49 protein-coding genes and 1 pseudogene (2 of these 50 only partly in view) are annotated in these 57671 nt (G+C 70.2%); 19 read left to right on the top strand and 31 right to left on the bottom strand.

Annotation, left to right across the window (positions count from 1 at the left end):
- On the bottom strand, positions 1-217 hold the 5' portion of the coding sequence (locus tag ABD346_RS12340) for a PI-PLC domain-containing protein (RefSeq protein ID WP_344374406.1). It extends 773 nt beyond the left edge of the window; only the first 217 of its 990 coding nucleotides appear in the window; it begins with the start codon at positions 215-217; its stop codon lies off the left edge, out of view.
- Between the two features lie 157 nt (positions 218-374).
- On the bottom strand, positions 375-1595 hold the full coding sequence (locus tag ABD346_RS12335; RefSeq protein WP_344374405.1) for a GNAT family N-acetyltransferase: 1221 nt from the start codon (positions 1593-1595) through the stop codon (positions 375-377).
- Between the two features lie 542 nt (positions 1596-2137).
- Between ABD346_RS12335 and ABD346_RS12330 the strand changes: the two genes are divergently transcribed.
- On the top strand, positions 2138-2686 hold the full coding sequence (locus tag ABD346_RS12330; RefSeq protein WP_344374404.1) for a DUF1062 domain-containing protein: 549 nt from the start codon (positions 2138-2140) through the stop codon (positions 2684-2686).
- A 120-nt stretch (positions 2687-2806) separates the two neighbouring features.
- Here the strand turns inward: ABD346_RS12330 and ABD346_RS12325 are convergent, their stop codons facing one another.
- Positions 2807-4423, bottom strand: coding sequence for a phospholipase D-like domain-containing protein (locus ABD346_RS12325; protein WP_344374403.1), 1617 nt, complete (start codon positions 4421-4423; stop codon positions 2807-2809).
- Between the two features lie 227 nt (positions 4424-4650).
- Between ABD346_RS12325 and ABD346_RS12320 the strand changes: the two genes are divergently transcribed.
- On the top strand, positions 4651-5436 hold the full coding sequence (locus ABD346_RS12320) for an alpha/beta fold hydrolase (RefSeq protein ID WP_344374402.1): 786 nt from the start codon (positions 4651-4653) through the stop codon (positions 5434-5436).
- 36 nt (positions 5437-5472) lie between these two features.
- Here the strand turns inward: ABD346_RS12320 and ABD346_RS12315 are convergent, their stop codons facing one another.
- A complete protein-coding gene (locus tag ABD346_RS12315; RefSeq protein ID WP_344374401.1) occupies positions 5473-5706 on the bottom strand; it encodes a hypothetical protein in 234 nt (77 codons plus the stop codon).
- A gap of 100 nt (positions 5707-5806) precedes the next feature.
- Here ABD346_RS12315 and ABD346_RS12310 point away from each other — a divergent pair, with 100 nt between their 5' ends.
- A complete protein-coding gene (locus tag ABD346_RS12310) occupies positions 5807-6724 on the top strand; it encodes an endo-beta-N-acetylglucosaminidase H (protein WP_344374400.1) in 918 nt (305 codons plus the stop codon).
- Between the two features lie 51 nt (positions 6725-6775).
- Here the strand turns inward: ABD346_RS12310 and ABD346_RS12305 are convergent, their stop codons facing one another.
- Both ABD346_RS12305 and ABD346_RS12300 read right to left on the bottom strand, forming a co-directional pair.
- Entirely contained in the window at positions 6776-7252 is a 477-nt protein-coding gene (locus ABD346_RS12305) for a DinB family protein (RefSeq protein ID WP_344374399.1), read from the bottom strand.
- Between the two features lie 33 nt (positions 7253-7285).
- The gene (locus ABD346_RS12300) at positions 7286-7915 is read right to left on the bottom strand and encodes an SAM-dependent methyltransferase (protein WP_344374398.1); all 630 of its coding nucleotides are present in this window, start codon (positions 7913-7915) and stop codon (positions 7286-7288) included.
- 141 nt (positions 7916-8056) lie between these two features.
- Here ABD346_RS12300 and ABD346_RS12295 point away from each other — a divergent pair, with 141 nt between their 5' ends.
- On the top strand, positions 8057-8638 hold the full coding sequence (locus ABD346_RS12295) for a helix-turn-helix domain-containing protein (RefSeq protein WP_344374488.1): 582 nt from the start codon (positions 8057-8059) through the stop codon (positions 8636-8638).
- Positions 8639-8692: 54 nt separating this feature from the next.
- On the opposite strand, the gene ABD346_RS12290 is transcribed toward ABD346_RS12295, so the two are convergent.
- Entirely contained in the window at positions 8693-9571 is an 879-nt protein-coding gene (locus ABD346_RS12290; protein ID WP_344374397.1) for an alpha/beta fold hydrolase, read from the bottom strand.
- 71 nt (positions 9572-9642) lie between these two features.
- On the opposite strand from ABD346_RS12290, the gene ABD346_RS12285 reads away from it, so the two are divergent.
- Entirely contained in the window at positions 9643-10257 is a 615-nt protein-coding gene (locus tag ABD346_RS12285; RefSeq protein WP_344374396.1) for a TetR/AcrR family transcriptional regulator, read from the top strand.
- On the opposite strand, the gene ABD346_RS12280 is transcribed toward ABD346_RS12285, so the two are convergent.
- The 10 genes and pseudogenes from ABD346_RS12280 to ABD346_RS12235 form a co-directional block, all read right to left on the bottom strand.
- Entirely contained in the window at positions 10244-10681 is a 438-nt protein-coding gene (locus tag ABD346_RS12280; RefSeq protein WP_344374395.1) for a cytidine/deoxycytidylate deaminase family protein, read from the bottom strand. The two genes, ABD346_RS12285 and ABD346_RS12280, sit on opposite strands and share 14 nt — an antisense overlap.
- A gap of 81 nt (positions 10682-10762) precedes the next feature.
- Positions 10763-11614, bottom strand: a complete 852-nt coding sequence (locus ABD346_RS12275; protein ID WP_344374394.1) for a PaaX family transcriptional regulator — start codon at positions 11612-11614, stop codon at positions 10763-10765.
- Between the two features lie 77 nt (positions 11615-11691).
- Positions 11692-12435 (bottom strand): maleate cis-trans isomerase family protein, encoded by a 744-nt coding sequence (locus ABD346_RS12270; protein ID WP_344374486.1) that lies wholly within the window; start codon positions 12433-12435, stop codon positions 11692-11694.
- An 85-nt stretch (positions 12436-12520) separates the two neighbouring features.
- Positions 12521-13417 (bottom strand): fumarylacetoacetate hydrolase family protein, encoded by an 897-nt coding sequence (locus tag ABD346_RS12265; protein ID WP_344374393.1) that lies wholly within the window; start codon positions 13415-13417, stop codon positions 12521-12523.
- Positions 13418-13584: 167 nt separating this feature from the next.
- Positions 13585-14697, bottom strand: a complete 1113-nt coding sequence (locus ABD346_RS12260) for a cupin domain-containing protein (protein ID WP_344374392.1) — start codon at positions 14695-14697, stop codon at positions 13585-13587.
- Positions 14694-15734, bottom strand: a complete 1041-nt coding sequence (locus ABD346_RS12255) for a carbon-nitrogen hydrolase family protein (protein ID WP_344374391.1) — start codon at positions 15732-15734, stop codon at positions 14694-14696. Before ABD346_RS12255 ends, ABD346_RS12260 begins: the two co-directional genes overlap by 4 nt.
- Before the next feature lie 13 nt (positions 15735-15747).
- A complete protein-coding gene (locus tag ABD346_RS12250) occupies positions 15748-18114 on the bottom strand; it encodes a bifunctional salicylyl-CoA 5-hydroxylase/oxidoreductase (RefSeq protein WP_344374390.1) in 2367 nt (788 codons plus the stop codon).
- A 98-nt stretch (positions 18115-18212) separates the two neighbouring features.
- Positions 18213-18683 (bottom strand): acyl-CoA thioesterase, encoded by a 471-nt coding sequence (locus ABD346_RS12245; RefSeq protein WP_344374485.1) that lies wholly within the window; start codon positions 18681-18683, stop codon positions 18213-18215.
- A gap of 87 nt (positions 18684-18770) precedes the next feature.
- Positions 18771-20381 (bottom strand): annotated as a pseudogene (locus ABD346_RS12240) (benzoate-CoA ligase family protein); the annotation flags it as partial.
- Between the two features lie 171 nt (positions 20382-20552).
- Positions 20553-20933, bottom strand: coding sequence for an ATP-binding protein (locus ABD346_RS12235; protein ID WP_344374484.1), 381 nt, complete (start codon positions 20931-20933; stop codon positions 20553-20555).
- Between the two features lie 399 nt (positions 20934-21332).
- Here ABD346_RS12235 and ABD346_RS12230 point away from each other — a divergent pair, with 399 nt between their 5' ends.
- Positions 21333-22304, top strand: coding sequence for an alpha/beta hydrolase fold domain-containing protein (locus tag ABD346_RS12230; RefSeq protein WP_344374389.1), 972 nt, complete (start codon positions 21333-21335; stop codon positions 22302-22304).
- A gap of 103 nt (positions 22305-22407) precedes the next feature.
- Here the strand turns inward: ABD346_RS12230 and ABD346_RS12225 are convergent, their stop codons facing one another.
- Positions 22408-23415: a LacI family DNA-binding transcriptional regulator gene (locus tag ABD346_RS12225; RefSeq protein WP_344374388.1), complete on the bottom strand. Its 1008-nt coding sequence runs from the start codon at positions 23413-23415 to the stop codon at positions 22408-22410.
- 189 nt (positions 23416-23604) lie between these two features.
- On the bottom strand, positions 23605-25155 hold the full coding sequence (locus tag ABD346_RS12220) for a carboxylesterase/lipase family protein (protein WP_344374387.1): 1551 nt from the start codon (positions 25153-25155) through the stop codon (positions 23605-23607).
- Positions 25156-25566: 411 nt separating this feature from the next.
- On the opposite strand from ABD346_RS12220, the gene ABD346_RS12215 reads away from it, so the two are divergent.
- The 3 genes from ABD346_RS12215 (at position 25567) to ABD346_RS12205 (ending at position 29509) form a co-directional block, all read left to right on the top strand.
- The gene (locus tag ABD346_RS12215; RefSeq protein ID WP_344374386.1) at positions 25567-26820 is read left to right on the top strand and encodes an MFS transporter; all 1254 of its coding nucleotides are present in this window, start codon (positions 25567-25569) and stop codon (positions 26818-26820) included.
- Between the two features lie 133 nt (positions 26821-26953).
- Entirely contained in the window at positions 26954-27859 is a 906-nt protein-coding gene (gene surE / locus ABD346_RS12210) for a 5'/3'-nucleotidase SurE (RefSeq protein WP_344374385.1), read from the top strand.
- Between the two features lie 42 nt (positions 27860-27901).
- Complete coding sequence (locus ABD346_RS12205) at positions 27902-29509, top strand: carboxylesterase/lipase family protein (RefSeq protein ID WP_344374384.1); 1608 nt, start codon at positions 27902-27904, stop codon at positions 29507-29509.
- A 57-nt stretch (positions 29510-29566) separates the two neighbouring features.
- Here the strand turns inward: ABD346_RS12205 and ABD346_RS12200 are convergent, their stop codons facing one another.
- A complete protein-coding gene (locus ABD346_RS12200; RefSeq protein WP_381228871.1) occupies positions 29567-30643 on the bottom strand; it encodes an alpha/beta hydrolase in 1077 nt (358 codons plus the stop codon).
- 123 nt (positions 30644-30766) lie between these two features.
- Positions 30767-33226 (bottom strand): penicillin acylase family protein, encoded by a 2460-nt coding sequence (locus ABD346_RS12195; protein ID WP_344374383.1) that lies wholly within the window; start codon positions 33224-33226, stop codon positions 30767-30769.
- Between the two features lie 260 nt (positions 33227-33486).
- On the opposite strand from ABD346_RS12195, the gene ABD346_RS12190 reads away from it, so the two are divergent.
- Positions 33487-34155 carry a cutinase family protein gene (locus tag ABD346_RS12190; protein ID WP_344374382.1) on the top strand — a complete coding sequence of 223 codons (669 nt, stop codon included), beginning with the start codon at positions 33487-33489 and terminating at the stop codon, positions 34153-34155.
- Positions 34156-34229: 74 nt separating this feature from the next.
- Here ABD346_RS12190 and ABD346_RS12185 read toward each other — a convergent pair whose 3' ends face one another.
- From ABD346_RS12185 to ABD346_RS12175, 3 genes are all read right to left on the bottom strand, one after another.
- Positions 34230-35300 carry an AfsR/SARP family transcriptional regulator gene (locus ABD346_RS12185; protein ID WP_344374380.1) on the bottom strand — a complete coding sequence of 357 codons (1071 nt, stop codon included), beginning with the start codon at positions 35298-35300 and terminating at the stop codon, positions 34230-34232.
- 378 nt (positions 35301-35678) lie between these two features.
- On the bottom strand, positions 35679-38531 hold the full coding sequence (locus ABD346_RS12180; RefSeq protein WP_344374379.1) for an AfsR/SARP family transcriptional regulator: 2853 nt from the start codon (positions 38529-38531) through the stop codon (positions 35679-35681).
- Positions 38532-38941: 410 nt separating this feature from the next.
- The gene (locus ABD346_RS12175) at positions 38942-40039 is read right to left on the bottom strand and encodes a serine hydrolase domain-containing protein (protein WP_344374377.1); all 1098 of its coding nucleotides are present in this window, start codon (positions 40037-40039) and stop codon (positions 38942-38944) included.
- 382 nt (positions 40040-40421) lie between these two features.
- Here ABD346_RS12175 and ABD346_RS12170 point away from each other — a divergent pair, with 382 nt between their 5' ends.
- On the top strand, positions 40422-42041 hold the full coding sequence (locus ABD346_RS12170; RefSeq protein WP_344374376.1) for an alpha/beta hydrolase: 1620 nt from the start codon (positions 40422-40424) through the stop codon (positions 42039-42041).
- Between the two features lie 61 nt (positions 42042-42102).
- Here ABD346_RS12170 and ABD346_RS12165 read toward each other — a convergent pair whose 3' ends face one another.
- Entirely contained in the window at positions 42103-42618 is a 516-nt protein-coding gene (locus ABD346_RS12165) for a cupin domain-containing protein (protein WP_344374375.1), read from the bottom strand.
- Positions 42619-42698: 80 nt separating this feature from the next.
- On the opposite strand from ABD346_RS12165, the gene ABD346_RS12160 reads away from it, so the two are divergent.
- From ABD346_RS12160 to ABD346_RS12145, 4 genes are all read left to right on the top strand, one after another.
- Positions 42699-43550 carry a LysR family transcriptional regulator gene (locus tag ABD346_RS12160; RefSeq protein ID WP_344374373.1) on the top strand — a complete coding sequence of 284 codons (852 nt, stop codon included), beginning with the start codon at positions 42699-42701 and terminating at the stop codon, positions 43548-43550.
- Positions 43551-43704: 154 nt separating this feature from the next.
- The gene (locus ABD346_RS12155; RefSeq protein ID WP_344374372.1) at positions 43705-44184 is read left to right on the top strand and encodes an SRPBCC family protein; all 480 of its coding nucleotides are present in this window, start codon (positions 43705-43707) and stop codon (positions 44182-44184) included.
- Between the two features lie 119 nt (positions 44185-44303).
- Positions 44304-45449 (top strand): agmatine deiminase family protein, encoded by a 1146-nt coding sequence (locus ABD346_RS12150; protein WP_344374370.1) that lies wholly within the window; start codon positions 44304-44306, stop codon positions 45447-45449.
- Between the two features lie 192 nt (positions 45450-45641).
- Positions 45642-47324 carry an alpha/beta hydrolase gene (locus tag ABD346_RS12145; protein ID WP_344374369.1) on the top strand — a complete coding sequence of 561 codons (1683 nt, stop codon included), beginning with the start codon at positions 45642-45644 and terminating at the stop codon, positions 47322-47324.
- Between the two features lie 59 nt (positions 47325-47383).
- Here the strand turns inward: ABD346_RS12145 and ABD346_RS12140 are convergent, their stop codons facing one another.
- A complete protein-coding gene (locus tag ABD346_RS12140) occupies positions 47384-48097 on the bottom strand; it encodes a ricin-type beta-trefoil lectin domain protein (protein WP_344374368.1) in 714 nt (237 codons plus the stop codon).
- 168 nt (positions 48098-48265) lie between these two features.
- Between ABD346_RS12140 and ABD346_RS12135 the strand changes: the two genes are divergently transcribed.
- The 4 genes from ABD346_RS12135 (at position 48266) to ABD346_RS12120 (ending at position 51664) form a co-directional block, all read left to right on the top strand.
- Positions 48266-48721: an XRE family transcriptional regulator gene (locus ABD346_RS12135; protein WP_381228862.1), complete on the top strand. Its 456-nt coding sequence runs from the start codon at positions 48266-48268 to the stop codon at positions 48719-48721.
- Entirely contained in the window at positions 48718-49233 is a 516-nt protein-coding gene (locus ABD346_RS12130; protein WP_344374365.1) for a ParH-like protein, read from the top strand. The genes ABD346_RS12135 and ABD346_RS12130 overlap by 4 nt, the downstream gene beginning before the upstream one ends.
- A complete protein-coding gene (locus ABD346_RS12125) occupies positions 49220-50338 on the top strand; it encodes an MAB_1171c family putative transporter (RefSeq protein WP_344374364.1) in 1119 nt (372 codons plus the stop codon). Before ABD346_RS12130 ends, ABD346_RS12125 begins: the two co-directional genes overlap by 14 nt.
- Positions 50339-50488: 150 nt before the next feature.
- The gene (locus ABD346_RS12120) at positions 50489-51664 is read left to right on the top strand and encodes an FAD-dependent monooxygenase (RefSeq protein WP_344374363.1); all 1176 of its coding nucleotides are present in this window, start codon (positions 50489-50491) and stop codon (positions 51662-51664) included.
- Positions 51665-51882: 218 nt separating this feature from the next.
- Here ABD346_RS12120 and ABD346_RS12115 read toward each other — a convergent pair whose 3' ends face one another.
- The 5 genes from ABD346_RS12115 to ABD346_RS12095 all read right to left on the bottom strand — a co-directional run.
- The gene (locus tag ABD346_RS12115) at positions 51883-53607 is read right to left on the bottom strand and encodes an acyl-CoA dehydrogenase family protein (RefSeq protein ID WP_344374361.1); all 1725 of its coding nucleotides are present in this window, start codon (positions 53605-53607) and stop codon (positions 51883-51885) included.
- 75 nt (positions 53608-53682) lie between these two features.
- Complete coding sequence (locus ABD346_RS12110) at positions 53683-54240, bottom strand: PadR family transcriptional regulator (RefSeq protein ID WP_344374360.1); 558 nt, start codon at positions 54238-54240, stop codon at positions 53683-53685.
- A gap of 223 nt (positions 54241-54463) precedes the next feature.
- Positions 54464-55483 carry an LGFP repeat-containing protein gene (locus ABD346_RS12105; protein ID WP_344374358.1) on the bottom strand — a complete coding sequence of 340 codons (1020 nt, stop codon included), beginning with the start codon at positions 55481-55483 and terminating at the stop codon, positions 54464-54466.
- A gap of 299 nt (positions 55484-55782) precedes the next feature.
- Complete coding sequence (locus tag ABD346_RS12100) at positions 55783-57201, bottom strand: serine/threonine-protein kinase (protein WP_344374357.1); 1419 nt, start codon at positions 57199-57201, stop codon at positions 55783-55785.
- 48 nt (positions 57202-57249) lie between these two features.
- Positions 57250-57671: the 3' portion of an FHA domain-containing protein gene (locus ABD346_RS12095; RefSeq protein ID WP_344374355.1), read on the bottom strand. Its footprint extends 385 nt past the window's final position; only the last 422 of its 807 coding nucleotides appear in the window; the start codon falls outside the window, past its right edge; the stop codon is at positions 57250-57252.

Raw genomic sequence — 57671 nt, 5'->3', positions numbered from 1 at the left:
AGACGTCGATCTCGATGCCGTTGGCGCCATGGTTGAGCGCGGCGTCCACGCCGTCCAGGGTGTCGACCCGGTGCGCGATGGCGTAGATCGCGTGACGCTGATCGGCTGCCGCCGCCGGGGTCGTGCCGAGCACGGTGACACCGAGGATCCCACAGAGCGCCGCGATCAGGGCCCGTAATGTCCGGCGGCCGAAGCCGTGTTGGAGGTCAGTGGTCAAGGGGTGGTACTCCTTCGGATCTGTGCCCTGAGCCGGGCGGATGTGCGAAGCACGGTGGATCTATCCGAAAAAGTAGCCTGGCCACGGCAGATTTCATGACATGTTCTCGGCCTGCTTTCCTCGTCAAATGGCCATAGTGGGCGTCGAGTTCGCGCGGTCAGAACCAGTGCAGGCAGTGCGGGGGACGCTCGGCGCGGAAGAGGGCGTCGGCTAGGGCGGCCGCGCCCGGGCGGTGGGCGCGGATGTGTCCGGCCCGTACGAGCGTGCTCGGGGCGGTGCCGCCGAGGTAGACCGAGCCGAGGTCGCTCACGTCGAGGGACAGGTCGGGCTCCCGGCTGGTCGGGGCGCACTCGGCCTTGCCGTCCCGGACGGTCAGCAGATGGCGGCCGTGCTCGCCGAGGAACGGGTCGTCGACGTCGAGGACGAGCTCGCCGTCCGTGAACCAGCCGCGCGAGGTCAGCGCCCGCGGGACGTCGAGGAGCCGCACCCAGAGCCAGTCGGTGTCGTTGCTGACCTCGCCGGCACGGAAGTCCGCGAGCTGCCAGCGCAGCGGGTGTTCGGGCGGCACATGCTTGAACACGACCTGGGCGACCAGGTCGTGTCCGAGCACGAACCGGGCCAGGGCCGTGAAGACGGCGTCGTCGATGGCGACGGTCTCGTCGACCGTCAAGGTCTCGTGCTCGCCCACCGAATAGCTGGCATACCCGTCCGGTACGCCGTCGGCGTCGCGGTGGACCGCGACGTAGCGCGGCGCCGGAGAGACCGGGGGCTGTCCCGCGCCCAGGGCCCACCAGCGGTGCGGCCGGGACACCGCGCCGGGCTGTGCGCGGCGGTACCGGTCGTAGACCTCTTCCAGGATCCGGCCGCACTCGGCACGCCGCAGCACCTCGACCGAGCCCGCCGTCGGGTCGTCGGCCGGTGCGCCCGCCCGGGGCTGGGCGAGGACGCCCCGGTGGCGCGGCACCGTCAGCCGCTGCGTGTAGGTCGCCGGTCCGTAACCGAACCTGCGGTAGATCAGGGCCTCGGAGGCCAGCAGGACGGAGAGGACCTCGCCTCGGGCGCGCAGGTCGGTGAGCTGATGCCGCATCATCGCGCTGAGCACACCCTGGCGTCGGTGCGAGGGCAGGACGCCGACGGCGGTCACCCCGGCGGCCGGGACGAGGATCTCGCCGGGCAGGGTGAGCTCGAAGGAGTACGCACCGGCGGTTCCGACGGGCCGCCCGTCCTCCGCCATGGCGAACAGGTTGCGGTCCATTTCGAACGCCGACCACCACCCTGTGCTGCCCTCCTTCGGGGGTTCCGGGAAGCGCCCGAACGCGGCGTGAAGTGTGCTGACGAAGAGGTCGAGGTCCTGGTCGGTGGTGGGACGTATCTCCATTGGTGCCGTTGCCTCCCTGGGATGCCGGCATCACTAAGCGTGCTGCCCGGCCACAGTGCAACGTTGCCCCGACGACAAGGTCAAGCGAATTACGGTCTGCCGCAAGCCGATCGGGCGCGCGGTGGCCCGGCAGGTCTCTTCCGGTGGTGTCTCGGTGCCCGGGTCGTTGACGGGGTTCCGTCGGCGTCGAAGACGGGCTTGCGGAGGGGGACGACGTTCCGTCCTTGGGGACGCCGGGGTTGGGCTGGATGCGCTCGACGTGCTGACGCCGAGCCTGCGCGATCGACGCAACTACCGGTGATGCAGACGGTGTTGCCGGGCTTCTCGGTTCCACGAGCGGTCCCGGGGAGAACCGGTGGCAATAAAGCGGTGGAACGGCACCGCCGTGCGCCATTACCGTGCTGGCGAACCACGTCGCCCAGGCAAGGACGTCCCGTTGTACACCGTGTGAGACCCCCCGAGTGCTGATTGGTCGCGCGTCGCGCAGGTTCGCGCCGCGCTGCTTTTTGCTGCGGACTTCTCACTGAGATCGGTGTACTTCTGTGCTCGAAAACTGGGTGGTCACATCCACCTGCCTGCCGCTCGTCCTCCGTCGTTGCCACGCGTGCGCGTCCGACCGCTTCCGGGCGAACGGCAAGTTCCGCGTCAACGCGAACCACAAACTCCTCGACGCCTGGCTTCTCGTCCTCTGCACCGGTTGCGGGGAAACGGCAAAGCTCACGGTCCTGGAGCGGATGAACGTGCGCTCCGTGCGACCCGAGCTCCTCGGCCGCATGCACGACAACGACCTGGGCCTGGCGGCCGAGTTGCTCCAGGATCCGGTCGTACGGCGCCGCAATCGCATCGCCCTCGACTGGGACAACGCCTGGCGCCTCGACACCGGCGGATCGGAGCGACCGGACTGCGAGGCCATCGACGTCTCGGTCCGTTTCGCGGCACGGATCCCTGTCCGGCCGGTGCGACTGATCGCCGAGGGCTTCGGTCTTTCACGAGCCGAGGTGGAGAGGCTGATCGATGAGGGGAACCTCGTGTCGGCGGTCCGGCTGAGCGGCAAGCTCTCCGGCGACTTCATGTTCACCCTCAAGCGCTGAACCCGCCTCGGCACCAGGGCCTGACCGTATACCGGCAAGATCCGCCGGACAGGCCCTGGTGCCGTAACCGTCAGTTTCCAACTCCCCGTATTTCAGTGGGAGTTCCGCATCGGCTCCATGTCAGCCCTGGCAGATTCCGCGCTCGTAGTCGACGGTGGCGGAAGCCTGGGAGTACTGCCACTGCGGGGCAAGGAGCTGGGTGTCGAGCTGCTTGGCGGCCGCGGGACTCTCCACCACGTAACCGAAGTCCTGGAGCCATGCCGGGTAGAGGTTCTTGGATCCGATGTAGAACGCCGAGCCGTCCACGGAGATCAGCTTGTGGTGCTGAGCGTAGGGATGACCGTCCGCCCACTTCGGGCTCGACGAGCTGCGGAACGTGGCCAGTTGGAGGTTCGAGCACATCGCGGTCCGTGCCGAACCCTGGTCGCCGGTGAGCAGGGCGATGCGGGCGCGGAGGGTGTCGCTGATCTCTGCGAGTGACTTGATCTGCGAGTATCCGCCGCTGCCCACGGCGCCACGGTTGGCGGGATCGCTGAGGACGATGCGGACCTTGACGCCGTCCGCCAGCTTGGCCGCCAGGGCGTCGTACGTGCGGATGTCGTAGCGCGGCAGCGGCGGGCAGGTCGCGTTGAGGTCCTGCTGAGAGATCTCGATGTGCCGGTCCGCGCTGGAGATCAGTGCCCGCAGGGCGCTCTCCTCCGGGTTGACGGTGTCGTAGTCCCGGTCGGCATTGGTGTTGTCGTGGAGGCCGACGACGCACTTGGTGTCCGGGGCGCTGGGCAGAGTGGGCCGGAACGCGGACGTGGGGTCGTTGCGTTGGATGCCGACCCCGAGTCCGCCCACCGCGATCACCGGCACATCACCCGAGGGCGTCACGGGTGCGGCGTCCCGGGCCAGGGACGGCATGCATCCGGCCCCGTTGGAGGACGCGAACCAGACGCTGGCGATGTTGTTCTTGTTCCGGCAGGTCCAGGACCACAGCTCGTCCAGGTACTTGCCGGCGGAGGCGGCGGCCGGTCCGCTCAGGGCCAGGTCGACGTCGGAGACCGGGTGGGAGGTGTCCAGGTAGTCGTCCTTCCAGTTGTTGATGCCTCCCGTGATCACCGACTGGCCGTCGACCACGAGCACCTTGGAGTGGTTCCAGGAGAAGGCGGTCTTCGACGTCGTCATCGACGCGACGTTGAGGGTGACGTTGGCCGCGTCCTCGCCGAGCCTGTCGACGAGTTCGTCGCGGTACTTCGACGGGACGACGTTCAGGTGGTAGATCGGCGCGGCGCCCACCAGCACACGCACCTTGAGCTTGTGGCCGGCCGCTGCCGAGGCCTTGAGACCGGCCACCACGGCATCCTGGAACGCCCCGTTGGGGAAGGGCGCGAGCGTGGATATGTCGACGGTTCCGGTCGCCCGGGAGATGTTCTCCGTCATCTTGGCGAGGAGCCGGCGCGTCCCGGGCCGGTCGGCACATGTGGCGTCACCCCAGCACCCGGGGGTCTGGAGCAGCCAGTCACCTCCGCCCGCCGCCGACGCGTCGAGGGTGTTGCCCCCGGTGCGCTCCCAGACCCGCCCTTCGAGTCCCGGAGAGACCTGGCGGAGCGCCTGCTCGACGGTGTCCAGGTGCGGGGCGGCCGGACCCGTGTCCGCCGTGGCGGGGGCCGCAGGCAGCAGGGCTGCCGCCATGGCCGGGACGGCGATGCCGAGGGCGAGAGCGGACGGGCGCCTTCGCGGATGACGAGCCAATTCGGGATTCCTTGTTCGGAGGAGCGCGGCCGCCACTACCGGCGAGCAGCAAGATCAACTCGCGGAAGCTACCAGCACTCCCGCCGGATCGTGGATCTGGGCATGCACGATCCGGCCACGCATCGACCGCCTCCACGCGGGGCTTGAATCGGGTGGGTGGGCTCCGCTGACGGCCCTCATCCGGTATCCGGGTGGCACATGCGCCGTCGTCCTGTCAGCATCTGCGGATGCGTATACGCCCAGACGATCTTGGCCACCTTTCCTACGTCCTCGACGGCGAAGGACCGCCCCTCGTGCTCGTGCACGCCGGCGTCGCCGATCACCGCATGTGGGACGCGGTCGTGCCCGCCCTCGCGGAACAGCACACCGTCATCCGCTACGACCTGCGCGGCTTCGGCGAGTCCGGGCCCCCGACCGGACCGTTCAGCGAGGCCGACGACCTGCGCCGGCTCCTGGACCACCTCGGCCACGAGCGTGTCCGGCTCGCCGGCGCGTCCTGGGGCGGGCGCGTGGCCGTGGACTTCACTCTCACCCACCCGGACCGGGTGCGCTCCCTGGCGCTGCTCGCCCCGCCGTGGCCGGGATACGACTGGTCAGCGGACATGGTCGCGTACGACGAGGCCGAAACAGCGGCCCTGGACGCGCACGACCTGAACACCGCCGTCCAGGTGAACCTGGACATGTGGCTGCGCGGTCCGGCCCGCGGCTGGGACTCTGTCGCCCCGGGCCTTGCCGACCAACTCCGCGGCCCGGTACGGACGTCACTGGTGAACCAGGACATCGTGGGCAAGCACTCCCAGGGCCCGGGCAACGGTGACCTCGCCGCCATCTCCGTCCCCACCCTGGTGGGCATCGGCAAGCTCGATGTCCCCGACTTCCAGGACATCGCCCGCCGGTACGCCGCCGAGATACCCGACACCACCCTGGTCGAGTTCTCCGCCGCCGCCCACCTCATCGCACTCGACGCACCCGCCGAACTCGCCGCAGCTCTGCGCCCGTTCCTCGCCCGTTGACGCTTGGGCGGCTGGCAGCCGGGCGGTACGGAGTCGTCAGAGGGCTGCCTCGGCAGCAGCTCCGGTGAAGGGGCCGAGCATTCCGAACGGCGCCCGGTCGCCCACGCACAGCTCCAGGATCAGGTGCGCCTTCGCGGCGGCCGACTCGCTGCGCGGGAACAGCGTCTCTTCGTAGGAGGTGAGGGCCGCTTCGGTGTCGCCGGGGTGCGCCGCGATCGCCTTTGCCCAGCTCGGCGGCGTCGAATAGGCGGCCGCGAAGCGGTCCTTCATCGAATGGCGTCCCGCACAACCTGGCAGGTTTGGCATGAGCCTGCCAGTCTTCCTGCGAACGGTTCATGAGGCAGGTCCACGCGACAGGAGGCTGATGAACATGCGCGTATTCGGTCGGGGCAGAGTGCGGACGGCGGCACTCGCGCTCCTGGCGGCCGCGGCACTGGCGGGCGGCACGGCGGCGACCGCCCCTGCGGCCGCGGCCGCCCACACCGCGAAGAAGGGGCCGACCTCGGTGGCCTACATCGAGGTGAACAGCAACAGCATGCTCAACGTCGGCAAGTACACACTGGCCAACGGCGGCGGCAACGTATTCGACGTCGCCGTCATTTTCGCGGCCAACATCAACTACGACACCAGCAAGAAGTCGGCGTACCTGTACTTCAACGACAACGTGCAACGCGTCCTCGACAACACGCAGACCCAGATCCGCCCGCTGCAGGCCAAGGGCATCAAGGTCATGCTGTCGGTTCTCGGCAACCATCAAGGCGCCGGCTTCGCCAACTTCCCGTCCAAGACGGCGGCCACGGCGTTCGCCAAGCAGCTCTCCGACGCCGTGACCAAGTACGGCCTCGACGGCATCGACTTCGACGACGAGTACGCCGAGTACGGAAACAACGGCACCGGCCAGCCCAACAGCAGCTCCTTCGTCTACCTGGTCTCCGCCTTGCGCGACAGCATGCCGGGCAAACTCATCTCCCTCTACAACATCGGCCCCGCCGCATCGCGACTGTCCTACGGCGGTGTGAACATCTCGTCGAAGTTCAACTACGCCTGGAACCCGTACTACGGCACCTGGGGCGTTCCGGGCATCGCGCTGCCCAAGTCGGCTCTGTCGCCCGCAGCCATCGACATCACGGCGACGCCCACGAGCACCGCGTCGAGCCTCGCCAAGCGAACGGTCAGTGAGGGCTACGGCGTGTACCTCACCTACAACCTGGACGGTTCCGACCGGCACACCTACATCTCGGGCTTCACCAAGCAGTTGTACGGAAGCGACGCCGTCTACACCCCGTAGGAACCCGGGTCGACGCACCATCAACAGGCGTGATTCGCAGGGGACTTGGAGTCAGCGACCGGTTGTTCCGTCGATCAGTTCGCGGAGGATGTCCGCCTGACCCGCGTGGCGGCCCGTCTCCTCGATCATGTGGGCCAGCGCCCAGCGGATGCTGGGAGCGGGGCGTCCCGGTCGCTGTCGGGGAACCGGTGCGCCGAGGTCGGTGCACCGGTCCACCACCGCGTTCGCGCGCGCCACGGTCTTCCGGTAGCGAGCGACGACGTCGGCCACACTGTCGGCCGGTGCGGCCTGGAACGTGGCCTGCCAGTCGGTGACTTGGTCGCCGAGGAACATCGCGCGCTCCACGAAGGTGAGGTGGTTGAGCAAGCCGAGCAGGTTCGTGCCCGACGGCACTTGGGCCGTTCGGACCTGTGGTTCCGGGCAGCTGTCGACCTTCGCGGCGACCGAGGTCCGCAGATAGTCGAGAAACCCGCGCAGGGTTTCGGTCTCGCTGTTTCCGGTCCGGGGTGGCGCAGTGTCACGAGGCATGTGGGTCTCCCCTGTCCAGTAGGTGGGAACGCCTCAGGCGGTGCGGCGGATGAGCAGGACGTGGTCGACGACCTGGGCGGTCCGTCCGTCCGGCCCGACCGCCGTCCGGTGGGGTGACTCGGACCGCTCGACCGTCCACATCGCCGGGTCCAGATCGATACCCGCGGCGACTTCCGCCGGGCTCGGGTAGTGCGCGTCGGGATCCTGGTTCCACGACCAGGGCGCCGTCGAGCCGTGGTCGACGACCAGCAACCGCCCGCCCACGCGGAGCGCGTGCGCGGCCCTGCGCAGGACGGTCGACCTGTCCAGGTCGAAGGGGGTGTGCAGGTAATGGGCGCAGATCAGGTCGAACTCGCCCTCCGGGAAGGAGTCGTGCAGGTCATGCTGTACGGCGACGACCCCGTCGCCCAGGCCTGCCGAGCGGGCAAGGCCGGCGAGCCGATCGGCCGCCACGGCCGAGATGTCGACGGCGGTGACGTGCCACCCCTGCCGGGCCAGCCACAGCGCGTCGCCGCCATTGCCGCATCCGAGGTCCAGCGCGTCGCCGGGCGGCAGGCCCGTGACCGTTTCGGTGAGGCGCGCATTGGGCTGCGGGTCGGCGGCCGCCGACCGGGCGGCGTACACGCCTTCCCAGTACGTGACCGCATCGGTGGTGCTGCTCATCGGGGCTCCTTCAGTCGCGAGGTTTGGTCGGACGGTCTGGTCGGGGTGGTCGGTGGGGATGCGCCCAGTCTTGCCGGGCCCACCGCGACCTGGCACGAAAACTTGCCGTTCTGGCAAGCTGGTCGTGTGGACCGTGAACGCGTGGACCGGGCGACGGACGACGTACTCGACGCGGTGGGGCCCCGGCTGCGGGCGTTGCGCCGCGACCGCGGCATCACCCTCGCCGATCTCGCGGCGACGACCGGGGTCTCGGAGAGCACCCTGTCCCGCCTGGAGAGCGGACAGCGCCGGGCGACCCTGGAGTTGCTGCTGCCGCTGGCCCGTATCTACGACGTTCCGCTGGACGACCTCGTCGGCGCCCCGCGCACGGGCGACCCCCGGATTCATCTGAAGCCGATCAGCCGGTTCGGGATGACATTCGTGCCGCTGTCCCGGCGGCCGGGCGGGGTGCACGCGTTCAAGATGCTCATCCCCGGGCGCCCGGAGCCGCTCGAACCGGCCCCGCAGACACACGAAGGCTTCGAGTGGCTGTATGTGCTCAACGGCCGACTGCGGCTGGTGATCGGTGAACGTGACCTGATCCTGCCGCCCGGCGAGGCGGCCGAGTTCGACACATCCCTGCCGCACTGGCTGGGCAGCGCCGACGGCGCCGCGGTCGAACTCCTCATCCTGTTCGGCCTGCAAGGGGTGCGTGCCCACGTACGCTCCGGGCCACATCCGTAGCCTCGCGGTCATGGGCGGAGGGCGCAGGCCGCGGTGGCGCGGGCTTCCGCACCGTCAGCGCGTCAGGAAAGCACGTAGCGCGGCGATCAGCGCGGCCGGATTGTCCTCCTGCACGTTGTGTCCCGCGTCCGGCACCACCACGAGTTCGCCGTCGGGAACGTTCCCCACCAGGCGTTCGGCGGTGGACTGGGACAGCACCCTGCTGCGCCCGCCGCGTACGAGCAGTACCGGCAGGCCCGTGAGCCGCGCCGGGAGGCGCTCGATGGCGGCGAGAATCGCGGGGAAGTCGGGTGGTCGCGGATCGCCCTTGGGCACCCAGTCGCCGTTGGGCACACGGCGGAACAACGTGCTCATGCGGTAGGCGACGCTTGCACGGTCGGCTCGCGGATTGACCCGCATCGCGGCGTCCACCACCGCGTCGAGTTCGGCGACCGGGCCAAGGCCTGCCATGAAGGCCCGCATGCGCCCGGTGCTCTCGAAGTCGACGCCGGGTGCGACGTCGATCAGCGCCAGCCGCTCGACGCGACCGGGGTACGCGTCGGCGACGTGGGCGGCGACGACGCCTCCGAGCGACATACCGACCAGTCGAACCCGGTCGAGGGCGAGGTGGTCGGCCGCGGCGGCGATGTCCTCGGCCATCGTGCCGATGCGGTAGTCGTCGGACCAGTCGCTGTCGCCGTGGCCGCGCAGGTCCAGTGCGACGAGCCGCGCCGCATCGCGCAGACCCAGGCAGACGAAGTCCCAGGTATGCGCGCTCAGTCCGCCTCCGTGCAACAGGAGCACCGCGGGTCCCGGTCCGCCCCAGTCGAATCCGTGCAACCGGCAGCCCGCGCGGGAGTAGAAGATCTCGGACGGCGGTGCCGCATCGTGGATCCGCACCCCCATCGACGCCGCCTGCGCGGTCATCGACGGGATCATGGTCCTTCCGTTCATCGCGGCACCCCTTACCTTGACCCATCAAGGTAAGCATCCCTTGCCTTGATGGGTCAAGGTAAGGTTGACGGATGGCCAACCGCGTACGACGCACACCCGATGAGGCCAAGCGGCTGATCCTGGAAGCCGCGGGCAGACTGCTCGCGGCCGGCGGCCCCTCGGCCGTGCAGGTGCGGGCCGTGGCGGCCGAGGTCGGCGTGTCCGATGCCGCGGTCAACCACCACTTCGGCACCCGCGAACAGTTGCTGTCGGCGCTGTTGCGCTTCGGCGGGACGAAACTCAAGTCCCAACTGCACGCCGCCCTGGGCACGTTGACCGAAGGACCGGCCGACCCGGCCGAACTCGTACGCGTGCTGGCCGCGCTCTATGCCGACGGCTACGCCGAACTGGCCCTCGCACTGCACCAATCGGGCTGGCGCGACACCGGAAGCGGCATGCTCGACGAGATCGTGGACCGCCTGCACACACAAGCACGGGCCGAGTGCGCCGCCACCGGCCGGACACCGCCCTCCCGCGAGGCGATCCAGCTCACGGTGGCCGCCCTGCATCAAGCCGTTGCGACGGAGCCATTGTTCGGCGGCGAATTCCGCCGAAGCGTGGGCCTGGACGCGGCCGCGCGCGATCGCATGCTCGACTGGTGGACCGAGACCCTGCGCGCGACCGTCGCCGGTGTCAGCTCGCGCTGAGCGGAGAGTCCGGCTCGGTGTCGAGTTGGTGGTCGGCCCAGACGTAGGTCTCCGGAAGCAGGTCCGTGATGGAGACGGTGCGGAGCTGATCCCCTGATCCGACGATGACGTTCAGGGCCGGGAAGTAGTCGAACAGGACCTGGCGGCATCGGCCGCAGGGGGGAACGACACCCCGGTCGCGGTCCCCCACGGCGACGATCGTGTCCAGCTCGTACGCGCCCTGGGCGGCCGCCGCGCCGATGACGACCAGCTCCGCGCAGGGGCCGCCGGTGAAGTGGTAGGCGTTCACCGCGGTGATGATCCTGCCGTCCCGGGCTCGGGCGGCGGACGCCATGGTGTGGTTGTCGCCGCGGCACCGGGTGCGTGCGATCCGGGCCGCGGCTTCGATGAGTTCATGGTCGACGGGCTGGGGAGGCGTGGGCATCTTCTCGGCTTTCGTGCGGTGTGGGGCTACGGGCGGCCAACGCGCCCCGGTGTCGCACCGGAGCCGTTGCCCGGGAGGCTGCTACAGGGCTGTGCCGTCCGCGGTCGGCAGCTCGTCGAGGCCGGTCACCGTGCGCACATGGCGCAGGCTCGGTCCGGCGAGGGCGGCGCGCAGTTGCTGGAAGAGCTGACGTGCGGCGATCGCGTTCCAGTCCGGCGGCAGGAGTTCCTTCGGCAGCCCCGGGTCCAGGTAGGGCAGGCGGCGCCACTGGGTCAGCAGTGGGACGTAGTGGCGGAACGCCTCCGTGTCGTCGAGGACATGCTCCTGGACCAGGCGCTGCGCCACCGGCCCGTAGGTGTCGGTGAACGCCGCGTACTGGGCCTGGATCGCCGGGAAGTCCCACCACGAGCTGACCGACTCCCGCAGGTCGCTGAAGGCCGCGTACTGCGAGGTGAAGAGGTGCGCGTACTCGCTCAGTCCGAGCCGGACCAGTGCGCCGCGGGCGTCGTCGAGCAGACGCCCGGGAGCCAGCCACACACCGGGGGCCATGTTGCCGAAGCCGAGCCATGTCAGACGGGTGCGGAGCTGGTAGCGGTAGGCACGCTCGGACTCCGGTACCGAGAAGACCGCCATCACCCAGCCGTCGGCCAGGTCCGCCGGTTCCAGGCTGCCGAAGATGCGGCGGTCGCCCTCGTCGAAGACCTCGTGGACGGCGGGGCTGAGCCGGTAGCCGTTGACGCCCTGCCGCTCGGGTTCGAGGACGCCCTTCTTCTTCAGGCGGGAGATGGCCGAGCGCACGGCCGGACCCTCCACATCCAGCTCACCCATCAGCACGATCAGGTCGGCGATGGAGATCCAGCCGCCCAGCCGGCGCAGAAACGCGCCGTAGACCGTGTTGATCAACGAGCTGGGCCTGAGGAGACTGTCCGACATGATCGCCTTCCGTGGTGTGCGGTGGCGATCCTATCGAGCAACCGGCCCTGCCTGCCGGGCCGGCCGGAGCAGTACGGTCAGTCGGCGGTGCTCACCGTCCGCGGGGCCGGCGGCGTCTCGGCATAGGCGCCCGACAGCAGGTGGCCCGCGCCGGGTGCCACGGCCGGCAGGTCGAGAGCGCGCAGCATCTGGTGGGCGGTGCAGACGGCCGCGGAGACGACCGGCTTGCCGAGCAGTTGCTCGGCCTCCTCCACGGCTCCGAGCGAAGGCATCTGGACGCAGGCGGAGAGGACGACGGCGTCCGCGTCGGTGTACTGAAGCGCCTTGGCGATACCGGGTAGTTGGGCGGGATCGTGGGCGGCGACGTCGAGGTTGTCGGGGATCTCCAGGGCCGCGTAGTCGAGGACCTCGATGCCTTCGTGGGTCAGGTACTCCACCACTGTCCGCGTGAGCGGTCGCATGTAGGGCGCGACGAGCGCGATCTTCTTGGCGCCGAGGGTGTGCAGGCCGTGGACGAGTGCGCCGGCGCTGGTGACGACGGGCGCCGGGGCGTTGTTCTCGACCGTGCGGGTGTGCAGGCGCTCCTCGGACGTGCGGTGGTAGCCGAGCCCCATGCTCATGATGGCGACGAGACAGGCGTAGCCGAGTACGTCCACGCGGGCGTCGGAGAGTTCGACGGCGCAGCGGTCGGAGTCGGCGTCCATCGCCTTGAGCTGCTCGGGGGTGACATGGGTCATGCGCATCCGGCTGGAGTGGAAGGTGAACCGCTCGGGCGCGACACTCTCGCGTGCGCGCAGGATGGCGGGTATCTCCGTTTCCATCGTGACGTTGGAACTCGGGACGATCTGCCCGATCCGGTAGGTGCGGTGGGACACGGGGGCTCCTGGGCCTGGTCTGGGTGGGGATTCAGCGGGCGTCGACGACGGGATTGGTGAGGGTGCCGATGCCTTCCACGGTGGCTTCGACGAGGTCGCCCGGGCTGAGGAACTCCGGGGGCACCATGCCCGCGCCGACGCCGGAGGGTGAGCCGGTGGCAATGACATCGCCCGGCTCCAGCGTCACACCGGAGCTGATGTCGGCGACGAGTCGGGCGATGGGGAAGAGCATGTGCCGGGTGTTGGACTTCTGCTTGGTCACGCCGTTGACCCGCAGCGACAGGTCGAGGGCCATCGGATCGGGGATGTCGTCCGCGGTGACGACCGCGGGGCCGAAGGGGGCGTAGGAGTCCTGCCCCTTGGAGAAGAACCACTGGCCGGAGCGCCGCTGGTCACGCGCGCTGATGTCGTTGACGATGCTGTAGCCGAAGATGTGGTCGTACGCGTCCTGCTCGCTGACACGGAACGCGGTGCGGCCGATGACGACGGCGAGCTCGCACTCCCAGTCCAGCTGAGCGGTCAGGTCGCCGTTGTGCAGGATGGGCTGCCCGGGCCCGGTCACCGCGGTGGAGGGCTTGCTGAACAGTACGGGGCGCGGTGGCAGATCCTTGTCGGTGTCCAGGCTGCGGCTGGACTCCTCGACGTGCTCGACGTAGTTCAGGCCGACACCGATGATCTTGCCGGGGCGCAGCGGGGCGCGCAGCGACACATCGCCGAGCAGGTGCCGTATCCCCGTCGGCCAACCGGCGCGATCCCCGGCGAGCAGGCACCGGACGGTCTCTTGGGCTGCGGACCCTGCCTGGATGAAGGACAGCAGGTCGTCCGGCAGTTCGGCGCCGTGATGGGCGGCCAGTGCGGCGAGGTCGATCACGTGGTCGTCGAGCTGGGCGCCCAGACGGGCGGAGGTGTCGTCGGCTGTGTAGGTCACCAGTCGCACAGGAACTCCTTTGGGGATTGCGGTAGTTGAGGGAGGCGGGGACCCGGGAGCGAGTCGTGCGGGGCGGGTCCGGCTCGCTCCCGGGGTGCCTCCGCGCCGGTGACCGGTGTCAGGGCCGGCGGTCGCGGCGCGGAGGCGGTCAGGGTGTTGCGCGGTGTCTACGCGGTGGGCTGGTGGCCGCCGTTGTCGGTGTAGGCCTCTTCGCGGTAGAAGCCGAGGGAGCGCATCACCGGGAAGTCGTTGAAGGAGAAGAGGCAGGCGTCCTCGTCCTGGTCGAGGTTGTGGTGCTCGTGCCAGGCCCAGGAGGGCACGCAGAAGATGTCGCCCTGCTGCCAGGTGAAGCGCTGTCCGGCGACGACCGAGTAGCCGTGTCCCTTGGCCGCGGTGTAGATGACCGAACCGGTGTGGCGGTGGGCCCGGGTGGCCTGGCCCGGCCGGAGCAACTGCATGTGGGCGCCCATGGTCGGCATGACCGAGCCGCCGGTGACCGGGTTGGTGTACTCGGCGATCACACCGTCGTAGGGCGAGCCTTCGGTGGCCCTGGCGAGGTGACGCAGCGACTCGTAGGTCGGCTCCCACGGGTAGGCGAGCAGCGGCGAGTAGGGGCGGGACCACTCTTGCGCGCCGTACGGCAGCAGGTTGGCGCCGTAGGTGAGAAGGGAGGAGTTGATCACCTTTCCCGGCTGCTGGTACAGGTCGGGATGAACCTCGTAGAAGCCCGCGTCGTGGGCGTTGACGAGGGGGATGTCGAGGCCGTCCTGCCAGATGACGGGGGCCTCGTCGGACTCGTTGCCGTGCTCGTGCCAGGTGCCGTTCGGCGTGATGGCGAAATCGCCGGGACCCACCTTCAGCTTCTGCCCGTCGACGATGGTCCAGGCGCCGGTCCCCTCGTGGACGAAGCGGAGCGCGGCGGCCTGATGGCGGTGGGCGGTCATGGCCTCACCCGGCCCCATGATCTGGAGGCCTGTGTAGAGGAGCCCGACGGCGGCGCTCACGTCCTTGCGGCCGGGGTTGACCAGCATGACCACCCGGCGGCCGGCGTCATCGGCCTTGACCAGGTCGAGCGCCTTGCGGACGAGGGGCCGGAGCTCGCGGTAGCGCCACAGGACGGGCACGGACTTCGGCTGTGGGTACCAGGGCTCGATGTCGTTGGCGACGGTCCACAGGGCCCCCGCTTCCAGTTCGGCGAGTTCGTCGTAATACGCGGTGAGTTCGGGGGTGTCGGACACACGTGCCCGGCCCAGTCGCCCGTCGTCGTACTCGGTGGTCATGACTCCTCCTGCGGGGTGCCGGTGTTGTCGGTGGACAGGGGCGCGACGGCGGGTGCGGCATCGAGGGACCCGGGCGGTGTCGCGAAGGTCACGGGGGTGCGCGGGGTGTTGTCCACGTGCAGCCGAAAGACGTCGAAGCGGTTGTAGTGGCCGAGGATGTCGTGCATCTGCTTGGGCTGGACGCACTTGGCCAGGTCGATGTCCGCGTAGACGATGCCCTCGTCGTCGATCAACGGGTCCGTGACGGGACGGCCGTCGGGGCCGAAGATCCCGGACAGTGCGCTGCGGGGGCGGGCGAGCATGCGCCGTACGTCCTCGTCGTCGCCGGCCACGGTGTCCACGATCTCGGGCGAGACGGTGGAACAGGCCACCACGGAGAACACCTTGCCCTCGAAGCAGTGGGCGGCCGTGCGCACGGCGATGGCGTCCGCCATGTCGTAGTCCTCGGGTGCGACGGGCAGTGCGATGTAACTCGCCGCGTGGACCAGCTCCCCCTGGGCGAGCAGGGTGAACCGGGCGAGTGTGTTGGTGTTCTCGCCGCAGGCCAGGACGCCCAGCGGCCCGACGGGAGTCTGGTGGACCTTGAGCGAACTGCCGTCCCCTCCGGTCCAGGTGAGCTTCTCCGCCCAGGTGGGCACCAACTTGCGGTGCGCGCCGAGGAGTTCGCCGTCCGCGCCGATGGTGAGCATCGTGTTGTAGAGGATGCCGAGGCTGTACGGGCAGCGTTCGTTGACCCCGATGACGAGGACGACGCCGTACTGGCGGGCCGCCGCGCGCAGGGCGTCCACGTGCGGCCCGGGGATGTCGACCGACGCCCGCTGCAGCCGCTCGAACCACGGCGAGCCCTGGACCGGCGTCATGGTCCAGTTCCAGTACGGGTAGCCGGGCACGAACACCTCGGGGAACACGACGAGTTCGGCGCCGTTGGCCGCCGCCTCGGCGACCAGGGCGACGGCCTTGTCGACCGTGGCCGCCGGGTCGAGGAAGACGGGCGACGACTGGACGGCGGCGGCCTTGAAGCGGGGCAGTTGGTCCACGGGTTCCTCCATGTCACAGGGCCGTCGTGGCGGCGGCGTGGCGTGGCAGCCAGCGCTGGTGTACGGGCGCGTCGATCGTCCGCAGCAGCTGAAGGCGGGGCGGAATGCGGTCGGTGCGGGCGCCCGGCTGCCGTGCGCTGCCCGCCTTCCACTGCGCGGGCCAGGTGGCTCCGGGCCCGGTGTAGTTCTGCGCGGCGGCGGCGTGCAACGTCCACAGCGGGTCGTGGAGTTGGGCCCGGCCGACGGCGCACAGGTCGGCCCGGCCGGCCAGGATGATCGAGTTGACGTCGTCGTACGTGGAGATGGCCCCGACGGCGATGGTGGGGATGCCGGTGGCGTTGCGGATCAGGTCGGCGTAGGGCGTCTGGTAGCTGCGGCCGTACCGCGGCCGCTCGTGGGCGACGACCTCGCCCGTGGAGACGTCGATCGCGTCCGCTCCCCCGTCGGCCAGCGCGCGGCAGATCGCGACGACGTCGGCTTCGCCGATGCCTCCCTCGGCCCAGTCGGCCGCCGAGATCCGCACGATCAGCGCCTTGCCGGCGGGCCACACGGCGCGGACGGCCCGCAGCACTTCGAGGGGAAAGCGCAGTCGCCCGGCAAGGTGGCCGCCGTACGCGTCGGTACGGAGGTTGGTCAGCGGCGACAGGAAGCTGGACATCAAATGGCCGTGGGCGTACTGGAGTTGAAGGGCATCGAATCCGGCGCGGTCAGCCCGGCGGGCCGCTTCGGCGAAGTCCTGGACGACGGTGTCCATGTCCTCGCGGGTGGCTTCGCGCGGGGTGGCGCTCACCTCGTCCCAGGCGATCGGGGAGGCGGCGATCAGCGGCCACCCTCCTTCGGCCAGTGGCGCGGAGGTCCCGTCCGCCCTCGGGGAGCCGGTCGCGGCGCGGCGCCCCGCGTGGGTGAGCTGGACGCCCAGGCCGGTGTCCGACTGCCGGTGGACGAAGTCGGTGATCCGCCGCCAGGCCACTTCCTGTTCGTCGGTGTACAGGCCGGGGCAGCCGGACGTGGCGCGGCCGTCGGGACTGACGGCCGTCATACCCGCGATGACCAGCGCCGAGCCGCCGAGCGCCTGAGTGCTCAGGTGCAGGAGGTCGAAGTCGCCGGGCACGCCGTCCACGGCAGCGTACAGCGCGGTCGGCGGGACGACGACGCGGTTGCGCAGCCGCAGGCCGCCGAGCCGGAACGGCCTGAACATCGGCGGTGTGGCGCCGCCCGCCGTGTCGGCGGCGTGCCACGCGTCCACCGCGTCGGTGAACTGCTGGTCGCGGACGCGCAGGTTGTCGTACGTGACGCGGCGGCTGCGGGTCAGCAGGTTGAAGGCGAACTGCGGGGCTTCCTGTCCGGTGTAGCGGCCGACGTTCTCGAACCATTCGAGGCTGGCCTGGGCCGCGCGCTGGGTGGACTCGACGACCGGCTTGCGTTCGGCCTCGTACGCGGCGAGCGCGGCGGGCACATCGGGGTGCTCGTGGAGGCAGGCGGCGAGGGCCAGTGCGTCCTCCATGGCGAGCTTGGTGCCGGAGCCTATGGAGAAGTGCGCGGTGTGGGCGGCGTCCCCGAGCAGCACCACGTTCTCGTGGCGCCATGTCGTGTTCCGCACGGTGGTGAACCGGATCCACTTGGAGCCGTTGGGGATCAGCCGGTGGCCGTCGAGATGGCCGGCGAGTATCTCCTCGCACCGGCGGATACTGTCCTCGTCACTGGTTCCGGGCGGGAAGTCCCGGTCGGCGGACTCCGCGAATCCCGCGCGCCGCCAGGCTTCCTCGTCCATCTCGACGATGAACGTGCTGCGTGCCGCGTCGAACGGGTAGGCGTGCACCTGCATCGTCCCGAAGTCCTGCTCCTCGACGATGAAGGTGAAGGCCTCGAAGACCTTGTCCGTGGCGAGCCACATGTAACGGCAGTGCCGCTCGTCGAGGTCGGCGGCGAAGGTGTCCGCGAAGGCCGCGCGCGTCGCCGACCGCACGCCGTCGCTCGCCACCACCAGGTCGTATGCGGCGGCCAGTTGACCGGCGGGCGGGGCCAGGGTGCGATACCGGACGTCCACCTGGAGCGCGGCGCACCGATCCTGCAGAATCCGCAGCAGGCGCTTGCGCCCCAGGGCCGCGAAACCGTGGCCGCCGGAGGTGAGCACCTGGCCCCGGTAGCGGACGTCGATGTCGCTCCAGCGGGCGAACTCCGCGGACATCGCGGCGAAGATCTCCGGGTCGGCCTGGGCGATGCCGTCGAGGGTCTCGTCGGAGAACACCACCCCGAATCCGAAGGTGTCGTCGGCCGCGTTGCGCTCCCAGACCGTAATCTCCCAGCTCGGCGAGAGCTGCTTGGCCAGGGCCGCGAAGTACAGACCGCCCGGCCCTCCACCGATGACCGCTACACGCACGGCGTCCTCCTCATGGTTCCAGAAACAACGTATGCCGTAATTCCTGCGATCGTCAAGAAAGCTGCATAGAGCTGCGGGTGATGCATGACCGGCCCACCTCAGGTGAGGAGTTCGGGGGCCTGCGGGCCGGCCTTGAGCAGCAGTTCCCGCACTTCGTCCGGCCAGGGCGTGGATCCAGTCGCCCGCGCCGCCGCGTGCGCGATCGTCATGCGGCCGGTGGCCGCGGCCTCCTCGCCCTGGCCGCGGACCGTGAAGGCGTACTGCAGAGAGGCGGTGCCGACCCGGTCGACGCGCAGCTCGACGCGGACGAGGTCCCCGAACCACAGCCGGGCGCGGTAGTCGGCCTCGAAGTGGACGCGCGGGGTGCTCCCGAAGAGGTGGGCCAGGCCCAGGCGCCCCAGCAGGACGGCTTCGGCGGCTTCGACCCAGCGCACGACGGTGGAGTGGTGGTAATGGCCGGCGGCATCGGTGTCGGGCCACTCGACCCGTCGCTCGATGACGACGCTGGGCAGATTCGTCTCACGGGCCCGCGGGACGGCAGCGCAGCCGTCGTCCGATGGGGTGTTCATGGGGGGCCTTTCGTCGGGGCGTGCAGCACTCGGGCCGCGGTGAAGCGAGGCAGATGCGGTCGCGGACGAGCCCTGATCGGCGGTACCCGCGGCCCGCTCGCGCAGGGCGCCGCGGCGGAGCTTTCCGTTGCTGGTGCGCGGGAGTTCGGCGACGAACTCGACGGCGCGCGGGTACTTGTAAGGCGCGACGGTCTGCTTGACGTGGTCCTGGAGTTCCTTGACGGCGACCTCGTCGGGAGCGACGCCCTCGCGCAGGACCACATACGCCTTGACGATCATTCCGCGCCTGTCGTCGGGCGCACCGACGACGCCGCACTCCAGGACGTACGGATGCGTGGCCAGCGCCTTCTCGACCTCGGGTCCTGCGACGTTGTAGCCGGAGGTGACGATCATGTCGTCGCTGCGGGCCACGTACCAGAAGTAGCCGTCCCGGTCCCGTATGTAGGTGTCGCCCGTGACGTTCCAGCCGTTTCTGACGTACGCCGTCTGGCGCGGGTCGTCGAGGTAGCGGCAGCCGGTGGGGCCGGTGACCGCGAGGAGGCCGGGCTCTCCGTCGGGCACGGGATCGCCCGCCTCGTCGACGATCCTCGCCCGGTAGCCGGGGACCGGCTTGCCCGTGGCGCCCGGGCGTATGGCGTCGTCCGCCGCCGAGATGAACACATGGAGCATCTCGGTGGCACCGATGCCGTCAATGATGCGCACGCCCGTCGCGGCGCGGAACTCCTCCCACACCTGGGCGGGCAGGGCCTCTCCGGCCGATACGCACCGGCGCAGACCCGCCAGGCGGTCACCCACTCCGGCCGCCAGCATCGCCCGGTAGGCGGTGGGCGCGGTGAACAGCACGGTGACGCCGTGCTCTGCGACGATTTCGGCCAGCCGTTCCGGCGAGGCCTGCTCGATCAGCAGCGTCGCCGCCCCCACGTGGAGCGGGAAGACGACCAGACCGCCCAGCCCGAAGGTGAAGGCCAGCGGAGGCGTCCCGGTGAACACATCGTCCTGACGGGGTTTCAGAACGTGCCGCGAGAAGGTGTCGGCATTGGCGAGTACGTCGCGGTGGAAGTGCAGGGTCGCCTTGGGGCGTCCCGTCGTACCGGAGGTGAAGGCGATCAGCGCGACGTCGTCGGCAGCGGTGACGACGTTCGAGAAGGTGCCGGCTTTCATCTCGCAGCGCCGCACCAAGTCGTCCTCACTGTCGCCTCCATAAGTGAGGACAGCCAGGCCCGGCGTGTCCGCGGCGGCCAGTTCGCCGACGTAGCGGTGGTCGCACAGGGCGACGGCAGGGCGGCTGATGTCGTGCAGTTCGGCGAGTTCGGCGGCGCGCAGCAACGGCATTGTCGTGACGGCGACACCGCCCGCCTTGAGCACCCCGAACCAGGCCGCCACGAGCCACGGGTTGTTGGGGCCGCGCAGCAGGACGCGGTTTCCGGGGAGCAGCCCGAAGTCCTCGACGAGCACCTGTGCCACTTGGTTGGCGCGCCGCTGGAGGTCGCCATAGCTCCAGCGGCCGGTGGGCGTCAGCAGGCAGGGCCGGTCGCCGCCCCAGCGCTCGACGGCGTCGTCGAGCAGACGCTGGGCGCAGTTGAGACGGTCCGGATACGTCAACTCCGGCAAGTCGTCATGCAGTTGGGGCCAGAGCGGGAAGGCGGGAAGCCGGTCGCGGCAGAACGTGTCCACATGGGCGGACGGGGAGAGCTCCATGGGGCGCACCTCAATCTCGGGGGCAGCAGAGGGAGTGGAGCCAGTATGGCGCCGAAATTGCGACCGTCAATCTTCCGCGATAGATCTTTTTGCTGACGATGCGTCACGCGGGACGCCGCGCACGGGTCCCGGCGCGCCCGGATCCCAACGCCCCGCCCCGGCGACGCGACGTCACACAGCGGGAACGCGGATCCCGACGACCTTGCCCGCGCCATCGGGGAACGCCACCAGGCCGCCGCCCGCCTCGGCCGCGAGGAGGCCGACGATCATGAGTCCGCGGCCACCCTCGGCCTCGGCATCGACACCCCGGCAGAAATCCGGCAGAGCGGGATCGCCGTCGGCCACCTCGAACCGCAGCCAGCCGCCTCCGAGCGCGAGCGCGGCACCCAGCCGGCCCGTGACCGCACCGGCATGACGCACGGCATTGGTGACGAGCTCGCTCACGGCGAGGAGCAGCAGCTCGCCCCGGTCGGGCGCGACGCACCAGTCGTCCAGGACGGCACGGACCGACATGCGGAGCCTTGGAACGGCGGCGTCCGTCGGCCGCGCCATCCAGCAGGCACGGCGGCAGCCCGGAGACGAAGATCGCGGGACGCTCACGCGCCCGGCGGGTATGGGGATGGTGTTGAGCATGGCGAACTCCCCTACGAGGAGGCGATGACACCTGAGGTTCACTCGTGTAACTGCCCTGCGACCGGGCTCTTGGGGTTTCCCGGGACTTGGTGCATAATGCGTCGCGGGTAATCCGTTACACGTGTAACACACTAGAGGCTTCACCCGACCCTGGCAAGGCATTTCGGACATACGTCGCACGATCTCCGCGTGATCTCGAAGCACGACTCGAAGTCCACGGAGTTCCGGCCCGGCGCCTTCACCGCCGTGACCACCTGGCACGACACCGTCGCGCCGCGTCGCCCACCGGCCCCACACCCTGCAGAAAGAGGCGGACACATGACGCAATCACCCGCAGTGGCCCAGCAGCCCCCGACCGATCAGGCAGCGGCCGGACCCGGGCTCGAGTGGCCTCCGCCGCCCTACCGGGTTCCCGATCCGCCCCTGGTCGGGCAGGACGGGGTGCGCAGCTTCGGCGGTGCGACATATGCGACCGCCCCCGGGTACCGACCCCGACTGCTCGACGTGCACGTGCCGCCCGCCGACGGCCCGGTGCCGGCCGTGGTGTGGATCCACGGCGGGGGGTGGCTGGAGGGCGACCGCCGCTACCCGCCGCCGACCGTCCCTGTCGAGCTGCTGCACGGCGCGGTGCTGCGGGCCGGTCTCGCACTCGTCAGCATCGACTACCGGCACAGCCTGGAGGCCCCGTTCCCGGCGCAGCTGCACGACGTGAAGGCCGCCATCCGCTACGTGCGGCGCTTCGCCGACGCCTTCGGCATCGACAAGGGCCGCATCGCGGTCTGGGGCGAGTCGGCCGGAGGGCATCTGGCCGCCCTCGCCGGGCTCGCCCGCCCGGACAGCGGTGACGGCGGGGCACTGGAGGGTGCCGAAGGGGTGCGCGACGAGGACAGCGGCGTGCTGGCCGTCGTCGACTGGTACGGGGTGTCGGACATCGGGTCGCTGCTCGCGCACCCCCTGCCGCCCGCCCCGCCGGGCATCGAGTACCCCAACCCGTTCACCGCGCTCCTGGGCGGCGCGCCCGAGCAGCACCCCGAGCTCGCCCGCGCCGCCAGCCCCGTCACCTACGCGGGCCCCGCGACGCCGCCGCCGTTCCTCCTCATCCATGGAACGCAGGACTGCCTCGTGCCGTACAGCCAGAGCGAGATCCTCGCCGAGGCGCTCGAACGGGCCGGAGGCGATGTCACGCTCCAGCCGGTGGACGGCGCCGACCACATCTTCCTCGGCTCCCCCGACGTGACACCCATCGTCACGGAGAGCGTCGCCTTCCTCGCCCGCCACCTGGGCGCCTGAGCACAGCCGGAGGTCCTGCGCGCAGCACCCGCTCCCCGCAGGACCTCCCCATCACGGGCGGACCCCTGCGCCACCTACGCCCATCTGCAGGGACCCTGAGCTGTCACGAGGACTGACGGTGGATCAGAATGGGCTCCACGCCCGGCATCTCGGGGGCCTTCCCGGTGCCGACCAGCTCGTGCACGATGTCCGCGATCCGCGCGGGCGCCGGCAGATCGAGACGTACGGTGGTGAGCGCGGGCCGCTCCAGCGCCGCGACCACCAGGTCGTCACAGCCGACGACAGCCACATCTTCGGGGACGGAGATGCCCTCGCCCTGGAGCGCGCGCATGAGCAGCGCCGCGTACTCGTCGTTGTAGGCGAACACCCCGTCCAGACCCGACTCCCGCCAGCGGGCGGCGAGTTCGGCGGCAGATTCCCGCGTGTAGGCCATCTCCACCGCCCTCACGCTCGCCCGGCTGCGTGCCGCGACACCCTCGGCGCCGGCCAGGCGCGGCCGGGCGAAGGTGTCGAGGCCGCGCTCCTTCGGCATGACGACACCGATGGTCGTCCGCCCTCGCGAAATGAGGTGTTCGGCGGCGATCGCGCCGATGCGGGCATGGTCGAAGGCGATGGTGTAGACGCCTTCCGCCGGGCGGGCGGCGAAGGCCACCGTCGCGCGCACCCCGGCCCGGCGCAGCACGCCGGCGGCCTCGGCGGTCAGCCCGTCGCCGTCGAGGGCGACCACCGCCGCGGGCCGCAGCTCGGCCCAGGCGCGGGCGGCGCCGACCGCGTCGGGAAAGCGTCCGGCGTGCAGCACGGTGGTGTATCCGTGCCGTTCGAGTTCGCTGTGCAGATCGTCGAGCCAGGCGCTGACGAGACGGCCGACCGCGGAGACGGACGCCGGCATCAGCACCAGGTTGCTGCGCCCCGCACGCAGCGACCGGGCGGCGGCGTGCGGGACATAGCCCAACTGGTCGGCCGCGGCGAGCACGCGGGCCCGCGTGCTGTCGCTGACACGGTGCGCCTGGGTGTCGTTGAGCACGAAGGACACGGTGGCCCGCGACACGCCGGCCAGTCGCGCGACGTCCGCGCTGGTGACGGCCGCCCGCGCGGTCAGCTCCTCGGCCATGGCGTCCTTCCCTGGTTGTCACCGGTCGCCCCGACCAGTACCAACCAAGGTTACACGCGTTACATCGAGAGGGCGGCGGCGAGTGATGCCAGGTACGAGCAGACCGGCGGCGCTCACTCACCGGCCTGTCTCACCTCACACGTGTAACGACTCACATCGCGGCGAATCGAACAGGGGCAGCTCCCGATGTCACTGGCGCGCCGGTGCACGGCCGTACAGACGACGCACCTGCCCCGCGAGGTCGTCCACGGGCGTGACGGCCGGGGCGAAGCGCATCGTGGTGCGGGTGTCCGTGCCGTACCGCTGCCACCGCGCCATGGCGGCGTGGTTCGGGTCACCGGTCCGTATGAACGCGATCCACGCGCGATGCATTGCCTGGGCCAGTCCGCGTTCCGCGACCGCGTCCATCCCCTGGGTCAGTGGAGCGTGGGCCCAGTCGGCCAAGTTGTCGAAGACGAAGGGGAGTTCCAGGCAGTGGGCGGCGGCGAACACGCCGTCCTGCGCGGGTGCCGGGAAGTCGAACTCGTAGGCCCAGACCGGATGCCCCAACTCCGCCCTCGATTCGGCCAGTTGTATACCCGGCGCCCGGAAGATCTCGTCGGTGATGAGGTCCATGAGCACATCCACCGGCCGGGCGCCGGGCCGGGCCCGCTCGTACTCGCCGTACACCTCGGCGCCCGACTCGCCGAAGGTTTCCGCGATCCGGGTGACCACCTCCTCGCGGGTGGCGCACGCGTACCCCTCGTCCAGGGCGAAGCCGAAGTTGGCCTCGTCCCGGGTCCAGCCGATGAGTACGTCAATGTCGGTCGCGGCGCCGTGGAGGAGGGTTGTCGCGGGATGGCGGAACAGAGAGATGTCGTCGCGTACGGGGAGGAAGGGGGTGGGCCAGTTCCCCCAGCGCGCGGTGCGGGCGAACAGCCCTCCGGTGGCTTCGATCAGCCGTGGCCAGGGCAGTTCGCGGAGTTCGTCGACGCTCTTCACCCCGGCCGCCTCCAGAAAGACGTCCTCGCGCTGCCGGTATTCGTCGCGCGTCGGAAGGCTCAGACCGAACGGCGGACTCTGCAGGATGACCCGCCGGAACAGCCCCTGCGCTTCGGGGTGTCCTGCCAGGGCGGCGGTGGAGACCGCGCCGCCGGACTGGCCGGCGACCGTGATGCGGTCCGGGTCCCCTCCGAAATGCTCGACGTTGTCGCGCACCCAGCGCAGCGCGGCCAGTTGGTCCGTGAGCCAGAGGTTGGCGGGCTCGTCGTCGGCCCCGCCGTCCGCACCCGGGGACAGGTAACCAAGCGGTCCGATGCGGTAGTTGAGGCTGACGACCACCATGTCGCCGTCTCGCGCGAAGGTCTCGCCGGAGTAGATGGGCAGCGAGCCGGACCCCGAGACGAAGCCGCCGCCGTGGATCCAGACCAGCACGGGCCTTCTCGCGTCGTCGACCGCCGGGGTCCACACGTTGAGCGTCAGGCAGTCCTCGTCGAAGGGCGGGCTTCCATGACCACCCAGGACCGGGTCGCCGCCTTCCATGAACATCTGCGGAGCACTGGGGCCGTACGCGGACGCGTCCCGAATGCCGTCCCATCCCGGGTGCGGCCGCGCGGGGCGCCACCGGAGCCCGCCCACCGGGGGCGCGGCGTACGGCACGCCTTTGAAGGCGACCACTCCCCCGTCACCTCCGGCGGCACCGCGCAACCGACCCGCCGACAGCCGGACGACGGGCGAGGCCCCACCTGATGCATCAGCCATGAGCTTTCCTTCCACCAGCCAACGTCCGTGTTGCGACTTCGAGAGCATCGCGTATCCCTTTCGCTCGTCACTAAAGCGCCATAGAGCTGTCGACGCAAGAGCGACTCGTCAGTAGCTACACGTGTAACAACAGAAGGATGAACCGACGGTCACGATTCTCGCCTCAAAGGCTCCGCACCCCTATCCACGGCCCTGATCCTGGTGCTACACAATCCCTACCGCCGAGGATTACACGTGTAACGCAATGCCTGGGACACCCATGCCCGCCTCCTCCCTGCGGCACATCCCGACGTTCCCGCGTCTCACGCTTCCTCGCGGTTTTCCCCCTCCGCTCCGTCCCCCAGGAGTCGACATGCATCCCCTCATCCACCGCCGGGCGGATGGCCCGCCCACTCCCGGCCGGAGGCCGTCGTGACCGCCGATGAACTGACCCGGCCGCAGCCGTCCGAAGCGGCGGAACCGCCGTACAAGCGCGGCCTCATGCTGCTCCTCCTCGTCGCCAACTCCTCCATGCTGGCCGTGTACATGGGGGTCGGTTCCGTGCTGCTCCCGACCCAGATCGCAGAGATCGATCCGGCGAACAAGGTCGCCGTCCTGGGCGTCGTGGGCGGGGTCAGCGCGGTCTTCGCCACCGCGTTCAACCCGATCGCCGGAGCCCTCTCGGACCGTACGGGGCGCCGCAATCCATGGATCCTCGGCGGCGCACTCGCCTCGCTGGCGCTGCTCGCGCTCCTCGGCAGCGCGCACACCGCGCTTCTCATCGGCATCGGGTGGTGCCTGGTGCAGGCGACGATGAACGTCTATCAGGCCGCGGTCACCGCCGTCGTGCCGGACCGCATCCCCGTGGCCCGCCGCGGCACCGCCTCCGCCCTGGTGGGGCTCGGACTGCCCATCGGCGGTACGGTCGGCGTGCTGATCGCCTCGCGGACGGCGGACCAACCACGGCTCGGCTACCTGCTGTTGGGAGCCGTGGTGGCCGGCGCGGCGGTCCTGCTCACCTGCCGCTGCCCGGATGTGCCCGGCACCGCGCCTGCCGCGCCCGCCGTGGCCGTGCCCCGGCGCGAACGGGTCGCCGCGTTCCTGTCCGCGCTGTCCCACCACGACTTCCGGTGGGCGTTCATCGGGCGGGCCCTGATGGTGCTCGGCTACTTCTCCGTCGTGGGCTATCAGCTGTACATCCTGGACGACCACATCGCGCTGCCCGCGAACCTCGATCCTCCGGCGGCGATGGCGATCCTCACGCCCGTGGCGATGGGGTCGATGGCCGTCTCGACCTTGGTGGGAGGTTTCCTGTCGGACCGCTGGAACCGGCGCAAGATCTTCGTCTCGATGTCGGCCACGCTCGCCGGGCTGGTGATGGCCGTCCCCGTGATCAGCCCGACCTGGACCGGCATGATCGTCTTCAGCGCGCTCAACGGCCTCGCCTTCGGCTGCTTCATGGCGGTGGACACCGCCGTGGTGACGCTGGTGCTGCCGCGTGCCGAAGACGCCGCGCGGGACATGGGTGTCCTCAACATCGCGAACGCCGGACCGCAGATCGTCGCCCCGTTCGTGGCCTCCGCCGTGGTGACCGCCCTCGGCGGCTACACCCCGCTGTTCCTTTTCGGCGGCGCGCTGTCCCTCCTCGGCGCCCTGGCCATCCTGCCGATCCGCGGCGTGCGCTGACCACACCTGGGCCGTGGCCCCGGACGACCGGCCACCCCCTCGAACTCCGGCGGGTGCGTGCCGAGGGTCCCGCACCCGCCGGTCCCGTCTCCTCAACTCACCTCCCCTTACTGCCAGTACGAAGGAGCACACCATGAGGCACAAGCACGCCCTCCCCGTCGCGGCCCTATTGCTGGGTACGTCCGCCCTGGCCGGTACGGTGCCGGCGACCGCAGCCGCGCGCAGCGAGCCGGCCGGCCCCCTGCGGATCCTGCTGACCAATGACGACGGCTACGACGCACCCGGCATCCGGCTCATGTTCCAGCGGCTCACCGCCGCCGGGTACGACGTGACCATCGTCGCCCCGCTCACCAACCAGAGCGGTGCGGGTACGAAGATGATGAGCGCCACCACGGTGACCGTCAGACATCCCGAGCCGCGGGTGTGGGCCGTGGACGGAACGCCGGGCGACGCGGTGTCCTTCGGTCTCGCCGAGGTGTTCGCCGGGCGGGCGCCCGATCTGGTGATCTCCGGAACCAACTTCGGCCCCAACGTGGCCGCCCTCGCCACCCACTCCGGAACGGTCGGCGGCGCGGTGGCGGCCCTGGAGAGCGGCGTGCCCGCCATCGCGGTGAGCACCGGCGGACTCACCGTCCCGGTGCCGCAGCTCGTCCTCAACGCCATGCGCCCCACCAACGACTTCACGGTCAAGCTCATCGACCGCCTGCGGTCGCACGCGAAGAACGGGCCGCTGCTCCCGCCCGGCGTGGGCCTGAACGTCGACCACCCCGTGGTCGGCGCGGACGGCACGGGCACCGCCCGCGGCAGCGCCCTCACCACGCAGGATCCGCAGTCCTTCCTCAAGCCGCACTACACGGACTCCGGCGACGGCACCTGGAAGTTCGACGTCAAGGTGGTCCCCCAGCCCGCCGAGCAGGGCAGCGACGCGGAGGCGGTCGCCGCCGACAAGGTGTCCATCACCCCGATCTCCCCCAACTGGAACACCGGCCCGGCCGGGTTCGGCAAGACCGCGGCACTCCTTGCCGGCCTGCGCCCCTGACATGTCGCCCACCGCCGTTCGACCCACGCTGGAGGAGAAGCGATGACGTCTCGCGCGACCCGCCGCCCGACAGTCCTGGCCCTGGCCCTCACGGTGGCAGCACTGTGCGCCCAGTTACTGGCCGCTCCGGCGGCCCCGGCTGCCCCCGCTCCCGTACGCCCTGTCGTAGCCACCGGACAGGGCCGCCTCGCCGGTCGACCGCACGACGGGGCTGAGGAGTTCCTCGGCATTCCGTACGCCGCGCCACCCGTGGGCAACCGCCGGTTCCGACCACCCCAGCCGCCCGCGCGTTGGAGCGGGGCACGGGATGCGGTCCAACAGGCGCCCGCCTGCACGCAGTTCTCGCCGTTCGGGCTGCGAGATCCGCAGGACACCAGCGAGGACTGCCTGTACCTGGACGTCTACCGGCCGCGGCACACCCGGCCCGGGGACCGCCTTCCTGTCCTCTTCTGGATGCACGGCGGCGCGTACAGCCAGGGGACGGGCACCCAGTTCGGCGGCCGGACCATGGCCGACCTCACCCACACCATCGTCGTGAGCATCAACTACCGGCTGGGGCAACTCGGTTACCTCGCCGTCCCGGAACTCACCCGCGACAACGCGCTGGGCTCGGGCTCGTACGGGCTGATGGACCAGCTCGCGGCACTCGACTGGACGCGTGACAACATCCGCGCGTTCGGCGGAGACCCGGCCGACGTCACCATCTGGGGCCAGTCCGCGGGCAGTGCCTCGGTCTGCGCGATGCTCGCGTCCCCGCGCGCGGCCGGGCTGTTCTCGAAAGCCATCCTGCAGAGCGGGCCCTGCACCCTGATCCCCGCACCCGGCGCCGGCCGGCGGGCCGACGAGGACCGGGCGTACGCGGCCGGGGCGGGCTGCCCCGACGCCGCCACGAGGGCCTCGTGCCTGCGCAGACTCTCTCCCGCCCAGCTCGTCGCGGCCGCGGGGACCCGCCCGACGCAAGGTCCCGCGTTCGGTGACGGGCTACTGCCCGTGCAACCGTCCGAAGCCATCTCGTCGGGCACCTGGAACAGGGTGCCGGTCGTGATCGGCAGCACCCGTTCCGAAAGCCGCTTCTTCGTGGCACTCACTCAGCCGCACCTCACGGCGCAGGAGTACACCGACCAGATCACCACCACATACGACCCGGCGGCCCCACAAGTACTGGCCCGCTACCCGCTGTCCGCCTACCCCTCCCCCTATGAGGCGATGTCGGCGCTGCTCACCGACTCCACCTTCGCCTGCCAGACGTATGTGACCGCGCGTTCGCTGGCGGCCCAAGTGCCCACCTATGTCTACGAATTCGACGATCCGGACTCCCCCACGCTGTACGGCGCCCAGGTCCCGGGACTCGACATGGCCAACGGCCACAGCGCCGACCTCGCCTATCTGCACGACTTCACCATGGCCGACCGGCCGCTCACCCCGGCTCAGCAGGCGTTCGGCGACCGTATGAAGCTCCGCTGGGGAGCGTTCGCCCGCACCGGGAGCCCCGACGTGCCGGGCGGTACGCGCTGGCCCACGGCCGGCTCACCCCACACGGTCCTCGTCCTCAGCCCGCAGGACACCCGCACATCGACGGCCTTCGCGGCCGAGCATCAATGCGGCTTCTGGGCCGGCCTGCCCGCCCCGGATTCCGTGCCACGCTCCTGATCTTCGGCCCGGAACCGGTGATGGGCAGTGCCTCCCGCTTGTGTCGGTTCTGTACGGTCAGGAGGCGAAGGACCTTTCCAGGCGGGGAATCAGGTCTCGGAGGTCCTGTTCCCAGCAGCCTCCGTTGTGGCCGCCGTTGCACTGAGTGCCCCAGGCCGCGCCGTCGCCGTAGTCGACGTAGTAGTAGGACATGCCCAGCGCGTCCATGCGGTCCTTGACGTGTTTCGAGGCGCCTTCCAGCCAGAACTCGGCCTCGGTGGCCGAGCCGCGTCCGTTGCCCACGTAGATGGAGACCCCGACTCCCTTGAGCTTGTCCATGTGCTGGGAGGGGTCGACCTCGTTCCAGCGCCAGTCGGCGTTGAACACCGGGTAGGGCGAGCCGAACAGGGCGTCGCTGTCCACGCCGGGCTTGTAGGGGTCGTTGTTGGGGTCGCAGACGCCGGAGGACGAGCCGCAGATCACGCCCTGCGCGTCGATGAGGGAGGCGACGGTGGCCAGGCGCAGGTCCATGGAGTCGGCCGACATGTCGATGTCTCCCGACAGGGACGCGGTCTGGCTGAACAGTTCGGGGTGGTCCTGCGCGTAGTGGAACGCCCCGAACCCGCCCATGGAGACTCCGGCGATGGCCCTGGCCTTCTTGGTGGCGACGGTGCGCAGGTTGGCGTCGATGAACGGGATCACCTGCTTGAGGTGGAAGTTCTCCCAGTTCTGGGCACCCGCCGCGGTGTTCTGGTTGAGCCAGTTCGCGTACCAGCCGCGAGCGCCGCCGTCCGGGATGACGGTGATCATCTGGTTCGAGGTGGTCAGCGCCGGATACGTCTGCTGGACGGGGTCGTCGGGAGACCCGTGCAGGAAGTACAGCACGGGGTAACGCCTGGCCGGGTCGTCGTAGTAGCCGCTCGGCAGGATGATTTTGATGTGGTGCCTGCCCGCGACCTCGGGCGTGGTCACGGTGATGTAGAAGTTGGTGGGCCCGCCGGTCGACGTGCCGACCTGGGTCAGGCCGAACCCGTCCGCCATCGGCGGCGGCGCGGCGCGGTCGGCCGCCTGTGCCGACCCTGCCGGCAGGGCCATCCCCACCAGGGCGGCCGTCAATGCCACCACGATGCGCCATCTACTCGATTTCCTCAGCACAGCAAGCCCCCTCGTGAGCGTTGTCGTTGCGCGCGCGGAACGTATCGGGAGGCGATGACATCCCGATGAAACGGCACGCCGGAGACCGTCGTCGAGGTCCCGGCGTGCCGCTGCGTCCCGGTCTCAGTCCAGGACCTTGACCTCCAGGGACGGCGATGCCGCGATCTGGTCCTCGGTGAACCGCTCGGTCACCCACTGACCGGCCGAGAACAGCTTGGTCTGATCCGCGTAGTGCGGCGAGTTCGGGTTCGCCGACTGGGAGTAGGCAAGGACCGAGGACGTCTGGGGCGGCCCGTCGGCGGTGAACCGTACCGCCTGGATGAAACTCGACCCGAAGGTGATGTCCAGCTTGCCGTCGACCACACCAGGAGTGACGACGTTCAGCACGCCGAGTTCACTGATCGAGCCGTGGATCGGGATCTGCTCGCCGTTGCGGGTGATCTTCTGGACGTCCGACAGCGGCGCGTTCAGCGGAACTCCCGCGTTGCGCAGGGCGAGCACCGCACGGCCGAACGCGTCGCGCACGGCGGAGCTTCCGGGATCCAGTGAATTGGGCGTGTGCACCGGGTCCTTGGGATCGAAGGGGACCTTCCACGGCAGTTTCTCGATGGCCTGCCCATTGAGCAGGAAGGCCCAGTAGTTCTCGAAGAGCCAGGATCCCCGGCTGTCCGCCGAGTAGTTGTGGTCCTTCCAGGCAGCGAGGATCGGGCACGCCTCGCTCACATTGACGAGGTTGCCGTCCACCAGGATGAGCCCGAAGGGCTGGCTCTGACACATCGTCACCGTGGCATCGAGCGCGAGGTCGGTCGCCCTGCTGTTGTCGGCGAACAGCAACTGCCGCATGTTCTCCGGTGTGAAGCCCCTGCCCGGCAGCCCGTCGGTGCCGTTGATCCGGTTCTGCGCGGTCAGGATCAGCTCCTGGGTACGCAGCGACCGGGGCGCGGCGGCATCACCCAGCACCCTGGGGTACGACAGCGGCTGCTCGGGGTTGGCCAGCCAGGCGCTGTCGTTGGCGTTGCCCGCGAAGTCGGACCGGATCAGACGCGGCTGCTTGTGCGGGTCGAGGAGACCGGGCGCGACCGCGTTCGGGTCGTCGGGCCAGTCGCACGCACCGCGCTTGCCGTCGAAGATGGAGATCGGCGGGACGTTCGGCAGCCGTAGCGACTGGTTCCACAGCAGTTTCCCGGTCTCGGTGAGGCATGCCTGTGCGTGCTCGTCGGTGATGTTCGGGGTGGCCTGGATGTCCGCGTACAGCGCGTTGCCCTTGCGGTCGGAGGCGACGGTGTTGAAGAAGGGGATGCCCTGCGTGGTCTCCAGGGTGTTCACCACCTGGTTGACGTCCTTGGCCTGGTCGAGGTGGAACCAGGTGTTCATGGCCCGAAGGTTGTCCATGTTCGCGTCGCGCACCGCGTGCGCGCTGACCACCCACGGCAGCGGGACACCTTGCACGGATGCCGTGATCGGGCCGTACCGGGTGGACCACAGCGTCCTGCTGACCTTGCCGATGGAGCCGTCCGCGTTCCGCACGTCCACACTGACCTGCTGCGAGGTCATCTTCTGCCAGGTGCCGTCGACCAGGTAGCTGGTCGGGTTCAGCGGGTCCACCTGTACGTCGAAGAGGCCGAACGGAGCCACCGTGGCGACCGTGTGGCTCCAGGCCACGTCGTCGTTGTGCCCGATGTTCACCGCGGGGAATCCGAGCAGGCTGGCCCCGGAGACGTTGATCCGTCCCGGGATCGTCAGCTGGCTCTGCCACATGCGGTTCTTGCCCTGCCAGGGGAAGTGCGGGTTGGCCAGCATCATGCTGGTGCCTTGGGACACCCCTTGGGAACCCACCGCCAGCGCGTTGCTGCCCATGCTCTGCTGACGGCTGACGGCCATCGCGTCGCGGATCTTCTTCGCCGTCCGCTCGGGCGGGGATGCCTTCGGTGCGGCGGCCGACGCTCCTGGGGGCTGCGCGGTCACCTCGCCGTTCAGGAGCGGATCTGCGCTGCCCATGATGATCTCGGCGTGCGCGTGCCGGTAGACGTCCAGCTCCGTGATGGGTTTCACCCAGGCCGCGCCGCGGCAGGCAGGGTCGGAGATGTTGTTCACGCCCGTCTCGGCCAGGTACCTGTTGTACCCCTGCACGTAGCCGTGAATGGCCTCTTTGACCTCCGGTTCCGGCCCGTTGGGTGCGGGCTGCTCGAGCAGCCTCTCCACCACCCGGTTGTCGTTCATGCGCTGGAAGTACAGGTCGCTGTTGAGATTGGTGGTGGTGTTCTGGGTCTCGCCGGGGCTCGCCTTGCCGTCGGGTCCCAGATAGCGGGACCTCTGGGCGTCGACCATCAGATAGGTGTCGGCCAGGGTGCAGATGTTGTCCTTGGCGGCCGCGTATCCGTAGCCCGTTCCCAGTCCCTCCCAGTTCGAGGCGATGATGTGCGGGATGCCGTATTCCGTGTAGCGGATCGTCGGCTTGTCCGGGCCCTGTGCGGCGGCCGATGGTCCGGCGCCGGGTGACCCGGCGGCCGTCATCGTGCCGATCACCGCCACCGCGGCCGCGACCGCCATCGGCAGCCTCGCTCTGAATCTCCTCCGCGCCATCGAGCCGTCCTTCCCCTGTGATCCAGGCCCTCGCCTGAACGCGGACACGGTAGGGAGAACCGATGAAATCCCGATGGAGCCGCCGTCCGGACATCACCTGCCCAGGGCGTTTCCGTCCGTGCCCCGGTACGCGGCCTGTTCGGGCGCGGCGGGTTTCATCGGGATGTCATCGACCGCTGCCACGGTCGTCCGGTGACCTTGGCCGACGGCGTTCCGCATCGGGAAGCGGACGCGTGGGCCACCTACATGGGGAGGATCCAATGCGAGCCAGCAGGATCAGGGCCGCGTTAGCCGGGCTGCTGCTGACAGTCGGGGTTTCGGCGGCGCAGGGGGCCACGGCACAGGGCGCCACCGCGCAAGCGGCGGCTTCGTGCGACGGCACCTACACGATCGTGGTCGGGGGCACGTGGAGCACGTGGGACAACGACCGGTTCACGGGCAACATCCAGCAGCACGTGGGGTATGCCAGCCAGGTCCCCAGCGGTGCTGGCGTCCGGTCGGGCGTCAACGAGCTCAACCGCCTGGTCCGGGACCAGCGTGCCGCGTGCCCGGGCCAGCACGTCAAGATGGGCGGGTACTCCTTGGGTGCCGCCGTGGTGCACGTCTGGATCAGCGAGAACTGGAGGTCGTTCGGCAACGTCAACGCCGTTCTCCTCGCGGACCCCAAGCGTCAGGGCGGTCCCGGCACCAACGGCAGCGCCGCACCGTTCGGCGGCATCATCGGCCCCCCGCTCTCAGGCAGTGACCGGGACTTCGGCAACGTGCCGGTCAAGTCGATCTGCTACTGGGACTACATCTGCGACGAGTCCGCCGGCATCTGGACCTACCCGAAGAACCACAACGACAACTACTGGCCGGACTTCAACATGGACCACCACAACGACGACGCCAACGAGCAGTGGTACAACGGCGCCTGGTACCCCTGGTAACCACGATCAGGTGTGAGGCAGGGGTAGGGGCCACCGTCACCGTGGCCCCTACCGCGGCGAAGCCGGTCCGGCGGTCACCGCGTGGCTCCGGTGAGGCCCGGGCCGGCGTCGTCGCCGCTCAGGATCATCTGGTACGTCCGTCGCAGCATCCGGCTCGGCGGAACCCCGAGGTCGTCGGCGAGCCGGCGGCGGGTGCGGTCGAACACGCCCAGTGCGTCGGCCTGTCGGCCGCTCCGGTGCAGGGCGTGCATCAGCATCGCGGCCACCGGCTCGTTCAGGGGGTGCGCCGCGGTCAGGGCGAACAGTTCGGCGATGGCTTCGCAGTGCTGGCCTAGCCGGAGCTGCCATCCCAGCTTCCGCTGCATGACGGCGATCCGGCGCTCGGTGAGCCGCACCCGCTCCAGCTCGGCGAGCGGCCCGGGCAGGCCGGCCAGGAGCTCGCCGCGGAACAGGCCGAGCGCCTGGGCACACAGCCGGACCGCCTCGGTCCCCTCGCCCGCCCGATCGGCCGTCCGGACGGCGGTGAGCAGTTTCTCCAGACGCACCACGTCCACGTCGGCCGCGCCCGGGGCCAGCCGGTAGCCGCACCGGTCGTGCTGGATCACGGAGTCCGGCCGTTCGCCGATCCGCAGGGCCTTGCGCAGGCGGTAGACGTACACGGGCACCACATTGGTGAGCGGCGGCTCCAACCCCCATACGCCGTCCAGCAGTTCCTGCTGGCTGACCGTTCTCCCCGCGCCCATCGCGAGGGCCGCCAGTACGGCCTGCTGGCGGAGATGCCCCAGGTTCAGGGGCCGCCCGTCCTGCCATGCCTGGAGCGGTCCGAGCAGGGAGATCCGCACGTTCGGCCCGGCCGTCCGGCCGACGGCGGTGCGCGGCGCCGGTCTCGCCTCCGGCGTACGGGGGCCGTGGCCGGGGACGACCAGGCCGCAGTCGAAGGCGTGGACGATGGCGGCGGCGCGGTCGCGCAGCCCGAGCTTCGCGAGGATGCGCGCGAGGTGTCCGGCCACGGCGTCCTCGGGGATGGCGAGGTCGGCGGCGATCTCGTCGTCCCGCAGACCGCAGCCGACGGCATGCAGCACTCTGCGCTCCTGCTGCCTGAGCAGGGTCGCATTCGGCCGGCGGCTGGCGGCGGTCGTCGGCATCACTGCTCCCCGGTCTTGTCGGTCTGGACGCGATCGACAAGGTAGTGCGGGAGTACCCGGGCAAGGCATCCGGAATGATCCGGGGTGACGCGCTGTGACGGTGCAGATGAACCCTGGGCGCCCCGTCACCGGGCGGCGCATCCGGCTTGCGCAGCCGCAGCCTTCAAGATCCATGCGCCACGGCCAAGCAGAACAGCAACAGCCCTATGCCCGACCGTACTTGGGCCACCACGCCCACCCGGAAGCCCATCCGGTACGGGCCGACCGCCGAGAGCGGCATTGTCTGCGCTCGTCGGGCCCGGGGCCTGAGTACGCGTACTCAGGCCCCGCCCCTGCCCGGTGTGCCGGGCGTGCACGCACGCTCGTCGCGCCCGCACTTCACGGTGACGACGGACGCGCCGGAGCTTCCGTCTGGTTCATTTCGCCGATCGTCTGCCACAGTCGCATCGCCCGGCTTCGGTGGTGGCGCGCCATGTCATGGACGCCGGCGGCGGCGTCCAGGTCTCCGATCAGCTGCCAGCAGGTGGCCTCGTCCTGGCGGTCGCCGTGGCGGTGGAACAGGCCCGCCGCGCGCTCCAACGCCGGGCTCGCCCGGTCCCGGTCGTCCTGACTTGCGTACACGCGGCCGACCTCAAGGAGGGTGTAGGCGGCGCACCTCTCGTCGGCCAGTGTCTCGAAGGTGGCGAGTGCCTGCCCCAGGCAGCGCAGTGCCTCGTCCGGATCGCCGCGCTCGACGTGCAGCCGGCTGAACCGCCGCAGCACGACGGCCATGCGATGCTCGTCGTCGAGCGCCGTGGCCAGCCGCAGAGCCCCGTCGAACCAGGACTCGGCTTCGTCGAGTTCCCCCTGCATGAGTCGCATCACGCCCATGGAGCAGGACAGCTGCGCTTCGATGTGCCGGTCGCCTTCACCGACCGCGATGGTCAGGGCTTGCTCGACGCGTTCGAGTGCCTCGTCGTCACGGCCCTGCACCCGGCTGACCGTACTGAGCGTCGCCATCGACAGGGCCTCGCCGCGCTTGTCCCCGGTGTCCCGGCACAGCTCGATGGAGGTCTCCAGGGCGCGGGTGGCACGGTCGAACTCGTCCTGGTAGATGTGCAGTTGACCCAGCCCGCGCAGCAGCACGGATGCCCCGCGGGCGTTGCCGGCGGCCTCGGCCGCGTCCAGTGCGAGCCGGTGCCCGTGCTGCCAGTCCTGGTACAGGCACCGGTGGTCGTAGTAGGTCGCCGTGCCGGCCGTCAGTTCCCAGGCCAGCTCGTCCAGGCCCCAGTCCACGGCCAGTTTCACCGCGCCGAGCAGGTTGTCGCGTTCCGCGTCGAACCAGCCGAACGGATCGGCCATCAGCCGGTCCACGACCGCGTCGGGCAGCGATCGGCGCGGTGCCGAACCGGGCTCGGCGGCCAGCAGCCCGCCGGGCAGCCGGTCGGTGCCGCGCCCGACCAGATCGAGCCATACGGACAGCACCCGGATGATCGCGTCCCGTTTGTCCGCCGTGGGCAGCGGGGCAGCAACCTCCATGGCACAGGTCCTGATCAGGTCGTGCAGTCGGTAGCGCGGCTCGCCGAGGGCGTCGGTGGCGGTCAGCCGCACCAGGCTGGCGTCGACGAGGGTGTCCAGCACCTCTTCGCCGTCCGGGCGGTCGAGGAGGGGGCCCACTACCCAGCCGGGCAGGGTGTAGGCGCCGAGCAGACCCAGCAGACTCAGCGCGCGCACCGCGTCGGCCGGCAGCAGCCGTAGGCTCAGATCTACGCTGGCCCGGACGCTGAGGTCCCCGATCCTCAGTTCGGCCAGCCGCCGTGACTCGTCCTCGATGCGCTCCCGCAGCACGCGCAGAGACCAGGCTGGACGGCCCGTGAGTTTGCCGCTGGCGATGCGGATCGCCAGCGGCAGATTGCCGCAGCAGTCGAGGATCGCGTCGGCTTCGCCCGGTTCCCGTTCGACCCGCCCCCAACCGACGATTCCCGTGAACAACTCCCGTGCCTCTGCCGGACTCAGCACGTCCAGATCGATGTGCCGGGCGCCGGGAAGCTGCGTGAGGAGAGTGCGGCTGGTGATCAACACTGCGCATCCCTCGGCGCCGGGCAGCAGGGGCAGCACCTGATCGGCGTGACCGGCATCGTCAAGGACCACCAGCATGCGACGGTCCACCAGTAACGAACGGTAGAGCGCGGCCCGTTCGGAGAGGGCGTTCGGGATCGCGCTGCCCGCGATCGAGAGCGCGCGCAGTGCTTCGGCCAGCATCAGTCCCGGGTCGCGTGGCTCGTCCGATGTCGCCGCGAGGTTGAGGTAGAGCTGGCCGTCGGGGAAGTTGGCGCTCGCCAGTCGCGCGGCGTGCGTCACCAGGCAGGACTTGCCGACACCGGGACCGCCCACGACGACGGCCACCCGGGCCCGCTTCGGCGCCGACCCGTCGAGCACTCCGGCGATGTCGGCCAGCGCTTCGGCCCGGCCCACGAAATCGGGCACGTCGAGGGGCAGTTGACGCACCGGCATCGCCATGGCCGACCCGGAGGCCGCCGGGGCAGGGCTGTCCGGGGGCGCGGCAAGGGGGCCGTGTGACGGGACCGGGGCCGTCAGGGCGGGATCCGCCGTCAGGATGCGCTGGTGCAGCGCCCGGAGCGGCGGGGTGGGGTCGACGCCGAGTTCGTCGGCCAGGGTCCGGCGCAGCCGCTCGTACACCTGCAAGGCCTCGCCTTGTCTTCGACACCGGTAGAGGGCGACCATCAGGTGCTCGGCGACCTGCTCGTCGTACGGGTGCTCGCGGAGCAGGGCGGTCAGTTCATCGATGACCTCTCGATGGCGCCCCAGGCCGAGTTCGATGGCCAGGCACTGTTTGTGCGTGGCCGCGCGTTGCTCGTTGAGCCGTGCCGCGTCGATCTCCAGGACCTGGCTGGGGGTGTCGACCAGGGCGTCTCCGCGCCAGCAGGCGAGCGCCCGCCGCAGCGCGACCGCTGTCTCCAATGGGTTCGTGTGCTGTTCGGCGAGGTGTCGCTCGTGGTCGAACTCCAGGAGATCCAGCTGGTCTTGAGCCAGATGGATCTCGTAGCCGCCGCGCCGCGTGCTGATCAAGGAGCCGGGCGCTCCGCAGGCGACGAGGTTGCGGCGCAGCCCGGAGACGGCGTCCTGAACCTGGCGGACCGCGGTGGCGGGCGTGTTCGCGTCCCACATCACGGCGACGAGCCGTTCCATGGCGACCACGTTGTTGGCGTCCAACAGTAGTGCTGCCAGCATCTTGGCCTGCCGCGGCCCGTTCAGTGGGACCGCGCGTCCGGCGATCTGGGCGTGCAACGGCCCCAGTAAGCCGAATTCCATGCTCCCCCTGCTACGTGACGATGAGCGCTGTTCCCCCGGGCTGACCTCGCACTAGGACGAATCTAGGACGGCCGACGGATCGGTGTCCAGAGCGTCTCCGCAGCACGGCTCGATACGTACGCCGCACCACTTCCGACCGGCGCCACCACGGAAGGAGCACTGATCGACGATGGTTCGCAAACCGCCTCCGGGGCAGCGGCAGCAGCAACTGCTACGAGTCCTCGATCGTCGCGCGCAACGGTACGAACTCCTCGCACTGCGACTGCACCAGCAACGGCACCTGCAACCAGGGCTTCGACCAGCGACTCCTCGGAAGGAGCTGCTGGGGCTCAGTCGGCGTGAAGTGTTGTCGGCGTCGGTTTGTCGAACATGGCGCAGATCGTGGCGGACTGGAGGGCTTTGGCGGCTTTGAACAGGTCGGGAAACGCGGCGGGCGTCTCGGCGAAGGCTTCCGTCGAGACGAGAACGGACGCCGTGCGGTGCCCGGTGGAGTCGGTGAAGTTGGTGCTGAGGTACCCGGGGATGCCGCCGTCATGGGCCCACACCGTGCCGCACGGGGTCGTGGCGGTTTCGATGCCGAGACCGTAGCCGGGTCCGTCCGGCTGGTCCGGGTCGACCGGCACGGTCGTACGCATCTGGGCCAGCTGGGCGGCGGGCAGCAGCCTGCCGGACATCAGCGCGGTGGAGAACCGGCCCCAGTCCTGCGCGGTGGACACCACCGCCCCTGCCGCCCCTCCCCATGAGGGGTTGTTGCCGGAGACGTTCACGTGGCCGTCGTGAGGGATCCCCGCGTAGTCCCTGGCTTCGGCCGGTACCCCCGGCGGCATATGGGCGGCATCGGGTTCGTAGCCATGGGCGTGGCGGCCGCGCCAGGTGGAGTCCGTCGGGTAGTAGGTGTGCTGGAGGTGGAGCGGCCGGGCGATCCGGTCGCGGACCAGATCCGCCGGGCTCCTGCCGGTGGCCTTCTCCAGGACGGCGCCGATCGCCGCGTAGTCGGTGTTGCTGTACGCCCACGCGGTGCCCGGCGCGAAGACCGGATCGTGCCGCACACCGACGGCGAGCAGCTGCTCAGACGTCCACGGTTTCGGGTCCTTGCCCAGGATCGACGGCAGGAGTTCGGGATCCTGCGTGTAGTCGTACAGGCCGCTGGTGTGGTTGAGGAGCATGCGCAGCGTGATCGCGCTGCCGTGGGGCACCTGGCCGGGCAGCCACTTCTCCACCGGGTCGGTGAGGGCGAGCCTGCCCTCACCGACCAGTTGCAGTACGAGCGTGGCCATCATGGTCTTGGTGTTGGACCCCATCCGGAACTCGTCCTCCGCGTGGAGCCGGTGGTCCGGCCTGCTCCACGCGGCCTGCTCGGCGATCTGGATCGGCCGGCCGCTGCCGTCGTCCACCCGCACGATCACGCCGGGCGCTCCAACAGCCATCAATTCCCTTACCAGGTGCTTGAGTTGGGCCTGTTGCGCCGCATCGTCGGGGGTTCCCTCGGAAGGGGACGTGGTCTGCGCGGTGATGCGGGGGCCGACCGGTCGGGCGGCTGCGAGTCCTGGCCGGTCGAGGACGGCGACCAAGCAGGACGCGGCAAGCAAGGAGGTTGCCACCCGCCACCCGCGAGCAGGGCGGCGTCGGGACGGTGCGGGCACGCTGACGGGTGGTGACCCTGTTGTCATGATGACCACTCTGGCGTACAGGGCGGCCCCAAGTCACAGGAGGACGCGCCCAGCTCCCCCAACCCCCCTCCCGTTACAGCTTGATAACGGCCCGTCGGTTCTCTAGCTGTAAAATTTCACATATCACATCATGCACTCCATGAGAAAAGTCATCGCCCTGCTCTCGGCAGCCACTGCCGTCGCAGCCCTCACTGGAACGTCCGCCAGCGCGGCACCCGACGCGGCCGCCCCCGTGGACACCGGACAGGGGAAGCTCGTCTGGAGCTCCTGCAACGACACCAGCACACCCGCGCTGCAGTGCGCGATGCTCGACGTGCCGGTGGACTACGCCGACCCGCACGGCCGGAAGATCAAGATCAAGGTGAACCGGCTTCCCGCCACGGCGCCCAAGAGCAAGCAGCAGGGCCCGATCCTGCTCAACCCCGGTGGCCCCGGGGATTCCGGGCTCTGGATGCCCGCCTACATCTCCGGGCAGCTCCCGAAGGACGTCGCCTCGACCTACGACTGGATCGGCTTCGACCCGCGCGGCACCAACGGCAGCGAGCCCCATGTCGTCTGCGACGCCCACTACTTCGACGGCGAGCGGCCCGACTACCAGGTGGGCCAGGGCACTTCGAAGGCATGGCTCAAGAAGGCGGCCGGGTACGCAGCGGACTGCGCGGCCGACTGGTCCTGGCTCATGCCGCACATGACCACCGTCGACAACGCGCGCGACATGGACAGCATCCGACGGGCACTCGGAGCGCCGAAGATCAACTTCTACGGCGGCTCCTGGGGCACCTCGCTGGGCTCCACCTACGGCCAGCTCTTCCCCTCGCACGTCCGGCGGATGGTGCTCGACAGCATCGTCGGGCCCACCATCAGCTGGTACGACCACAACGTCCTGCAGGACAAGGAGCACCAGCGCCGCTTCGACGCCTTCGCGGCATGGGCGGCCAAGGCGGACTCGGTCTACCACCTGGGTACGGACGCCGCCGCGGTCGAGAAGGCGTACCAGCAGGTCGAAGCGGACCTGCGGAGCAACCCCGTGGACGCGGCTCCGGCTCCCGGCAGGATCGGCCCCGCCGAGTTCGAGGACACCTTCTACGGCGGTGGGTACAACTTCCTGCGCTGGCCGCGCATGGCCACCGTGCTCTCCGCCTACGTCACCCACCACGACACCCGGCCGCTGAACATCGCCTACAACCTGTACGCGGCGCCGGGCGCCGACGACGGTGCCTTCCCCGCATACAACGCGGCGCAGTGCACCGAGAGCGCGTGGCCGCGTGACTGGGAGTTCTGGAAGAAGGACCAGGCCAAGGTCAACGCCTCGGCGCCCTTCTACACGTACAACAACATGTGGTACAACGCCGCCTGTATGTTCTGGCCGTACCAGGGAGACGCGGCGGGCCGCATGAAGATCACCGGCAAGGGCCTGCCGCCCGTGCTGCTCTTCCAGGCGACCGAGGACGCCGCCACCCCGTACCAGGGCGGGCTCGCCATGCACGACGCGCTGCCCGGTTCGAAGCTCGTCGTCCAGAACGGCGGCAGTTTCCACGAGATCCTCTTCCACGGCAACGCCTGTCTGGACGACACCTTCACCGACTACCTCCGCGACGGCAGCCTCCCCAAGGGCGGCGGCCGCATAGCGAAGACCTGCGCCCCCGAAGCCGACCCCACCCCCACCTACGTGACCCCGCCGCCCGCCCTCACCCGCACGACCGCCGTCAGCCCCCTCTCCCCCACCGACCCCGAGGCCGTGCACGGCGTCCTGCGGTAGCCGAGGCATCAACGGGTCGATGTGCGGCGGCAGTTGGCGACCAGCCGACTGCCGCCGTCGCTCAGGTGCTGGTCGACTCGACCCCTCGGATGTCGTCCGCGGGCTCGGTGGCGTAACGGCTCATCGTCTGGAGGGTCGCCTGCGGGGTCATGGCCTGGCCGCTGGTGATCATGTCCTGCAGATCGCGGAAGTACTGCACATACAGGTCCGGTGTGAACGTGCTGAGCATGACGGCCGGCTGGTCGGTCACGTTGGCGAAGGTGTGCGGGGCTCCGGGCGGGACCACCACCAAGGTGCCCGCGGGCGCCTCGTAGTCGTTCGCACCGACGGTGAACCGCACCGAACCCGAGATGATGTAGAAGGCCTCGTCGTGCTGGGTGTGACGGTGCTGCGGCGGTCCGGGCGTGTGCGGCGCGAGGACGGACTCGGCGACCCCGAGGCGGTGCCCGGTGGTGCGGCCGTCTTCGAGGATGCGCATGCGCGTGGTGCCCAGAACGATCGTCTCGCCGTCGCCCGGACCGACCACCGAGACAGCGGGATCGGTCATCGGCTCGGTCGCCTTCGTTTCTTCAGTCATGCCTCGATTCCACCGCCAGGAACCGCGCACCGTCCAAGACCCGTTCTGGCACGCCGATACCGTGCGGGTATCGTCACAGCATGGAGCTACGTACACTGCGCTATTTCGTGGCGGTCGCCGAGGAACTCCATTTCGGCCGGGCTGCCGCACGGCTGCACATGAGTCAGCCGCCACTGAGCCGGGCGATCAAGCAGTTGGAGACCGAGCTCGGCGCCGCGCTGTTCGACCGCTCGCCCGGCGGTGTCACGCTCACTTCGGTGGGAGCGGTGCTGCTCGACGAGGCCCGCGCCCTGCTGGCCCAGGCCGACCGGGTACGGGGCCGGGTGGCCGCGGCGGCCGGAGCCACGGCCATCACCGTCGGCATCCTGGGTGACAGCACCGGCCCGGGCGCGACACGGCTGGCCGCCGCCCACCGCCGACGGCACCCGCATGCCGAGGTTCGCGTCCGCGGGACCGACCTGACCGACCCCACCTGCGGGCTGCACGCCGGCGCGGTCGACGTCGCCCTGACCCGCGGGCCTTTCGACGAGACCGGCCTGACCGTGCGCGCGCTCCGCGCCGACCCGGTGGGTGCGCTGCTCCGCGCCGACGATGTGCTGGCCGGGCGCGACGGCCTGAAACTGGCCGATCTGGCCGACCGCCGCTGGTTCCGCTTCCCGGCGGGCACCGACCCTCTCTGGCAGGCGTACTGGAACGGCGGTGAGCCACGCGAAGGGCCGGTGGTACGCGCCGTCCAGGAATGCCGGCAGGCCGTGCTCTGGAACGGCACGGTCGGCATGACACTCCTGGACCACGAGCCGGGAGAGGGGCTCACCGTGGTACCGCTGATCGACATGCCGCCGAGCCGCATGGTGGTGGCCTGGAGGCAGGGCGACACGAATCCCGTCATCCGGTCGTTCGTCCAGATCGCGATCGCCGCCCACGAGGATTGAGCACTCGCCGGGAAACCCCCTCGGCCGGCGCGGGCGCGGGTTCCGGACGCACGACCGATGAGTTCCGCCTCGCCGCGTCGTCCACCCATCAGGGAACGTACCTCCTCCGCGTGGGAGGACGGCCCGCGACGAGATGACGAGGAGCATGCACACCATGGCCGAGGACAACGTGAGCGCCACCCTGACGGTCGCCGTGCCCGCCGCGAGGGTGTTCGCGGTGCTGGCGGACCCGACGGCCCATGCCGCGATCGACGGCACCGGCTGGGTTCAGAAACCTGTCGACCGGGCGCCGCTGACCGAGGTGGGGCAGATTTTCCGGATGGACATGTACCACCCCAACCATCCCGACGGTGACTACCAGGTGGCCAACAAGGTTCAGGTACTCGACCCACCGCGCGCCATCGGCTGGCTGACGGGATACGACCCGAAGGGCGACGGTCACCTGGAGTTCGGCGGCTGGCTCTGGCGTTACGACCTTGCTCCGCTCGGCCCGTCCGAGACCGAGATCACGCTCACCTACGACTGGTCGGCGGTGCCGCAGTCCATCCGCGAGTACATCCAGTTCCCGCCGTTCGGCCCCGAGCATCTGCCCAACTCACTGCACCACTTGGCCGAGCTGGTTTCCGGTGGGTGAGGTCGCCCGGACTGCACAGCTGCCTTCGTCAGGCGCCCTTGAGGCGAAAGCCGGCCGAGGGCGTTCCTTCTTTTCGCGCACCAGCACAACGCAGGAGTTTCTCCGTGACACCTCCCCCCATGTCCCGTCGTACCGCGCTGCACACGTTCGGCGGAATCGGCGCCCTCGCCGCCACCACCGCGGCCTGCGGTCCTGGGAACGACCCGGCTGACGCGTCCTCCTCCACTCCCTCGGCCGCGGGGCAGCAGGGCGCGGGCCGGCGCTTCGGTGCCGAGTGGGACAGCCACGCCCGGACGTTCATGTCCTGGCCGGCTCTCGATTCTGTGTGGGGCGAACAGCTTCCGGCCGTGCGCGAGGACATCGCACGTGTGGCGCGGGCCGTCGCCGAGTACGAGCCCGTGGTGCTGATGGCCCGGCCCGACCAGCAGGCGGCGGCCCAGCAGGCCTGCGGCTCCCAGGTCGAGGTGATCCCGCTCGCGGTGGACGACCTGTGGGCCCGCGACACCGTGCCGGTGTTCGTGGAGGAGAGCGGCCACACCCTGGGCGTCGACTTCAATTTCAGCGGCTGGGGCAACAAGCAGGTGCACACCAACGACGGGCAGGTCGGTCGGGTGCTGCTCGCGAAGTACGGCATCGCGCGCGCCAAGGCGCCGCTGGTCGCCGAGGGCGGTTCCTTCGAGACCGACGGCGAGGGCACGCTCCTTGTCACGGAAAGCTCGGTGGTCAACAAGAACCGCAATCCCGGCAAGAGCCGCGACCAGATCGAAGCGGAGCTGAAGAGCAGCCTCGGCATCAAGAAGGTGCTCTGGCTGACCGGGGTGCGGGGCAAGGACATCACCGACGCCCATGTCGACAGCATCGTACGGTTCGCCGCGCCGGGTGTCGTCCTGGTCGACCAGGCCTTCCCCGGCAGCCCGCCGGACGTGTGGTCCCAGGCCGCCGATCAGGCGAGGGCGGCCCTCAAGGGAGCAACTGACGCCCGCGGCAAGCGACTTGACGTCATCGACCTGCCGCAGCCCGACTTCGACAGGATCACCGGCCGGGGTGACGACTTCGTCTCCACCTACGCGAACTTCTACGTCGCCAACGACGCCGTGTTCATGCCCCGCTTCGGCGACGCCCGGGCCGACGACCGGGCCAAGGGCATCCTGCAGGAACACTTCCCGAAGCGCGACATCGTCATGGTGAAGATCGACACCATCGCCTCCGGCGGGGGCGGCATCCACTGCGCGACCCACGACCAGCCCGGCAAGCCGGCCAAGTAGCGCCCCGGCGCCAGGGCACGCGGAAAGGGGCCGGGTGGTGCAGTGCGGTGGTGCCCGCCCGCCGCGCGGAGTGGCGCCGCCGCCATGCACGGGTGGCTGGTCCACTCTTGGTGCGCTGAACGTCAGCGAGAGCCCGGCCGCCGGGGCCCGGCGCGGTGACGTACTCCTGCTCGGCCAGGAAGGGAGGCGGCCATGGCGCGCGGAGCGGGCTGGCTGCGACTGAGCCTCGGCCCGGATCGTGTCATCCGGCGTTGGCCGTCCCTCGGGTCGGTCGCCGGTGCGGTGCTGTGCTGCTGCATGTCGATGACGCCCTCGTTGCTGCCCCGCCCATGGGTGCTGCACGCGGTGATCGGAGGCATCAGCGCGGCCATCGGCTACGCGATCGGCGCCCTGGTGGGTGCCGCACTGCGCCGGGCCCGGGTGCGGCCCGGTCCTCGGGTCATGCGCACCGCGTGGATCGCCCTGCTCGTGGTGGCCGGGCTGTTGTTCGTCAGCATGCCCATGGTCAGCGCCGACTGGGAACGCCCCGCACGCCGCGTGGTGGGGCTCGGCACTCGCATCGACTGGTTGACCTGGTCCTTGATCCCGGTGGCGGCGATCGTGGTCTGCGTCGTGATCGTCCTGGCCGCCCGCGTGGTCAGGCTCGCCACCCGCATCGTGATCCGCCTGCTCGACCGGGTCGTTCCCCGGCCCGCCGCCTACATCACGGGAAGCATCCTGACGGTGCTGCTGCTTGCGGCAGCCGTGCAGGGCCTCCTGTTCAACGTCCTCCTCGGCGTCGCGGAACGGGCCGCCTCCCTGGCCAACACCCGCACCTCCCCGGGAATCACCCAGCCCAACTCCCCCCTGCTGTCGGGGAGTTCAGCATCACTGACCAGGTGGCAGACACTGGGCGCGCAGGGCCGCGACTTCATCGGGAAGACCACCACACCCACCCGGCTGACCGCGTTCTCCGGACACCCGGCCAGGCAGCCCATCCGTGTGTACGTGGGCCTGGACACCGCCCGGTCACTGACCGAGCGGGCGAAGCTGGCCGTCGCCGAGCTGGAGCGCACCGGCGCCTTCGACCGCAAGGTGCTGGCCGTGATGACGTCGACGGGCAGCGGATGGGTCGACGAACGGGCCGCGGCCCCGCTGGAGTACATGTACGCGGGTGACAGCGCACTGGTCGCCCTCCAGTACTCGTACCTGCCGAGCTGGATCTCGCTGCTCACCGAGAACAAGGCCGCGGCGGCCGGCCGCGCCCTGTTCGACGCCGTCCACGCGCGCTGGGCCGAGCAGCCGGCCGCACACCGCCCCAAGCTGCTCGTCTTCGGCGAGAGCCTCGGCTCCTACGGAACCGAACTCGCCTTCCCCGGCGGACTTCAGGACCTGACCGCGCACACGGACGGCGCCCTGCTGGCAGGGCCGCCCAGCTTCAACCCGATCTGGCAGCACCTCACCCAGGCCCGCGATCCGGGCAGCCCCGTCTGGCGCCCGCTCTATCGGCAGGGCCGCACCGTGCGCTTCGCCCAGACCGCCCCAGACCTGCGAGCCGTGCCTTCCCCGGACGGCAGGCCGCATGTGGTGTACCTCCAGAACGGCTCCGACCCCATCGTCTGGTGGCACCCCCGGCTGCTCGTCCAGCGCCCGCAATGGCTCCGGGCCCCGCGCGCCGCCGACGTCTCCCCCGAGCTCGACTGGCTTCCCCTCGTCACGTTCTGGCAGCTCGCCGGGGACCTGGCCGTCGGCAACAGCGTCCCCGCCGGTCATGGCCATCAGTACGGCTCGATGCCCGCCGCGGCCTGGGCCGCCATCGCCGCCCCCGACTCCTGGACCGACGCGGACACCACGCGGCTGCGCAATCTCCTGGATCACACCGCGTCGACCCCCTGACGCCCCTCCCGACCGCCCGGTATCGCGAGCGGCGAGAGGGGCGGGGCCGCGGTGGTCGGTCAGGGGGTCAGTACCCACTTCTGGTTGGCCAGGCCATTGCAGTCCCAGATGCCCAGCTGCGTACCGTTGGCGGTGTTGAAGCCGAGGTCGTCGAGGCACTTGCCGGTGAGGATGTTCTTCAGCGAGCCGTCCGCCTGCGGGACCCACTGCTCGCTCTGGCTGCCCGGCACGCAGTCGTAGATCTCGACCTTGGTCCCGTTCTCACTGCGACCCCACACCACGTTCAGGCACATGCCGAGCGCGCGCACGGTGTTGTCCTGGCCCATGGTCCACCACTGGGCGCCGGTGCCGTTGCAGTCGTAGACCTGCACGGGGGTGGCGACCGTGGTCTTCCCGCTGCGGATGTCCACGCACTTGCCGCCGTAGCCGACCAGGCGTCCCTGACTGCCCGCGATGCCCACGACCACGGCGTCGATGTACTTGGTCGCGTAGGAGGCACCCGTACACGCGCCGGTCGAGGTGCCGTCGCCGGTGACGATGTTGCCGACCACCTGGAACGGGACCGGCTGGCCGCTGACGATGTAGAAGCAGCCGACCACGGCCCGCCACTGGGTGCCCGGGGCGACACCCCTGCACGTGGCACTGCCCATCGGACCGCCGTAGGCGGTGGTGCAGGAACCCGGGGAGGAAGCGGCCTGCGCCGTGCCGGGCAGGACGACGGCCGCGCAGATGGCCAGCAACGCGGTCAGTAAGGCGGCGGCAGTGCGTCTCATGAGGATGCTCCTTCGTTCACAAAGGCTGATGGGACGGGGTTGCAACTCCGCGTCGAAGCCTGATCGAAGAGGTGCGAGAGTGTCAACTGGTGTGAAGAAAATGACCAGTTCATTCATCTCAGTTGAGATCGGACGCTGCCGGTCCCGTCCCGCACGCGGTCGCTTACTATGCCGTTACTGAACGGAGGTGGGACGGTGCCGGAGGCCGGGGCCCAGTCATTGGCGGAGCGCATAGAGGCCCTCTTCCAGGCGGTGCGCCGCCCGGACCGCTCGCCCTACAGCAACGAGGAAGTGGCCAGGGCCTGCCGCGAGTCGAGCGGGGAGACGTTTTCCGCCACCTACCTGTGGCAGTTGCGCACCGGCCGCCGGGACAACCCCACCAAGCGCCATCTGGAAGCACTGGCCGCGTTCTTCCAGGTGCCCGTGGCCTACTTCTTCGACGACGCGGAGGGTGCCAAGGTCGGCGAGGAGGTCGCTCTCCTCTCCGCCATGCGCGACGCCGGTGTGCGCGATGTCGCGCTGCGCGCGGTCCACCTCTCGGCCGACGGACTGGGGACCGTACGCGATCTGATCGACTCCATCGCCCGTCGCGAGGCCGACCGACGCCGATCACCCGGCCGATGAGAACCGGTCGTCGGGGTGGCAGGAGGGCAGGCGGCGCTTCCCGGGACCGGCTGCGCAGGTGCCGCGACATCGCCGCCTCGCTGGAACTCCCCGTTCCCTTCGACGCGGCCGAACTCATCGCCGCCGTGGCGGAGCAGCGGGGCCGGCCGATCGAACTCATGCCGACCGAGTGGCATCCCGGCGTACCGTGCGGCCTGCTGGTCTCGGCGGAACTGGCCGACTACATCGCGTACGCGGCGGACACCGCCCCGCTGCACCGCCAGCACATCCTCGTTCACGAGCTGTCCCACCTCCTGTGCGGACACGACGGCACCCTCTCGACGGAGCTCACACCGCATCTCTCGCCGGGTCTGGTGCGGCGCGTCCTCGGCCGGACGGTCTACACCGATCCGCAGGAGCAGGAGGCCGAGTTACTGGCCTCGCTGATCCTTCAGCGCGCGATCTGGTCCCTCCCGGACCGGCCGTCGGACCCCTTCCTCGACTCCGCCCGGTGGCGGCGTGACCGTGACTGACGTGCTTCTGTGCCTGGGCGGACTCGCCCTGTGCATGTTCGGCCTGTACCGGTGGGGCACCCTGTGCGCCGACCGGCACGGCGCCGGGCAGCAGTACGTACACCGCTTCGCCTTCTGTCTGGGCGCCGCCCTCATCGTCCTCGCTCCTGCCACCGCCCGGGCCGTCGAGGGCACCTTCGCGCTGCCGGGGCTGCCCATGCTCGCGGGCGACCTGCTGCGGATCGCGGCGGTCGCGTGCATGGGCCTGGTGACCGCGCGGTCGGTTCAACGGCAGCTCGTCACGGCCGGGTCGACGCTCCTGGCCCTGGTGCTGCTCTTCTCGGCGGCCCGCATCCAGCACTCCGCCGGAGAGCTGTTCGTCGACACCGGCCACCGTCCGTTCCTGGTCGCCTACGACACGATCATCACGCTCTATCCGGCCTGGCATGCGGCCGCGCTGTGCCGGGCCGCCCTGCACAGGTCCCGGCGGGCCGACGGGGCCCTGCGCATCGGACTGCGGCTGCTCTGCGCCGGCGCGGCCGCGGGTTTGGTGTGGACGGCCTGGGGGTTCGACGACATCCGGCTCGCCCTGTTCACCGGTCGGCAGACGGACGGCGAGGACGCCGTCTCCGCGGTCCTGGGTCTGCTGTGCGCGGCCCTGCTCATCGCGGGCGGCAGCACCGCCGCCTGGTCCGCGCTGCGGCACTGGTGGTGGTCGTACCGCACCTATCGGGCACTGGCTCCGCTGTGGTCCGCCCTGCATCGCAGGTTCCCCGAGATCGCCCTGCTGGGGCCCCGGCGCGGCCTGGCCGAAATCGCCCCTCGCGCACTGCGATTCGCCCTGTACCGCCGCGTCATCGAGATCCACGACGGCATGCTGCTCGTGCGTCCGCACCTGGAGGGCCCGTCCCTGACGGGACCGGACAGCGCGGCCGCCGCCCGCGCGGCGTCGATCCTGGCAGCCCTGGACCGGGCGGCCCTCGGACCGCCCGCCACGGACTTCGCGCCGCCTCTCCTCGGGGACGGAGCCGCCATCGGAACGGATGCCGAGGCGGCCCGACTGGCCCCGATTTCGCGGGCGTTCGCGCAGCTGACCCGACCCGGCCCGCCCACGGCTTCGGTCTGATTCCGCGCGACCGCACCGCACGTGCCCGACCTCGTCCGGGGCACGGCCGGACGCACGACAGTTGCTCAGAACGGAACTATTGCTTGCCGAACTGGGCATTGCCGTCGCGTCATCGCGTACCAAGACTCAAGGAGTCCGCGTCCGCGGACGATGCCGTCACCGGCGTACCCGTCGCACGCACTGGGAGAAGCCATGCGAAACAGGAATGTTCTGATCTCCGGAGCGAGTGTCGCGGGGCTGACACTGGCTCACTGGTTACAGAACGCAGGGTTCCATCCGACGATCGTGGAGCGGGCGCCCGGCCTGCGCAGGGGTGGGCAGGCCATCGACATCCGCGGCGTCGCGTTACAGGTCGTGGAACGGATGTGGCTGCTCGACAAGGTGCGGGCGGCCACCACCGACATGCGCGGGATGTCGTTCGTGGACGGTCGGGGTGAGGAGCTGTCCCGGTCCACCGAGGCCACCCTGACCGGCGGGTTGATCGACAACGACGACGTCGAAATCATGCGGGACGACCTGACGACGCTGCTGTTCGACGCCACTCGCTACGGAAACGAGTACCTGTTCGGCGATGTCATCACCTCCCTCACACAGGACGACGACGCGGTCGAGGTCCACTTCCGGCACGAACGTCCGCGCCGCTTCGACCTGGTGATCGGCGCGGACGGCCTGCACTCCGGGGTGCGGCGGCTGGCCTTCGGCCCGGAGTCGGAGTTTCTCCACTTCCTCGGCAGCTATCTCGCCATCTTCAGCGTGGACAACTTCCTCGGCCTCGACCACTGGCAGATGTACCACACCGCCGATGACGCGCTGGTCGGCGTCTACAGCGCCCGGCACAACACGGAGGCCCGGGCGATGCTGCTGTTCGAGTCCGCGGAACTCGACTTCGACCACCGCGATCCCGAGCAGCAGAAGAACATCCTCGCCGAGCGCTTCGCCGACGTCGGCTGGGAAACACCCCGCCTCCTCGCGAGCATGTGGGACGCACCGGACTTCTACTTCGACACGATGAGCCAGGTCCACCTCGACCACTGGTCGAACGGGCGGATCGGGCTCGTCGGTGACGCGGGCTTCTGCGCTTCGCCGCGCTCCGGCCAAGGCACGAGCATCGCCATGGTCGGCGCCTACGTACTCGCGGGAGAACTCGCCAACCGCCCGGACGACCACCGCGCGGCCTTCGCCCGCTACGAGCAGGTGATGCGGGAGTACGTCCACGAGAACCAGCGGCTCGCCCATCGCAGGGCCGACGGCACTTCGAGCTCGTCGGACGCGCTCGCCCACGCGGCCAACGCCATCGCGCTCCCCGACTACCCCCGCCACAGCTGACGTTCCCGCAAGGGGAGAGCACGCCAACGGCAGGAGCATGCGGAAGCGGAGGCGGACACGGCGGTGGGCACGACTGCGGAGGTGGTTGAGTCCCGTTGCACCTCGGTGCCCGGCGGCAAGCAGGTGGACCAATGCGGCAGGTCCCCGGCCGACACCCGGACCGGGGACCTGAACCGCACCGCGTCGGCCACGCCGTACAAACGGACCGGCGACTACCCCTACGGTGCCATCTCGTACGTTCCCGCCAGCGCCTCGACGCGCTCCCAGACGCGGGCCGAGCGGGCCTCGTCGACGACCGGTCGACGCACCGCGCCCAGCGCCCAGTTCTGCTGTGCCTCGGTCGCGGAGTCCTTGCCGTGCAGCTCGACGGCGTGCGCGGAGAAGTCTCGTACCAGGACGGCGAAGAGTTCGTCGAGCACGTCCTGCTCCAGGCCCGTCAGGCGTGCCTGCTCCAGGATCAGCTGGCCGTGCACGACCAGCGCGAACAACTGGCCGACGGCGAGCAGCAGGTCGAGGTCGCGGCTCTGCTCCTCGTCGGGGGCGGCCGTCGTGACGAACTCGCAGAGCGCGTCCGCCTGTTCGCGGAAGCGGGCGACGTTGGGCACCTCGGCGTACGCGTCGAAGGCGGTGCGCCAGTCGTGGAAGCGGATGGCGCCGAGGCCACGGGCCGGTCCCTGCCGGAAGAGGAACGCGTCGTCGGCCGCGTCGAGGCGGGTCGGCACGGGCGCGTACTCGGCCGGCTTCAGGAGGTGGTTGCCCATGAACTTCAGGATCAGGGCGAGGTTGACGTGGACCGTGCCCTCCAGCTTGGGCAGGCCGCGGATCTCCACGGCCGCCTGGGCGAAGTAGTTGTCCTTCTCGAAGCCCTTGGCGGCGATGACGTCCCACATCAGGTCAATGACCTTCTCGCCCTCCGTGGTCACCTTCATCTTCGTCATCGGGTTGAAGAGGAGGTAGCGGCGGTCGTCGGGTCCCGCGGTGCGGAAGTAGTCCACGGCACGGTCGCTGAACAGCTTCATGCCGACGAGGCGGACATAGGCGTCGGTCAGCTCGCGGCGCACGTGCGGGAAGGCGGTGACGGGGCGGCCGTAGAGGATGCGCTGGTGGGCGTGGGTGACAGCCTCGTACATCGCGTGTTCGCAGATGCCGATCGAGGCGGTGCACAGGTTGAACTTGCCGACGTTGACGGTGTTCAGGGCGGCGTCGAAGGCGGCCCGGCCGGTGTGCAGGACGTCCTCGGCGGCGACCGGGTAGTTCTCCAGGCGGAACTCGCTGACGTACTTCGAGGAGTCGACGACGTTCTTCACCAGGTGGTACGCCTCGTGGCGGCTGTCGGCGGCGAAGAAGACGTATCCGTCGGGGCCCTCGATGTCGGTGCGGCGGCCGAACACCGAGACGAGCCCGGCCGCGTTGCCGTTGCCGATGTAGTACTTGGAGCCGGTGGCCCGGAAGCCGCCGTCGCCGTCCGGCTCCAGGAGCATGTCGGTGGAGTAGATGTCCGCGCCGTGGGTCTTCTCGGACAGGCCGAACGCGAACACCTCGCCCTGGTCGAGGAGTTCGGCCGCGCGGGTGCGGGCCACGGCGTTGTCGCTCTGCCAGACCGGGCCGAGGCCCAGGATGGTGACCTGCCAGGCGTACCAGTAGTCGAGGCCGTAGAACCCGAAGATCTCGTTGAGAGCGGCGATCCGCGCGGTGTCCCAGCGCTTGTCGTCCTCGCCCTCCGCGGCGGCGGAAGCCGGGGTGAGGAAGGTCGCGAACAGCCCTTCCTTGGCGGAGAACGCGAGGAAGTCCGCCAGCCAGGCACGCGAGCGGTAGTCCTCGATCAGCCGGCGCTTGCCGCGCTGCTCGAACCAGTCGACGGTCGCGCGCAGCAGCCTGCGGGTCTCGGGGTCGAAGTGGGTCGGGTCATAGGTGCGCGGGTTGAACAGCAGCGCGTCGGCCATGGCCATTCGCCTTTCGGGGGTCGGGAGGTTGGGGACTGAGAACGTGCGATGCGTGGGGCGGCTTGTGGCACCGGCTCAGCGCTGGGCGCCGAGCCGGTGGAGAGTGGCGATCACGTCGTCGAGCCAGGCGAGCGTCATGCGTTCGTACGCGATGCCGCCGCGCAGCACGACGTGCTGGAGCTCCTGGCCGGCATCGGGTGTTTCGGGGGCGTCGGGGCCCGTGAAGTCGCGCTGCTCGCCGGCGAGGTAATGCGCGAGCCGGTCGGCGTGCGCCCGGCGGTGCCGCTCCACCTCGTCGAGCAGCGCGGCCGGGTCGTCGAAGGCGGCGCCACGGATCTTCACGGCGAGTTCGTGCCGGACGCTCTCGGGTTCGATCGGCTCGTGCAGCCACCGGGAGAGCGCGGCCCGGCCGGGCGCCGCGACGGAGTACTCCTTCTTGTCCGGCCGGCTCTGCTGCGCCACCTCGCGGGCGTCGATCCAGCCGTCGTTCTCCATGCGCTTGAGGATGCGGTAGATCTGCTGGTGCGTGGCAGCCCAGAAATAGCCGATGGACCGGTCGAAGCGCCGGGCCAGCTCATAACCGGAGCCCGGCTTCTCCAACAGCGAGACGAGAATCGCGTGCTCAAGCGCCATGCCCGAATCCTTCTATGCAACTCGTTGCATAGACAAGCGGCACCGTCCAGGTGAGACACGGCTCACCTGGACGGTGCCTCTGGCGGCAACGCGACGACCCCCACGCCGTCGCCGGGTTCTAGGCCCTGCGGAGACACGATCCGCTGGTCGCGGCAGCTCTCGGCCCGCTCGCGCGGCCGGCGCCGGGCATCACCACGATGACCAAGGTGTGGCCATGACCCTGTCAGTTGTCGGTGAGCCAGGTCCCCCGGCTCGCGTTCCAGTGGATGGTGACCTTCTGGAACCGCTGGGCCTTGCCGCCCGCCTCGTCGACCTCGTCGGTCATGGGGTAGCCCAGCGCCTTCTCGTGGCCCGCGGCATGGAAGGCGTCGTAGATCGCGCCCTGCACGGTGTGCGCGCCGGTCGGCGGTGACCACATGAACAGGCCGCGCTCGAAGAACTGGTAGCGGCCCCGGGTCCCGTCCGGCGCCTGCGCTCCGTCCGCCTCGTCCATCGTCGGGAAGCCCCAGCGCTGCTCCGAGTCGGTGTCCCAGTACTTCTTGAGGATGTCCCCGTAGATCGCGAAGGCCGAGTCGGGATGCCAGAGGACGATGCCGTTCTGGAAGAGCTGGAAGCGTCCGCCGAGCCGGGCGTCCTCCTCGGCGCGCAGCGGCAGGCCGAGCGGTCCGTTCGGGCCGCCGAGGCCCGCGTACTTCGCCCCGATCGTGCCGTACGGCTGGAACGCCTCGCCCATCAACTCCCGTGCGTAGCCTTCCGCCTGGGGGTAGCGCTCGGGGTAGGCGGAGCGCTGGACGGCCTGGGCGAGCTCACCCGCGGTGTCCCAGTTCGGCTCCATCTGCTGGGCCACTTCGAAGAACTTGTTCGCGGCGTAGTCGACGTCCAGGCACTGATCGGGGTTGCACCACCCCTGCGAGGGCCGCTGCTGGAAGACGCCGAGCGAGTCCCGGTCCCCGCAGTTCAGGTTGTTCATACGGGACTCGACCCAGCCCGTCTCGAACCCGGCGAGCATCACCTTGTCGGACACGCCGCGGCGCTGGCCGACCTCGTACACCTTGCGGGTCACCGCGATGTCCCGCTCGGCGGGGATGTCGCAGAACAGCTCGGCCGTCGCCGCGTGCCCGAGAGGACCGGGTACGTCCTTGGCGGACTGCGCCCGCGCCGGTCCGGCCAGGGTGGAGACGGCGGTCGCGACCAGCAGCATCACTGTTCCGAGTCTCGCGCGCCGTGCGGTTGAACCATGCACGTGGCTGCTCCTTCGTCGATCGGGATACGTGCCTCATGGGAGGTGCGTGGTCGTGTGAGGGGTGGGCGCGGTCCGGGGACCCACGGTCCGCAAGCTAGCTGCGGGAGCGCGCGGCGCGGCATCCGGAACGATCCGGAGTGACAGGGGTGAGGATCCGCGATGGACTCAAGTCGTGCGCCGGTGCCCCACAGCCTCGGTCAACCACCCTGTCGATCAGGGTGATTGACCGTGGCGACATACGGGGGCGGGCATCGGACGCCCGTAGCGGTGAGGGTTCCCGGCGGTTCGCGGGGAGCCCCTCACCGGACGGAGGTGGGGGCCGGGCAGTCGGGGACGGCAGGCCGGTCCTTGGTGCGCACGGCGGGCAGCCAGGCGATGGGCCGGCCGGATCCCCCCGGCAGCCGGACGCGGTACCACTCGGCCGAGTGTGTGTCGGCCTCGTCGATGATCTGCATGCCGGCGGCGAGCCGGCAGTCGACGGCGAGCTCGTCGCCGTGCCACACCCGGGTCGGCACGACGTTGTCCACGGTGTAGGGCCGCATCGGGTCGATCGCCAGGCCGAGACTGCACTGCGGGTCCTTGTCGGTACGGCCCCGGCAGCTCTGGTCGGCGTTGAACACCCGGATCCGGCCGGGCGGTTCGGCGGTCGTGGCGCCGGAAGCGGCGCCGCCCTCGACGTGCGGCCAGATCGTGGCGCCCACCGCGCACACCGCGAGGGTGACGAACGCGGCCCGTCTTCGTCCGCGTCGGCGCACCCCGGGGCGCCCGGACGGCACAGGGGCGGCCGCCCCGGCGGGCTGCCGCTCGGCGATGCGCGCGAGCAGGCTCTCGGCGGTGTGCCCGGCGCGGGCGGCGTGCGTCGGGGACAGGCAGTCCGCGGCAAGGGCCCGCCAGAACGGCGGCACCGCGCCGTCCAGGCGCAGCGGCGCCCGCCCGTCGGCGTACTCCTGTGTCGCGGCGCCGCGCGCCATCGGGGTGGCGCCGGGAAACGGCGAGGCGCCGGAGGCGAACAGCTCGTGGAGGGTGATGCCCAGGGCCCAGATGTCGGCGCTCGGCCGGACTTCGACGCCCTGCTCGCCGAGCGGCGCCTTCCAGCGCTCGGGCGGCAGGTAGTCGAAGGTGCCCATCGGGGGTGCGTAGCCATGGGTGCCGTGGGTGCCGGTCAGCTCGGTGACGAGGCCGAAGTCGGAGAGCTTCACCGAACCGTCCGCCATGAGCAGGATGTTGTCCGGTTTGAGATCGCCGTGCACCCACCCGCTGCGATGCAGATGGGCCAGGCCCTCGCAGATCTCGGTGACGAGCCGGGCGCCCTCGGCCTCACTCACCCCGGCTTCGAGCAGATCCCGCAGACTGCGCTCGGCCCGCTCCATGACCAGCACGATCGCTCCGTCGAGGAGCGGGTCGTCGGGTTCGCCGAGGACGACGGTGTCCAGCAGGCGGATCAGCCTCGGGTGCGAGGACCTGCGGCCGAACTCGACCTCTCGCCGGGCGGTTTCGGCCACCTTCCGGGCCTGGCGCGGTGCGAGCCCGGCGGTCGGCAGCACCTTGAGCGCGACAGCCTCCCGCTCACCCGCGTCACCCTCAACCGGCCGTCCTGCATGGACAGTTGCCCATCCCCCGGCGCCGATCGGCTCGGTGACCTCCCAGCGGCCCACGCGGTAGCCGGGCGGCAGGAGTTCCGCACGGTCACTTCCCGAAGTGTCGGCCGGACGGTGCACCGTGCCCCCTTCCGGTCCGCCGGCCGTCAGCATGTGCGGGTACGTGCCTCATCCCGCCGCCCCCCGCTCCTGCGCGGCGCCCCCGGTCCGGGGCGGCAGCAGCGCGAGGTGTTCCTCCCGTACGAGGCCGAAGCGCAGCACGAGCCCGACGATCGCCTCCCGCTTGCCGTTGCGGCGGGCTTCCCTGCGGGGCCCGGACTCGGCGGGTGCGCTGATCCGCATCTTCTCGTCGGCGAGATAGTCGATGTGCGAGCTGACCGCCCGCGCCGTGAGCCGGGCGCACGCGGGGTGGCCCTTGAGCCGTTCGACGATCTGGGGCGTGGTCGGCACCGCGACGGGCGACTCGTCGCGCAGCCGCGGTTCGCAGAGCGCCACGAGGATCAGGAAGTAGAGGGCCGTCTCGTCCAGGGAGTACGCCGTGACGGTGCGGCTTCCCCACTGGCCGCCCATGCCGTCCGGGTCGAGGTAGA

This window comes from Streptomyces mauvecolor, from assembly GCF_039532965.1.
GTDB classification, from domain to species: Bacteria; Actinomycetota; Actinomycetes; order Streptomycetales; family Streptomycetaceae; genus Streptomyces; species Streptomyces violascens.
This window is presented reverse-complemented; position numbering and strand designations above follow the sequence as displayed.

Coding starts and splice junctions, on each gene's coding strand:
- ABD346_RS12285 (WP_344374396.1), top strand. CDS start 9,643: ATGGCCAACCGCGTACGACGCACACCCGATGAGGCCAAGCGGCTGATC.
- ABD346_RS12300 (WP_344374398.1), bottom strand. CDS start 7,915: ATGAGCAGCACCACCGATGCGGTCACGTACTGGGAAGGCGTGTACGCC.
- ABD346_RS12180 (WP_344374379.1), bottom strand. CDS start 38,531: ATGCTGGCAGCACTACTGTTGGACGCCAACAACGTGGTCGCCATGGAA.
- ABD346_RS12145 (WP_344374369.1), top strand. CDS start 45,642: ATGGCGCGCGGAGCGGGCTGGCTGCGACTGAGCCTCGGCCCGGATCGT.
- ABD346_RS12315 (WP_344374401.1), bottom strand. CDS start 5,706: ATGAAGGACCGCTTCGCGGCCGCCTATTCGACGCCGCCGAGCTGGGCA.
- ABD346_RS12305 (WP_344374399.1), bottom strand. CDS start 7,252: ATGCCTCGTGACACTGCGCCACCCCGGACCGGAAACAGCGAGACCGAA.
- ABD346_RS12260 (WP_344374392.1), bottom strand. CDS start 14,697: ATGACCACCGAGTACGACGACGGGCGACTGGGCCGGGCACGTGTGTCC.
- ABD346_RS12160 (WP_344374373.1), top strand. CDS start 42,699: ATGGAGCTACGTACACTGCGCTATTTCGTGGCGGTCGCCGAGGAACTC.
- ABD346_RS12230 (WP_344374389.1), top strand. CDS start 21,333: ATGACGCAATCACCCGCAGTGGCCCAGCAGCCCCCGACCGATCAGGCA.
- ABD346_RS12175 (WP_344374377.1), bottom strand. CDS start 40,039: ATGGCTGTTGGAGCGCCCGGCGTGATCGTGCGGGTGGACGACGGCAGC.
- ABD346_RS12245 (WP_344374485.1), bottom strand. CDS start 18,683: ATGAACACCCCATCGGACGACGGCTGCGCTGCCGTCCCGCGGGCCCGT.
- ABD346_RS12195 (WP_344374383.1), bottom strand. CDS start 33,226: ATGGCGCGGAGGAGATTCAGAGCGAGGCTGCCGATGGCGGTCGCGGCC.
- ABD346_RS12220 (WP_344374387.1), bottom strand. CDS start 25,155: ATGGCTGATGCATCAGGTGGGGCCTCGCCCGTCGTCCGGCTGTCGGCG.
- surE (WP_344374385.1), top strand. CDS start 26,954: ATGAGGCACAAGCACGCCCTCCCCGTCGCGGCCCTATTGCTGGGTACG.
- ABD346_RS12110 (WP_344374360.1), bottom strand. CDS start 54,240: ATGGCGCTTGAGCACGCGATTCTCGTCTCGCTGTTGGAGAAGCCGGGC.
- ABD346_RS12275 (WP_344374394.1), bottom strand. CDS start 11,614: ATGTCGGACAGTCTCCTCAGGCCCAGCTCGTTGATCAACACGGTCTAC.
- ABD346_RS12170 (WP_344374376.1), top strand. CDS start 40,422: ATGAGAAAAGTCATCGCCCTGCTCTCGGCAGCCACTGCCGTCGCAGCC.
- ABD346_RS12120 (WP_344374363.1), top strand. CDS start 50,489: ATGCCGTCACCGGCGTACCCGTCGCACGCACTGGGAGAAGCCATGCGA.
- ABD346_RS12130 (WP_344374365.1), top strand. CDS start 48,718: ATGAGAACCGGTCGTCGGGGTGGCAGGAGGGCAGGCGGCGCTTCCCGG.
- ABD346_RS12150 (WP_344374370.1), top strand. CDS start 44,304: ATGTCCCGTCGTACCGCGCTGCACACGTTCGGCGGAATCGGCGCCCTC.
- ABD346_RS12225 (WP_344374388.1), bottom strand. CDS start 23,415: ATGGCCGAGGAGCTGACCGCGCGGGCGGCCGTCACCAGCGCGGACGTC.
- ABD346_RS12335 (WP_344374405.1), bottom strand. CDS start 1,595: ATGGAGATACGTCCCACCACCGACCAGGACCTCGACCTCTTCGTCAGC.
- ABD346_RS12310 (WP_344374400.1), top strand. CDS start 5,807: ATGCGCGTATTCGGTCGGGGCAGAGTGCGGACGGCGGCACTCGCGCTC.
- ABD346_RS12205 (WP_344374384.1), top strand. CDS start 27,902: ATGACGTCTCGCGCGACCCGCCGCCCGACAGTCCTGGCCCTGGCCCTC.
- ABD346_RS12115 (WP_344374361.1), bottom strand. CDS start 53,607: ATGGCCGACGCGCTGCTGTTCAACCCGCGCACCTATGACCCGACCCAC.
- ABD346_RS12165 (WP_344374375.1), bottom strand. CDS start 42,618: ATGACTGAAGAAACGAAGGCGACCGAGCCGATGACCGATCCCGCTGTC.
- ABD346_RS12155 (WP_344374372.1), top strand. CDS start 43,705: ATGGCCGAGGACAACGTGAGCGCCACCCTGACGGTCGCCGTGCCCGCC.
- ABD346_RS12185 (WP_344374380.1), bottom strand. CDS start 35,300: ATGCCGACGACCGCCGCCAGCCGCCGGCCGAATGCGACCCTGCTCAGG.
- ABD346_RS12270 (WP_344374486.1), bottom strand. CDS start 12,435: ATGGAAACGGAGATACCCGCCATCCTGCGCGCACGCGAGAGTGTCGCG.
- ABD346_RS12235 (WP_344374484.1), bottom strand. CDS start 20,933: ATGGCGCGGCCGACGGACGCCGCCGTTCCAAGGCTCCGCATGTCGGTC.
- ABD346_RS12190 (WP_344374382.1), top strand. CDS start 33,487: ATGCGAGCCAGCAGGATCAGGGCCGCGTTAGCCGGGCTGCTGCTGACA.
- ABD346_RS12135 (WP_381228862.1), top strand. CDS start 48,266: ATGCCGTTACTGAACGGAGGTGGGACGGTGCCGGAGGCCGGGGCCCAG.
- ABD346_RS12280 (WP_344374395.1), bottom strand. CDS start 10,681: ATGCCCACGCCTCCCCAGCCCGTCGACCATGAACTCATCGAAGCCGCG.
- ABD346_RS12140 (WP_344374368.1), bottom strand. CDS start 48,097: ATGAGACGCACTGCCGCCGCCTTACTGACCGCGTTGCTGGCCATCTGC.
- ABD346_RS12320 (WP_344374402.1), top strand. CDS start 4,651: ATGCGTATACGCCCAGACGATCTTGGCCACCTTTCCTACGTCCTCGAC.
- ABD346_RS12290 (WP_344374397.1), bottom strand. CDS start 9,571: ATGAACGGAAGGACCATGATCCCGTCGATGACCGCGCAGGCGGCGTCG.